The organism is Kitasatospora sp. NPDC053308, from assembly GCF_055585785.1.
In genome coordinates, this window is the sequence record NZ_JBVJJY010000005.1 from 178738 (window position 1) to 235936 (window position 57199).

At 74.2% G+C, this 57199-nt stretch carries 44 protein-coding genes, 1 tRNA gene and 1 pseudogene (2 of these 46 running past the window's edge); 32 read left to right on the top strand and 14 right to left on the bottom strand.

Annotated elements, in window-relative coordinates; all coding sequences use genetic code 11:
* Nucleotides 1-89, top strand: the 3' portion of a protein-coding gene (locus tag ACZ6Y7_RS14180) for an NAD-dependent epimerase/dehydratase family protein (protein WP_465758173.1). It extends 931 nt beyond the left edge of the window; the window shows 89 of its 1020 coding nt (coding positions 932-1020); its start codon lies off the left edge, out of view; its stop codon occupies nucleotides 87-89.
* A gap of 231 nt (nucleotides 90-320) precedes the next feature.
* Nucleotides 321-1499: an adenylyltransferase/sulfurtransferase MoeZ gene (gene moeZ / locus ACZ6Y7_RS14185; RefSeq protein ID WP_465758174.1), complete on the top strand. Its 1179-nt coding sequence runs from the start codon at nucleotides 321-323 to the stop codon at nucleotides 1497-1499.
* A 64-nt stretch (nucleotides 1500-1563) separates the two neighbouring features.
* Here the strand turns inward: moeZ and ACZ6Y7_RS14190 are convergent, their stop codons facing one another.
* On the bottom strand, nucleotides 1564-4362 hold the full coding sequence (locus ACZ6Y7_RS14190) for a flippase-like domain-containing protein (protein WP_465758175.1): 2799 nt from the start codon (nucleotides 4360-4362) through the stop codon (nucleotides 1564-1566).
* Between the two features lie 134 nt (nucleotides 4363-4496).
* Between ACZ6Y7_RS14190 and ACZ6Y7_RS14195 the strand changes: the two genes are divergently transcribed.
* From ACZ6Y7_RS14195 to ACZ6Y7_RS14210, 4 genes are all read left to right on the top strand, one after another.
* Nucleotides 4497-4910, top strand: a complete 414-nt coding sequence (locus ACZ6Y7_RS14195) for an MGMT family protein (RefSeq protein ID WP_465758176.1) — start codon at nucleotides 4497-4499, stop codon at nucleotides 4908-4910.
* A 53-nt stretch (nucleotides 4911-4963) separates the two neighbouring features.
* Entirely contained in the window at nucleotides 4964-8389 is a 3426-nt protein-coding gene (locus tag ACZ6Y7_RS14200) for an ATP-dependent helicase (RefSeq protein WP_465758177.1), read from the top strand.
* A 76-nt stretch (nucleotides 8390-8465) separates the two neighbouring features.
* On the top strand, nucleotides 8466-11675 hold the full coding sequence (locus ACZ6Y7_RS14205) for a UvrD-helicase domain-containing protein (RefSeq protein WP_465758178.1): 3210 nt from the start codon (nucleotides 8466-8468) through the stop codon (nucleotides 11673-11675).
* Between the two features lie 194 nt (nucleotides 11676-11869).
* Nucleotides 11870-13054 (top strand): PP2C family protein-serine/threonine phosphatase, encoded by a 1185-nt coding sequence (locus tag ACZ6Y7_RS14210; protein WP_465758179.1) that lies wholly within the window; start codon nucleotides 11870-11872, stop codon nucleotides 13052-13054.
* Nucleotides 13055-13166: 112 nt separating this feature from the next.
* Here ACZ6Y7_RS14210 and ACZ6Y7_RS14215 read toward each other — a convergent pair.
* Nucleotides 13167-14135 (bottom strand): annotated as a pseudogene (locus ACZ6Y7_RS14215) (endonuclease/exonuclease/phosphatase family protein); the annotation flags it as partial.
* Here ACZ6Y7_RS14215 and ACZ6Y7_RS14220 point away from each other — a divergent pair.
* The 6 genes from ACZ6Y7_RS14220 (at nucleotide 14128) to ACZ6Y7_RS14245 (ending at nucleotide 22123) form a co-directional block, all read left to right on the top strand.
* Nucleotides 14128-14754: a PadR family transcriptional regulator gene (locus ACZ6Y7_RS14220; protein WP_465758180.1), complete on the top strand. Its 627-nt coding sequence runs from the start codon at nucleotides 14128-14130 to the stop codon at nucleotides 14752-14754. The pseudogene ACZ6Y7_RS14215 and the gene ACZ6Y7_RS14220 overlap by 8 nt on opposite strands.
* Nucleotides 14755-14816: 62 nt before the next feature.
* Complete coding sequence (locus tag ACZ6Y7_RS14225; protein WP_465758181.1) at nucleotides 14817-15581, top strand: ABC transporter ATP-binding protein; 765 nt, start codon at nucleotides 14817-14819, stop codon at nucleotides 15579-15581.
* Nucleotides 15578-18442: an FtsX-like permease family protein gene (locus ACZ6Y7_RS14230; protein WP_465758182.1), complete on the top strand. Its 2865-nt coding sequence runs from the start codon at nucleotides 15578-15580 to the stop codon at nucleotides 18440-18442. The genes ACZ6Y7_RS14225 and ACZ6Y7_RS14230 overlap by 4 nt, the downstream gene beginning before the upstream one ends.
* Nucleotides 18443-18587: 145 nt before the next feature.
* A complete protein-coding gene (locus tag ACZ6Y7_RS14235) occupies nucleotides 18588-19991 on the top strand; it encodes a dipeptidase (RefSeq protein WP_465758183.1) in 1404 nt (467 codons plus the stop codon).
* A gap of 132 nt (nucleotides 19992-20123) precedes the next feature.
* A complete protein-coding gene (gene nudC / locus ACZ6Y7_RS14240; RefSeq protein WP_465758184.1) occupies nucleotides 20124-21074 on the top strand; it encodes an NAD(+) diphosphatase in 951 nt (316 codons plus the stop codon).
* 209 nt (nucleotides 21075-21283) lie between these two features.
* A complete protein-coding gene (locus ACZ6Y7_RS14245; protein WP_465758185.1) occupies nucleotides 21284-22123 on the top strand; it encodes a GntR family transcriptional regulator in 840 nt (279 codons plus the stop codon).
* A 32-nt stretch (nucleotides 22124-22155) separates the two neighbouring features.
* Here ACZ6Y7_RS14245 and ACZ6Y7_RS14250 read toward each other — a convergent pair whose 3' ends face one another.
* Nucleotides 22156-22413, bottom strand: a complete 258-nt coding sequence (locus ACZ6Y7_RS14250; protein WP_355268016.1) for a mycoredoxin — start codon at nucleotides 22411-22413, stop codon at nucleotides 22156-22158.
* A 164-nt stretch (nucleotides 22414-22577) separates the two neighbouring features.
* Here ACZ6Y7_RS14250 and ACZ6Y7_RS14255 point away from each other — a divergent pair, with 164 nt between their 5' ends.
* From ACZ6Y7_RS14255 to ACZ6Y7_RS14270, 4 genes are all read left to right on the top strand, one after another.
* Nucleotides 22578-24845: an ATP-dependent DNA helicase UvrD2 gene (locus tag ACZ6Y7_RS14255; RefSeq protein ID WP_465758186.1), complete on the top strand. Its 2268-nt coding sequence runs from the start codon at nucleotides 22578-22580 to the stop codon at nucleotides 24843-24845.
* 258 nt (nucleotides 24846-25103) lie between these two features.
* Complete coding sequence (locus ACZ6Y7_RS14260; RefSeq protein WP_465758187.1) at nucleotides 25104-25562, top strand: hypothetical protein; 459 nt, start codon at nucleotides 25104-25106, stop codon at nucleotides 25560-25562.
* A 168-nt stretch (nucleotides 25563-25730) separates the two neighbouring features.
* A complete protein-coding gene (locus ACZ6Y7_RS14265) occupies nucleotides 25731-26099 on the top strand; it encodes a WhiB family transcriptional regulator (protein WP_402219043.1) in 369 nt (122 codons plus the stop codon).
* Complete coding sequence (locus tag ACZ6Y7_RS14270; RefSeq protein ID WP_465758188.1) at nucleotides 26096-26494, top strand: hypothetical protein; 399 nt, start codon at nucleotides 26096-26098, stop codon at nucleotides 26492-26494. The genes ACZ6Y7_RS14265 and ACZ6Y7_RS14270 overlap by 4 nt, the downstream gene beginning before the upstream one ends.
* 104 nt (nucleotides 26495-26598) lie before the next feature.
* On the opposite strand, the gene ACZ6Y7_RS14275 is transcribed toward ACZ6Y7_RS14270, so the two are convergent.
* Nucleotides 26599-28050 (bottom strand): ABC1 kinase family protein, encoded by a 1452-nt coding sequence (locus tag ACZ6Y7_RS14275; RefSeq protein WP_465758189.1) that lies wholly within the window; start codon nucleotides 28048-28050, stop codon nucleotides 26599-26601.
* A gap of 562 nt (nucleotides 28051-28612) precedes the next feature.
* Nucleotides 28613-29701 (bottom strand): TOMM precursor leader peptide-binding protein, encoded by a 1089-nt coding sequence (locus ACZ6Y7_RS14280; RefSeq protein WP_465758190.1) that lies wholly within the window; start codon nucleotides 29699-29701, stop codon nucleotides 28613-28615.
* A 255-nt stretch (nucleotides 29702-29956) separates the two neighbouring features.
* Between ACZ6Y7_RS14280 and ACZ6Y7_RS14285 the strand changes: the two genes are divergently transcribed.
* Nucleotides 29957-30697 (top strand): M48 metallopeptidase family protein, encoded by a 741-nt coding sequence (locus ACZ6Y7_RS14285; RefSeq protein ID WP_465758191.1) that lies wholly within the window; start codon nucleotides 29957-29959, stop codon nucleotides 30695-30697.
* Nucleotides 30698-30818: 121 nt separating this feature from the next.
* On the opposite strand, the gene ACZ6Y7_RS14290 is transcribed toward ACZ6Y7_RS14285, so the two are convergent.
* Complete coding sequence (locus ACZ6Y7_RS14290) at nucleotides 30819-31406, bottom strand: NUDIX hydrolase (protein ID WP_465758192.1); 588 nt, start codon at nucleotides 31404-31406, stop codon at nucleotides 30819-30821.
* Nucleotides 31403-32926, bottom strand: coding sequence for a zinc-dependent metalloprotease (locus ACZ6Y7_RS14295; RefSeq protein ID WP_465758193.1), 1524 nt, complete (start codon nucleotides 32924-32926; stop codon nucleotides 31403-31405). The genes ACZ6Y7_RS14290 and ACZ6Y7_RS14295 overlap by 4 nt, the downstream gene beginning before the upstream one ends.
* Nucleotides 32927-33124: 198 nt before the next feature.
* Here ACZ6Y7_RS14295 and ACZ6Y7_RS14300 point away from each other — a divergent pair, with 198 nt between their 5' ends.
* The 4 genes from ACZ6Y7_RS14300 (at nucleotide 33125) to ACZ6Y7_RS14315 (ending at nucleotide 36437) form a co-directional block, all read left to right on the top strand.
* Entirely contained in the window at nucleotides 33125-34273 is a 1149-nt protein-coding gene (locus tag ACZ6Y7_RS14300) for an NAD-dependent epimerase/dehydratase family protein (protein ID WP_465758194.1), read from the top strand.
* Between the two features lie 169 nt (nucleotides 34274-34442).
* A complete protein-coding gene (locus ACZ6Y7_RS14305; protein ID WP_465758195.1) occupies nucleotides 34443-34883 on the top strand; it encodes a molybdenum cofactor biosynthesis protein MoaE in 441 nt (146 codons plus the stop codon).
* Between the two features lie 207 nt (nucleotides 34884-35090).
* Nucleotides 35091-35282, top strand: a complete 192-nt coding sequence (locus tag ACZ6Y7_RS14310) for a hypothetical protein (RefSeq protein ID WP_465758196.1) — start codon at nucleotides 35091-35093, stop codon at nucleotides 35280-35282.
* 42 nt (nucleotides 35283-35324) lie between these two features.
* Nucleotides 35325-36437: a YlbL family protein gene (locus ACZ6Y7_RS14315; RefSeq protein ID WP_465758197.1), complete on the top strand. Its 1113-nt coding sequence runs from the start codon at nucleotides 35325-35327 to the stop codon at nucleotides 36435-36437.
* Nucleotides 36438-36511: 74 nt separating this feature from the next.
* On the opposite strand, the gene ACZ6Y7_RS14320 is transcribed toward ACZ6Y7_RS14315, so the two are convergent.
* The gene (locus ACZ6Y7_RS14320) at nucleotides 36512-37084 is read right to left on the bottom strand and encodes a PPA1309 family protein (protein WP_465758198.1); all 573 of its coding nucleotides are present in this window, start codon (nucleotides 37082-37084) and stop codon (nucleotides 36512-36514) included.
* A gap of 202 nt (nucleotides 37085-37286) precedes the next feature.
* On the opposite strand from ACZ6Y7_RS14320, the gene ACZ6Y7_RS14325 reads away from it, so the two are divergent.
* From ACZ6Y7_RS14325 to ACZ6Y7_RS14335, 3 genes are all read left to right on the top strand, one after another.
* The gene (locus tag ACZ6Y7_RS14325) at nucleotides 37287-40268 is read left to right on the top strand and encodes a UPF0182 family membrane protein (protein WP_465758199.1); all 2982 of its coding nucleotides are present in this window, start codon (nucleotides 37287-37289) and stop codon (nucleotides 40266-40268) included.
* A gap of 88 nt (nucleotides 40269-40356) precedes the next feature.
* Nucleotides 40357-40430 (top strand) — tRNA-Met (locus ACZ6Y7_RS14330).
* Nucleotides 40431-40800: 370 nt separating this feature from the next.
* Complete coding sequence (locus ACZ6Y7_RS14335; RefSeq protein WP_465758200.1) at nucleotides 40801-42774, top strand: tetratricopeptide repeat protein; 1974 nt, start codon at nucleotides 40801-40803, stop codon at nucleotides 42772-42774.
* Nucleotides 42775-42886: 112 nt separating this feature from the next.
* Here ACZ6Y7_RS14335 and ACZ6Y7_RS14340 read toward each other — a convergent pair whose 3' ends face one another.
* Nucleotides 42887-43303 carry a Fur family transcriptional regulator gene (locus tag ACZ6Y7_RS14340; RefSeq protein WP_465758201.1) on the bottom strand — a complete coding sequence of 139 codons (417 nt, stop codon included), beginning with the start codon at nucleotides 43301-43303 and terminating at the stop codon, nucleotides 42887-42889.
* 104 nt (nucleotides 43304-43407) lie between these two features.
* On the opposite strand from ACZ6Y7_RS14340, the gene ACZ6Y7_RS14345 reads away from it, so the two are divergent.
* Nucleotides 43408-44883, top strand: a complete 1476-nt coding sequence (locus tag ACZ6Y7_RS14345; RefSeq protein ID WP_465758202.1) for a catalase — start codon at nucleotides 43408-43410, stop codon at nucleotides 44881-44883.
* A gap of 113 nt (nucleotides 44884-44996) precedes the next feature.
* Here ACZ6Y7_RS14345 and hisN read toward each other — a convergent pair whose 3' ends face one another.
* The 5 genes from hisN to ACZ6Y7_RS14370 all read right to left on the bottom strand — a co-directional run bounded on the left by hisN (nucleotide 44997) and on the right by ACZ6Y7_RS14370 (nucleotide 49555).
* Nucleotides 44997-45794: a histidinol-phosphatase gene (gene hisN, locus ACZ6Y7_RS14350; RefSeq protein ID WP_465758203.1), complete on the bottom strand. Its 798-nt coding sequence runs from the start codon at nucleotides 45792-45794 to the stop codon at nucleotides 44997-44999.
* Nucleotides 45795-45944: 150 nt separating this feature from the next.
* Entirely contained in the window at nucleotides 45945-46268 is a 324-nt protein-coding gene (locus tag ACZ6Y7_RS14355; RefSeq protein ID WP_465758204.1) for a DMT family transporter, read from the bottom strand.
* Nucleotides 46269-46385: 117 nt separating this feature from the next.
* Entirely contained in the window at nucleotides 46386-47441 is a 1056-nt protein-coding gene (rsgA, locus tag ACZ6Y7_RS14360) for a ribosome small subunit-dependent GTPase A (RefSeq protein WP_402218996.1), read from the bottom strand.
* Nucleotides 47442-47456: 15 nt separating this feature from the next.
* A complete protein-coding gene (gene aroA, locus ACZ6Y7_RS14365; protein WP_465758205.1) occupies nucleotides 47457-48788 on the bottom strand; it encodes a 3-phosphoshikimate 1-carboxyvinyltransferase in 1332 nt (443 codons plus the stop codon).
* A gap of 41 nt (nucleotides 48789-48829) precedes the next feature.
* Nucleotides 48830-49555 carry a M50 family metallopeptidase gene (locus tag ACZ6Y7_RS14370; RefSeq protein WP_465758206.1) on the bottom strand — a complete coding sequence of 242 codons (726 nt, stop codon included), beginning with the start codon at nucleotides 49553-49555 and terminating at the stop codon, nucleotides 48830-48832.
* A 141-nt stretch (nucleotides 49556-49696) separates the two neighbouring features.
* On the opposite strand from ACZ6Y7_RS14370, the gene ACZ6Y7_RS14375 reads away from it, so the two are divergent.
* From ACZ6Y7_RS14375 to ACZ6Y7_RS14405, 7 genes are all read left to right on the top strand, one after another.
* Complete coding sequence (locus ACZ6Y7_RS14375) at nucleotides 49697-50449, top strand: SOS response-associated peptidase (RefSeq protein ID WP_465758207.1); 753 nt, start codon at nucleotides 49697-49699, stop codon at nucleotides 50447-50449.
* A gap of 139 nt (nucleotides 50450-50588) precedes the next feature.
* On the top strand, nucleotides 50589-51230 hold the full coding sequence (locus ACZ6Y7_RS14380; RefSeq protein ID WP_465758208.1) for an alpha/beta hydrolase family protein: 642 nt from the start codon (nucleotides 50589-50591) through the stop codon (nucleotides 51228-51230).
* 301 nt (nucleotides 51231-51531) lie between these two features.
* Nucleotides 51532-52275 carry a sigma-70 family RNA polymerase sigma factor gene (locus ACZ6Y7_RS14385; protein ID WP_402219411.1) on the top strand — a complete coding sequence of 248 codons (744 nt, stop codon included), beginning with the start codon at nucleotides 51532-51534 and terminating at the stop codon, nucleotides 52273-52275.
* Nucleotides 52272-52685, top strand: coding sequence for a mycothiol system anti-sigma-R factor (gene rsrA / locus ACZ6Y7_RS14390; protein ID WP_465758209.1), 414 nt, complete (start codon nucleotides 52272-52274; stop codon nucleotides 52683-52685). Before ACZ6Y7_RS14385 ends, rsrA begins: the two co-directional genes overlap by 4 nt.
* Nucleotides 52686-53083: 398 nt before the next feature.
* Nucleotides 53084-54505, top strand: coding sequence for an HD-GYP domain-containing protein (locus ACZ6Y7_RS14395; RefSeq protein WP_465758210.1), 1422 nt, complete (start codon nucleotides 53084-53086; stop codon nucleotides 54503-54505).
* 86 nt (nucleotides 54506-54591) lie between these two features.
* Nucleotides 54592-55869: an HD-GYP domain-containing protein gene (locus ACZ6Y7_RS14400; RefSeq protein ID WP_465758211.1), complete on the top strand. Its 1278-nt coding sequence runs from the start codon at nucleotides 54592-54594 to the stop codon at nucleotides 55867-55869.
* Between the two features lie 376 nt (nucleotides 55870-56245).
* A protein-coding gene (locus ACZ6Y7_RS14405) for a tetratricopeptide repeat protein (RefSeq protein WP_465758212.1) crosses the window boundary here: on the top strand, nucleotides 56246-57199 show its 5' portion. Its footprint extends 39 nt past the window's final position; 954 of the gene's 993 nt are visible here — the first part of the coding sequence; it begins with the start codon at nucleotides 56246-56248; its stop codon lies off the right edge, out of view.

Consider the following 57199-nt stretch of genomic DNA (forward strand, 5'->3'; position numbering starts at 1 on the left):
CCGCCCGGGACCGTCTCGGATGGCGGACACAGGTGCCGCTGGAGGAGTCGCTGGGGGACGTCTGGCTGGAGACGGCCTGTCGGGTCTGAGCCCGCCCCGCAGGTGCTCCGAGCCCGTGTCCGGCGGGCTCGGAGCACCTGCGGGGCCCCGGTGGGCGGTTCCACGATCCGGCGCCGCCCGTCTCGCCCATCGGACGGGCTGTCTCGGAATAGCGGGCGGGCGTGACACTGTTGGCCTAGACAGCCACCCGCGTGGCGGAGCAACAACCCCACACCGAGGCTGGCCCTGGCCACCCGAACAAGACACCCATCGGAGTCCCCGTGTCGTTGCCACCCCTGGTCGAGCCGGCCGACGAGCTCACCGTCGATGAGGTCCGCCGGTACTCCCGCCACCTGATCATCCCCGACGTGGGCATGGCCGGGCAGAAGCGGCTGAAGAACGCGAAGGTGCTCTGTGTGGGCGCCGGCGGTCTCGGCTCGCCCGCCCTGCTGTACCTGGCCGCGGCCGGTGTCGGCACGCTGGGCATCGTCGAGTTCGACGTGGTGGACGAGTCCAACCTGCAGCGGCAGATCATCCACGGCCAGTCGGACGTCGGCCGCTCCAAGGCGGAGTCGGCCCGGGACTCGGTCAAGGAGATCAACCCCTACGTCGACGTGGTGCTGCACGAGGAGCGCCTCGACAACTCCAACGTCCTGGAGATCTTCTCCGGCTACGACCTGATCGTGGACGGCACGGACAACTTCGCCACCCGCTACCTGGTGAACGACGCCGCGGTGCTGCTCGGCAAGCCGTACGTGTGGGGCTCCATCTACCGCTTCGACGGCCAGGCCAGCGTGTTCTGGGCCGAGCACGGCCCCTGCTACCGCTGCCTCTACCCGGAGGCCCCGCCGCCGGGCATGGTCCCCTCCTGCGCCGAGGGCGGCGTGCTGGGCGTGCTGTGCGCGTCCATCGGCTCGATCCAGGTCAACGAGGCGATCAAGCTGCTGGCCGGCATCGGCGACCCGCTGGTCGGCCGGCTGATGATCTACGACGCCCTGGAGATGAACTACCGCCAGGTCAAGGTCCGCAAGGACCCGAACTGCGCGATCTGCGGTGAGAACCCGACGGTCACCGAGCTGATCGACTACGAGGCCTTCTGCGGCGTCGTGTCGGAGGAGGCCCAGGCCGCCGCCGCCGGTTCGACCGTCACCTCGGCGCAGCTCAAGCAGTGGCAGGACGAGAAGGAGGACATCTACCTCATCGACGTCCGCGAGCCCGGCGAGTACGAGATCGTCAACATCCCCGGCGCGGTGCTGATCCCCAAGAACGAGTTCCTGATGGGCGACGCGCTGGAGAAGCTGCCGCAGGACCGGAAGATCGTGCTGCACTGCAAGTCGGGCGTGCGCTCGGCCGAGGTGCTGGCCGTGGTGAAGGCCGCGGGCTTCGCCAACGCCGTGCACCTGGGCGGCGGTGTGCTCGGCTGGGTGAACCAGATCGAGCCGCACAAGCCGGTCTACTAGGAGACCGCCGACGAGAAGGGGCCCCGCCGGTCGGCGGGGCCCCTTCCGGTGCGTCCCGGGCGGCTCAGAGCGCGTTCCTGCGCTGCAGCACGTTGTAGGCGATCCAGCCCGGCAGGACGGGCAGCCAGAAGGTGAGCGCCCGGTAGAGGAAGACCGCCGGGGTGGCGACCGCGGGGGACACGTCCGCGACGGTCAGGGCGCCGATCAGGGCGACCTCGACCGGGCCGATGCCGCCGGGGGTGGGGATCGCCGAGCCAGCCGCGTTGGCGGTCAGGAAGACCACCGCGACCGCCGAGAAGCTGACGTCCCCGCCGAAGGCCTGCACCGAGAAGTCCAGGCAGGCGGTGAAGGAGAGGGTCAGCAGCAGGATGCCGCCGAAGCCGGTGATCAGCTTGCTGGGCGTCTGCATCAGGTCGAGCATCCGCGGCACCACGCCGAAGAACAGCGAGCGCAGCCGGCCCAGCACGAACCGGCGCAGCGGCGCGACGGCCGCCACCACCAGGGCGAGCACGGCGGCGGTCAGCACGCCGATGATCACCGCGCGGGAGGCGGAGAGGTCGCCGTTGGTCTGGCTGCCGGTGATCAGGCCGAAGCTGAACAGCAGCAGCAGGTGCCCGGCCAGGCCCGCCAGCTGGGAGGCCCCGACCGAGGCGACCGCCTGGCCGGAGCGGATGCCGGCCCGCTGCAGGTAGCGGGTGTTGAGCGCGATGCCGCCGATCGCCGCGGGCGCGACCAGCTTGACGAAGGAGCCGGCCAGCTGGGCGGCGACGGTGCGCCGGAACGGCAGCCGCTCGGGGACGAAGCCGGTCAGGCTCATCGCGGCGGCGACGTAGCTGAAGGCGGCCGCGAGCAGCGCGGCCGCCGCCCAGGCCCAGTTCATCTGGGAGAGCTTGAGCTGCGCCGGCTTGATGGTGGTCAGGGCCAGGTAGGCGGCGAAGGTGAGCGCGATCACCATGATCAGGCTCTTCGGCTTCAGCCGTTCCAGCTTGGCCGGCTCCATCGGTGCCTCGGGGGCGATCTGCAGGATCTGGCCGCGGATGCGGCTGAGCAGGTCCTCGCCGGCCGCCGCGATGTCCTCCTCGGCCTGCTGCTGGGTGCGCTCGCCGGCGGCGACCTGCTCCAGGGCCTTGGCCCGGGCGGTGGCCTTGCGCTCCTTGCTGAGCTTGGCGAGGTCGACCCTGGTGGAGCGGCTCATCCCGACCGGCTGGAGCAGCGGCAGCGCCTGGGCGACCCGCTCGGCGCCGAGCACCGCGTTGGCGGTGGCGACGGCCCGCTCGGGGCCGATCCGCAGCGCGAAGGTGGTGAGCAGCTGGGCGACGTCGATGCGCAGGGTCAGGTCGGTGGCGGCGATGTCGCCGCCGGAGAGGTTGACCAGGCAGCCGGTCTTCTCGTCCACCACCAGCAGCGACTCGCCGGTCAGCCGGCGGTGGGCGATCCGGCGCTCGTGCAGGGCGGACACCGACTGCCAGACGGAGGCCATCACGAGGTCGGTGATCTCGTCGTCGGCCAGTTCGTCCAGGGTGCGGCCCTCGACGTTCTCGTACACCAGGATCGCGGCGTCCGGGCCGAGCTCGGAGGTGGCGACCAGCTGCGGCGCCCGGGCGCCCGAGGCGGCCGCCGCGTACGCGATCAGGGCCTCCTGCTCCAGGGCCTGGCGCAGCGACTGCGGGCTGCGCCGCACCGCGACCGACCGCAGCCGCAGCCGCCGCCAGGCCCGGTAGAAGAAGCCGGAGGCCTGCTGCTCGCGGTCGATGATGTGGACGTCCAGGGGCGGGCCGCCCTGCTGGGTCACGTAGTAGCGGCGGGTGCCGCCGGGGGCGTCGGGGGCGCGGCTGGCGCCGTCCGGGGTGAAGCCGACCTTGCGCAGGCCGATCATCAGGTGCTGGCCGGTGGGCCGGATGTTGGGGGAGCCGATCGCGTACAGCGTGCCGTAGGCGACGGACCAGCCGATCAGCACGGTGAGCATCAGCGACAGCGGGGTGGTGTAGCCGCCGAGGAGTTCGGTGACGCCGCTGAAGACGACCACCACCCACAGGGCGACCCGCCAGCGGGGTCTGCTCGACATGCCGACGGCGGTCATGTAGGCGATGACCGGCGCGAGGTAGCCGTGCACCGGGTCGGTGAGGGTGCCGTTGCTGTCCAGCGGCAGCCGGGTCAGCGCGTCGCGGATGTGGTCGGAGGCGCCCTCGGCCACCCACCAGTCGATGCCGAGCGAGACGCCGTACGCGAGCACCGAGGCGAGCACGCCGTCGGCGACCCGCAGGCCGTCGCGTTTGATCAGCCGCTCGACGGCGAAGGCCAGCGGCACGGCGAGCACCGCGACGCTGGAGACCAGGCCGGTGATGGTGGAGAGCACCGCGGAGAAGTGCGGCGCGTTGGTGGCGATGTCCTGCTCGATGCCGGTGGTGGTCGAGGTGGCGATGCCGGCCAGCACGAAGACGGCGACTATCCCGAAGACACCGACCAGGAAGCGGATCAGGTCGGACGGGCGGTGCGCGCGGGCGGCGAGCAGCGGCTCGTCGACGTCCAGGTGCGGGGCCTCGTCCAGCGGGTCCTGGTGGTCGGGCCCGGGCTCCGGGGCGGTCGGCGCCGGGACGGTCGGCTGCGGGGCGGTCGGTTGCGGGGCGGTCGGTTGCGGGGCGGCGACGGGCGCCTCGGGGCGGCCGGGCTGTCCGGCTCGTCCGGCGTGTTCGGGGGCCTCGGCGGGCGTGGGGGTCTTGATCGTCCGGTCCTTGATCAGGGAGACTTCCGGCGTCGGCCCCTGCTCGGGCCGGCCCTCGGTCCCGCCGTCGGAGGCCGGGGGCACGGCGGCGGCGGACTCGTCGGAGTCCTTGTCCACGCCCACGTCAGCCGTCCCGGTCATCTGGTCTTGTCCTCGTATCACCACTCACCGCCCCGAAGATGGTGGCATGCCCCGGCCCCCCGTGCCGGACAGGGGGCGGATCGGGCGCGGCGTTCCGTTCGTACCGCACCGCGGGTGCGTCCCTGTCAGGAAGAATGCCGCAGGTGACGGACGCAACACACGACGGCCTCCCGGACGACCTGCCGCCCTTCGCCGAACTGGTGCTCGACCTGACCGAGCGGATTCCACCCGGCAGGGTGATGACCTACGGCGACGTCGCCGAGTACCTCGGCCAGGGCGGGCCCCGGCAGGTGGGCCGGGTGATGGCCCTGTACGGCGGCTCGGTGCCCTGGTGGAGGGTCATCCGCGCGGACGGCCGCCTCCTGCCCGGACACGAGCAGCGCGCCCTCGCCCACTACGGCGAGGAGGGCACCCCGCTGCGCGAACTCGCCGACCCGCCCCGGGTCGACCTCACGCGGGCCCGCTGGGACGGCCGGGAGACTTCCCCGAACTCCCCGCACTCCCCGCACTCCCCGAACTCAGCGAACTCCCCGCACGGACGGGATTGACGGAGGAGGATCGTAGGCTCGATGCGGGCGGGCCCCCGCGGGCCCGCCCCGCCATGCCCTGCCCGACCCCCTGGAACACGGTGACCTCCCCCTACCGGCTCGTGCGCAGCCCGCTCGTCCAGCCCGATCCGCCCGTGCTGGACGCCTACCAGCGTGCCGTGGTCGAGCACACCGACGGGCCGCTGCTGGTGCTGGCCGGGCCCGGCACGGGCAAGACCACCACCCTGGTCGAGGCGGTCGCCCGGAGGATCGAGCGCGGCACCGACCCCGAGCGGATCCTCGTCCTCACCTTCAGCCGCAAGGCCGCGATGGAGCTGCGCGACCGGATGTCCGGCCGGCTCGGCGGTTCGGCCGCCGCCCCGCAGGCCACCACCTTCCACTCCTTCTGCTACGCCCTGCTGCGCGCCCACCAGGACCCGGCCGACTACGCCGAGCCGCTGCGGCTGCTCTCCGGCCCCGAGCAGGACGTCATGGTCCGCGAGCTGCTGGCCGGCGGCGCCGAGGACGCCCGGCTCGGCAGCTCCCGGATCGCCTGGCCGCTGGACCTGCGGGCCTGCCTGACCACCCGCGGCTTCGCCGACGAGGTCCGCGCCGTCCTCGCCCGCAGCCGCGAGCTCGGCCTCGGCGAGGCCGAGCTGGAGCGCTTCGCCGAGGGCGTCCAGCGCCCCGACTGGGCCGCCGCCGCGCACTTCCTGGCCGACTACCTCGACGTGCTCGACCTGCGCGGCGTCCTCGACTACGCCGAACTCGTCCACCGCGCCGTGCTGCTCGCCGAACGCCCCGAGGTCGGCGAGGAACTGCGGCGGCGCTACGACGTCGTGTTCGTCGACGAGTACCAGGACACCGACCCGTCCCAGGTGCGGCTGCTGCGCCGGCTCGCGGGCGGCGGACGGGACCTGGTCGCGGTCGGCGACCCCGACCAGTCGATCTACGCCTTCCGCGGCGCCGACATCAACGGCATCCTCGACTTCCCGCAGACCTTCCGCCGCGCCGACGGCGAACCCGCCGAGGTCAAGGTGCTGCGGGTCTCCCGGCGCTCCGGCGCCCTGCTGCTCGCCGCCTCCCGGGAGCTCGCCCGGCGGATGCCGATGGGCCGGCTGCCCGCCGACAAGCTCGCCCAGCACCGCGCCCTGCTGCCCTCCCGCGAGGGCGGCCGGGTCGAGGTCTACACCTACCCGACCCCCGGCGCCGAGCTCGACTCGATCGCCGACCTGCTGCGCCGCGCCCACCTGGAGGACGGTGTGCCCTGGGGCGAGATGGCCGTGCTGGTGCGGGCCGGTGCCCGCTCCATCCCCGGCGTGCGGCGGGCGCTCGGCGCGGCCGGCGTCCCGCTGGAGATCGACGGCGACGACCTGCCGCTGCGCGAGGAGCCCGCCGTCGCCCAGCTGCTGCTCGCCCTGCGGGTCTGCGCCGAGCAGGCGGCCCGGCAGTCCGCCCGCGACCGGTGGCCCGGGCCCGGCCCCGGTTCCGAAGCCGGGGCAGGGGCCGACCAGGCCGGGGACGGTGCCGCGGGGGACGGTGCCGGCGCCCCCGACCCGCTCACCACCGACCGCGCGCACGCCCTGCTCACCGGTCCGCTCGGCGGCCTCGACGGCTCCGACCTGCGGCGCCTGGGCCGCGCCCTGCGCGAGGAGGAACGCGCCGCCCTGCGCGCCGAAGGCCGTCCCGCCGTCGCCCCGCGCCCCGCCGGCGAGCTGATCCGCGAGGCGCTCGCCGAGCCCGAGCGGCTGGTCGCCCTCGACCCGGCCTACGCCCGCCGCGCCCGCGACCTGGGCACCCTGCTGCGCAAGGTCCGGGAGATGCTGGCCGGCGGCTGCACCGCCGAGGAGGCGCTCTGGGAGCTGTGGGACGGCAGCCGCCGCTGGCGCGAACGGCTGGAGCGGGCCGCCCTGCGCGGCGGCGCCGCCGGACGCAACGCCGACCGCGACCTGGACGCGCTGTGCGCCCTGTTCGAGACCGCCGCCCGCGCCGAGGAACAGGTCACCGGCCACCGCAGCGCCCTCGACCTGCTCGCCGAGCTCGAAGCCCAGGACATCGCCGCCGACACCCTCACCGTCCGGGCCGTCCGCCCCGAAGCCGTCCGGCTGATGACCGCCCACCGCTCCAAGGGCCTGGAGTGGCGGCTGGTCGTCGTGGCCGGCGTCCAGGACGGGCTCTGGCCCGACCTGCGCCGCCGCGGCTCCCTGCTGGAGGCCGACCGGATCGGCCGCGACGGCCTCGCCGAACCGCTCTCCCCGGCCGCCCTGCTCGGCGAGGAGCGCCGCCTCTTCTACGTCGCCGTGACCCGCGCCAAGGAGCGGCTGATCGTCACCGCCGTCAAGGCCCCGGCCGACGACGGCGACGAACCCTCCCGCTTCCTGCGCGAGCTCTACCGCGAGGACGTCGACCCGCGCACCGGCAAGGTGGTGCGCCGCACCCCTCCCGTCACCGTCGAGGACGTCACCCACCGCCCGCGCCGTCCGCTGTCCGTCGCCGCGCTGGTCGCCGAGCTGCGCGCGGTCACCGTCGACCCGACCCGCTCGCCCGCGCTGCGCCGCGCCGCCGCCGAGCGGCTCGCCACCCTCGCCGCCGCCACCGACGAGGAGGGGCTGCCGCTGGTGCCCGCCGCCCGCCCGGAACGCTGGTGGGGAATGGACGACCCGACCGCCGCCGCCGAGCCGCTGCGCAGCGCCGACCTGCCGGTGCGGCTGTCCGGCAGCGGCCTGGAACAGCTGGAGAGCTGCTCGCTGCAGTGGTTCCTCGACAAGGAGGTCAAGGCGCGCGGCGCCGGCTCGGCCGCCCAGGGCTTCGGCAACGTGGTGCACGCGCTGGCCGACGAGGTCGGCTCCGGCCGCACCCCCGCGGACCTCGCCGTGCTCATGGAGCGCCTGGACACCGTCTGGGACGCGCTCGCCTTCGACGCGCCCTGGAAGTCCCAGCAGGAGAAGACCCAGGCCCGCGCCGCGCTGGAGCGCTTCCTCAACTGGCACGTCCTGGAACGCGGCCGGGACGTCGTCGCCACCGAGCACGGCTTCGACGTCACCCTCGACGTCGGCGGCGTCTCGGTGCGCATCCGCGGCTCGATGGACCGGGTCGAGAAGGACGCGGCCGGGCGCGCCTACGTGGTCGACTTCAAGACCGGCAAGCAGATCCCGACCGACAAGTCCCTGCCCGAACACAAGCAGCTCGCCGTCTACCAGCTCGCCGTCCGGGCCGGCGCCCTCAACGAGCTGCCCGGCTTCGCCGAGCACCCGCCGGCCACCGGCGGCGCCGAACTGGTCCACCTGCGCGAGCCCGCCGCCAGGGCCGACCAGGAGGCCCCCAAGGTGCAGCGGCAGGAACCGCCCGAGGGCGAGCCGTGGATCGAGAACCTGCTCGCCGAGGCCGCCGGGAAGGTCCTCGCCGAACGCTTCGTCCCGCAGACCGGCAGCGGCTGCGACCGCTGCGCCTTCCGCCGCAGCTGCTCCGCCCAACGCGACGGCGCGCAGCTGGTGGAGTAGCCGCGCGGCCGGGGAGTAGCCGGGGTCACTCCGGCCGGGAGTCCGGAGTGTCGGTTCCGCCCGTTAACGTTGCGGGGTGACCGCCGTGCTCAGCCATCCCGACCAGCTCAAGGAGCTGCTCGGGATCCCGTTCAACCGGGAGCAGATGGCGGCCATCGGCGCCCCCCTCGCCCCCGCCGTCATCGTGGCCGGGGCCGGCTCCGGCAAGACCACGGTGATGGCCGCCCGGGTCGTCTGGCTGGTCGGTTCCGGAGCCGTACGGCCCGAGGAGGTGCTGGGCCTCACCTTCACCAACAAGGCCGCCGCCGAGCTCTCCGAGCGGGTCCGGGCCGCCCTGCTGCGCGCCGGGGTCGCCGACCGGGACGCCGCCGAACCGCTCGGCGACCCGGAGATCTCCACCTACCACGCCTTCGCCGGCCGCCTCCTCAAGGAGCACGGCCTGCGGATCGGGATAGAGCCGGACGTGCGGCTGCTCGCCGACGCCACCCGCTTCCAGCTCGCCGCCAAGGTGCTGCGCACCGCCCGCGGCCCGTTCCCCGCGCTCACCGGCACCTTCGCCCACCTGGTGGCCGACCTCACCGCGCTGGACGCCGAACTCGCCGAGCACCTGGTCGAGCCGCAAGCCCTGCGCGACTTCGACGAGGAGCTGCTGGACACCCTCGCCACCGTCAAGCTGACCAACGACGACCTGCGGGCCGTCCCGGCCACCGCCCGGGCCCGGCTGGAGCTGCTGCGCCTGGTCGAGGAGTACCGGCGCCGCAAGCGCTCCGCCGGGCTGATGGACTTCGGCGACCAGATAGCCGCCGCCGCCCGTCTCGCCCAGCAGCGCCCGGAGGTCGGCGAGCTGCTGCGCGGCCAGTTCCGGGTCGTGCTGCTCGACGAGTACCAGGACACCTCCGTCGCCCAGCGCCTGATGCTCGCCGGACTGTTCGGCGCCGGCCCCGACGGCACGGGCAGCGGCCACCCGGTGACCGCCGTCGGCGACCCCTGCCAGGCGATCTACGGATGGCGCGGTGCCTCCGTCGCCAACCTGGACGAGTTCCCCCGACACTTCCCGCGGGCCGACGGCCGCCCCGCCGACCGCTACGCGCTCAGTGAGAACCGCCGCAGCGGCGGACGCCTGCTGGCCTTCGCCAACGACCTCGCCGAACCGCTGCGGGCGATGCACGAGGGCGTCGAGGCGCTGCGCCCGGCCCCGGGCGCCGAGCAGGACGGCTTCGTGCGGACCGCGCTGCTGCCCACCCACGCCGAGGAGGTGGACTGGCTCGCCGACTCGATCGCCCACCTGGTCCGCACCGGCACCGCGCCCGGCCGGATCGCCGTGCTGTGCCGTGGCGGCGCGGCCTTCCCCGACATCCACGCGGCGCTGGTCGCCCGCGAGGTGCCGGTCGAGGTGGTGGGTCTCGGCGGGCTGCTGCAGCTGCCCGAGGTGGCCGACCTGGTGGCGGTCTGCGAGGTGCTGCAGGACCCGACCGCCAACGCCGCGCTGGTCCGGCTGCTGATCGGTCCGCGCTGGCGGATCGGCCCGCGCGACCTGGCGCTGCTCGGCCGCCGGGCCGCCGACCTGGTCCGCACCGACCGGCCCGAGGGCGTGGAGGCGCTGGCCGCCGCCGTCGCCGAGGCCGACCCGACCGAGGTGGTGTCGCTGGCCGACGCGGTGGAGACCTTCCTGGAGCCCGACCAGCCGGACGAGCTGCCGTTCTCCGCCGAGGCCCGGGTGCGCTTCGCCCGCCTCGCCCAGGAGCTGCGGGAGCTGCGCCGCTCGCTGGCCGACCCGCTGATGGACGTGCTGCACCGGGTGCTGACGGTCACCGGCCTGGAGGTCGAACTGGCCGCCTCCCCGCAGGCGCTGGCCGCCCGACGGCGGGAGACCCTGAACGCCTTCCTGGACGTCGCCGCCTCCTTCAGCGATCTCGACGGCGACCCCGGCCTGGCCGCCTTCCTCGGCTTCCTGCGCGCCGCCCAGGAGTACGAGCGCGGTCTGGACAGCAGCCTGCCCGGCGGCGAGGACACCGTGAAGGTGCTCACCGCGCACAAGTCCAAGGGCCTGGAGTGGGACGTGGTGGCCGTTCCCGGCCTGGTGCGGGGCGCATTCCCCTCCTCGACCCCGCGCGAACGCTGGACCAGCGCCAAGCGGGTGCTTCCGCACGCCCTGCGCGGCGACGCGGCCACCCTGCCCGACGTGCGCGGCGGTTGGACGGGCAAGTCGATGACCGCCTTCAAGAGGGAGCTGGCCGAGCACTCCGCCACCGAGGAACTGCGCCTGGGCTACGTCGCGTTCACCCGCCCGCGCTCGCTGCTGCTGGCCTCCGGGCACTGGTGGGGCCCGAGCCAGAAGACCGTCCGCGGCCCGTCCGCCTTCCTGGAGCGGCTGCGCGAGCACTGCGAGCGGCCCGGCGCGGGGGAGGTCGAGCACTGGGCGGAGCAGCCGGAGAAGGGCGCCGAGAACCCGGCGCTGGCCGCCCCCGTCGACCGTCCCTGGCCGCTGCCGCTGGACCCGGCCGCCCAGCACGCCCGCCGCCGGGTCGCGGAGGTGGTGCACGCCCGGCTCGCCGGGGCGCCCGCCCGCGAGCCCGAGCCGATGACCCCCGAGGACCAGCGCCAGGTGGCCTCCTGGGACCGCGATCTGACCGCGCTGCTGGGCGAGTTGGAGCGCTCCCGGCGCACCGCGCGCGAGGTGCCGCTGCCGGCCGCGCTGTCCGCCACCCAGCTGCTGCGCCTGGCCGCGGACCCGGACGGCTTCGCCCGCGACCTGGCCCGTCCGATGCCGCGCCCCCCGCAGCCCGCCGCGCGGCGCGGCACCCGCTTCCACGCCTGGGTGCAGTCCAGGATCGAGCCGCTGCTGCTGGTCGAGCCGGGCGCGCTGCCCGGCGCCGACGACGACGGCATCGAGGACGAGCAGGACCTGGAGCGGCTCAAGGAGGCGTTCCTGCGCACCCCGTACGCGCAGCGCCGGCCGCACCGGGTCGAGGCGCCGTTCCAACTGGTGCTCGCGGGGCGGGTGGTGCGCGGCCGGATCGACGCGGTCTACCGGGACGGTGACGTGTTGTCAGGATCCAGTGGTGCGTCACGCTACGAAGTGGTGGACTGGAAGACCCACCGCGAGGAGACCGCCGACCCGCTGCAGCTCGCGGTCTACCGACTGGCCTGGGCCGAGCAGGCGGGCGTCGATCCCGAGCTGGTCACGGCTTCGTTCCTGTACGTCCGCAGCGGTCGAATCGTCCGTCCGGCAGGACTTCCCGACCGAAAAGAGTTGGAACGGCTCCTGATCGGGAACAGTGACTAATGAGTCACGCAGAGCACCCAAGTCATCACGCCTGTGCCCGAAACCTGTGCGTCGTGCACGTTTCGCGCCTATTGTGGGGTCGGTAACCGGTCAACCCCCGTGCTCCGGCCGCCAGCGAGGCCCGCATTCCCTAACCCACAGTCATCGCCGCAGGTGCCCCCGGGCATCGGCGTCTTCTGCTGGAGAAACCGACGTTGAGCGCGACCGGATGGATCAGAGAGCGGTTCACCGGGCCGACCCCGGGACCCGCCCCGGGCGCGACCGGCACCTGGCCGAGGACGGCGCTCGCGCTGCCGTTCATCGGCATGGCGCTGATCGTCGTCCTCGACTACCTCAGCGGCACCGAGGTGACGGTCGAACCCGCCCTCACCGCCGTACCCGCGCTGGCCGCCGTGGTCAGCCGGCGCACCTGGTACCCCTTCGTCATCGGCCTGTGCACCGAGGCCGCCGCCTTCCTGATGGCCTTCCGCAGCGACACGCTCGGCGAGTCCGTGCACGCCGCCAGCGTCATCGCCATCCTGCTCGTCGCCACCATCGGCTGGGTCAGCGCCACCCTGCGGCTGCGCCAGGAGCGGGCGCTGGCCGACGCCCAGCTGGTCGCCTCGATCGCCCGCCGGGTCCTGCTGCGGCCCGTCCCCGAGCGGGTCGGCACCGTCCGGGCCGCCGTGCACTACGAGGCCGCCGCCGCGCACGCCCGGATCGGCGGCGACCTCTACGAGGTGGTCAACACCCGGCACGGCGTCCGGGCCGTGGTCGGCGACGTGCGGGGCAAGGGCCTCGGCGCGGTCGAGACGGCCGCCGCCGTGCTCGGCGCCTTCCGCGAGGCCGCCCACCAGGAGCCCGCGCTGGACCGGGTGGCCGGCTGGCTGGCCGTCAGCCTCGACCGCGCCCTGCACGAGAACGACCACCCGGGCGTGGAGGAGGAGTTCGTCACCCTGGTGCTGATCGGCGTCGGGCCGGACGGCTCGGCGGAGATTGTCAACTGCGGCCACCCGGCGCCGCTGCTGCTCCGCGGCGACCAGGTCAGACCGCTCGAACTCGACGAGACCGTACCGCCGTTGGGCGTCCTCGACCCGGCCGACGTCCGCCCGCCGGTGCACCGGCTGCGGCTGCGCGGCGAGGATCGGGTGCTGCTGTTCACCGACGGGGTGATCGAGGCCCGCGACCGCGCGGGCGCCTTCTACCCGCTCGCCGAACGCTTCCCCCGCTGCGCCGACGGCCGCCCGGCCGACGTCCTGCAGCGCCTGCACGAGGACGTGGTGCGGCACGTCGGGCGCCAGCTCGGCGACGACGCGGCGATGCTGCTCCTGCAGTTCGACCCGTCGCCGGCGGCCGTCCTGCACGTCCCGCAGCAGGCCGGGGTCCTGACCAGGCAGTAGCGGGGGGCGCCCCCGGCGCCCATTCCAAGGGGAACCCAACCAGACACGGCCGGTGGTCCGACACCCCGGTGCGCGGCGCGGCCGCCGGGCCCACCGCCGTGCGCGGCACGCCGACCGCCAGCACGTGGTCGAACTGGACCGCCGGCCGGTGCGAGGGGTAGGTCGGGGTGCGCGCCAGGTCGTACCAGCCCTGCAGTCGGGCGCGGGGCTCGCGCACCCGCCGCCGGCGCGGCTCGGTCAGTCGCGGCCGGGCCCGCCGGGCCGCCCGCAGCTCCCGCACCCGCACCCGCGGCGCGCTGCGGTCCAGCGCGGTCGCCCCGCCGAGCACCGTGCGGGGCACCGCGCCGACCAGGTTGAAGTCGCCCAGCACCAGGTACGGCTGCGGCAGGTCGGCGATCCACCGCCGGATGCCGGCCAGCTGCGCCATGTTCCAGCCGGGCACGAAGGACAGGTGCGCCGCCACCACGGTGAACGGCCCGCGCTCGCCCTCCAGGACGGCCGCCAGCGCGGCCCGCGGCTCGTCCGGCACCGGTGTCAGCCCGCGCCGTCCGGCCACCCGCAGCGGCAGCCCGAACGGCGCCGGGGCGAAGCGCCGGGCCCGCCAGTGCCGCACCGGCAGCCGGGTCAGCAGCGCCGTCCCGTACGAGGGCGGGGCACCGTCGCCGGTCTCGGCGGGCCCGTACACCCGCAGGCCGTTCGGCCCGGACGGGTCGGGCAGCCAGCCCGCGACCGGGCCCGGGCGGCCGTGCAGCGCGGCGGCGAAGCGCCAGTCCTTGGCCCCCATCGCCGCGGCCGCCACCGCCGCCTGGTCGGTGCCGCCGGAACGCACCTGGTGCCGGTCCACCTCCTGCAGCGCCAGGACGTCGGCGTCCAGCGCGGCCACCGCTTCGGCGAGCGGCTCCCCGGCGTCGGAGGGGTACGGCCGCGGCGCGCCGTCCGGGGCGAGCGGCTGACCGTGCAACAGGTTGAAGGTGGCGATGCGCAACTGGCTCACACCGCACGACGGTACCCGGTCGCCCGGGGGAGGGGGCGCGGCTTGAGGCGGGAGGGCATACCGGGTATACATACCGAGTATGTCCATCCGTCACGGTCTGCTCGCCCTGCTCGACCAGGGCCCGCGCTACGGCTACCAGCTGCGCACCGAGTTCGAGGCGCGCACCGGCGCCACCTGGCCGCTCAATGTCGGGCAGGTCTACACCACGCTGTCCCGGCTGGAGCGCGACGGCCTGGTCGAGGCCGCCGGGGAGGACGACGAGGGCCACCAGTTCTACGCCGCCACCGACGCCGGCCGCGCCGAGCTGAGGGCCTGGTTCGACACCCCGGTGCCCCGCACCAACCCGCCGCGCGACGAGCTGGCGATCAAGCTCGCGATGGCCGTCACCGTGCCGGGGGTGGACGTCTCCGCCGTCGTCCAGGGCCAGCGCCGGCACAGCATCAAGGCGCTGCAGGACTACACCCGGCTCAAGGGCCGCGCCCTGGCCGGCGAGTCGCGGCCCGGCGTGGTGCCCTCCGCGAGCAACGACCTGGCCTGGCTGCTCGTCCTCGACCAGCTGATCTTCCAGACCGAAGCCGAGATCCGCTGGCTCGACCACTGCGAGACCCGGCTCGCCCAGCAGGCCGAACTCCTGCAGGCCCGCAGCGCCGAGGCCGCCCGCGACGGCGGCGCGCCCGCCCGACGCGGCCGCCGCCTGCGCGCCTGAGACCGCCGGCACCCGAACCACCGGCCCGGCCCCGGGCCCACACCCAGCACAAGGGGGGAATCGTGTCCCACACCCAAGAGTCCCGGCAGGCGCCGGTGCTGCACCTGGAGAACGTCACCCGCGTCCACGGCCACGGCGCGGCCGAGGTCCAGGCCCTGCGCGGGGTCGACCTCAAGGTCCACCCCGGCGAGTTCGTCGCCGTCATGGGCCCCTCCGGCTCCGGCAAGTCGACCCTGCTCACCCTGGCGGGCGGCCTCGACACCCCGAGCAGCGGCCGGGTCCTGGTCGAGGGCGTCGTCCTCGGCGACCTCAACCGCAAGAAGCTCGCCCAGGTCCGCCGCCGCTCCGTCGGCTACGTCTTCCAGGACTACAACCTGATACCGGCCCTCACCGCGGCCGAGAACATCTCGCTGCCGCGCGAACTCGACGGCCTGTCCGCCCGCGCCGCCCGCCGCGAGGCCCTCGCCGCCCTGGAGGAGCTCGGCATCCCCGAACTCGCCGACCGCTTCCCCGACGACATGTCCGGCGGGCAGCAGCAGCGCGTCGCCATCGCCCGCGCGCTGATCGGCGACCGCCGCCTGGTCCTCGCCGACGAACCCACCGGCGCCCTCGACTCCACCACCGGCGAAGCCGTCCTCGCCGTCCTGCGCGCCCGCTGCGACGCCGGCGCCGCCGCCATGATGGTCACCCACGAGGCCCGGCACGCCGCCTGGGCCGACCGCGTGGTCTTCCTGCGCGACGGCCGCATGGTCGACGAGTCCCTCAGCCAGGACGCCGCCAGCCTGCTCGTCAGCGCCGCCACCAACAGCATGAAGGTGGACGAGTGAAGCTCAGCGCCTGGCGGGTCGCCCTGCGCGTCGCCCGCCGTGACGCCCTGCGCGCCAAGGGCCGCAGCGCCCTGGTCATCGCGATGGTCGCGCTGCCCGTCCTCGGCGTCACCGGCGCCGACGTGGTCTTCCGCAGCGGCGAACTCTCGCCCGCCGAACACGCCGTACGGGTCATGGGCCAGGCCGCCGCCGAACTGGAGATGCTCGAACGCGGCTCCTCCGTCCAGCAGGCGCCCGACCCGGCACAGGGCTTCTCCGTCGTGAGCCCCAAGGACACGGCCAAGGACGGCACCGCCCCGCAGTACACGCCCGAGCAGCAGCAGGCCCTGGACACCGCCCCCGGCGAGCTGGCCCGCCGACTGCTCCCGGCGGGCGCCACCCTGGTCCCCGAACGCCAGGGCCCGTTCACGGCGGCGAGCAGCGCCGCGGGCCTGCTCAGCACCCGGATCACCGAGGCCGACCTGACCGACCCGGTCTGGCGGGGCCGGATGAACCTGGTCGAGGGCCGCGCCCCCACCGGCGACGCGGAAGCCGCCGTCACCCCCGACTTCCTCAAGCGCTCCGGCCTCGGGATCGGCGACCGGACCGCCGTCCGCGGCCTGGAGGACTCCCCCTTCACCATCACCGGCGTCTACGAGTACCCCGGCGACCTGAAGGCCACCGAGCTGTTCACCCGCCCCGGCAGCCTGATCGACCGCCTCGCCAAGACCCCCGGGGCGAGCCGCGGCTCCTCCGGCGGCACCGGCGAGCCCACCCGCTGGCTGGTGAAGCTCCCCGACGGCGCGGGCCTCGGCTGGCACGAGGTCACCGAGCTCAACCGGTACGGCTTCACCGTCACCTCGCGCGCCGTCCTGATCGACCCCCCGGCGCGCGCCGACGTCCCGTACTTCACCGAGCAGGACCACGTGCGGGGCGGCCAGACCCCGTACTTCAACCGGACCTCGATCGTCATCCTCGCCACGGTCGTCGGCATGGCCCTGCTGGAGATCGTCCTCCTCGCGGGCCCCGCCTTCGCCGTCGGGGCGCGACGCTCCCGGCGGCAGCTCGGGCTGCTCGCCGCGGCCGGCGGTGAGCGCGCCAACGTCCGCGCCGTCGTCCTCGGCGGCGGCATCGTCCTCGGCGTGACCGGCGCCGCGGTCGGCCTCGGCCTCGGCATCGGGCTGGTCGCGCTGCTGCGGACCCGGGCCGAGGAGTACTCCGGCGAGCGCTTCGGCCACTTCGACCTCCAGCCGCTCGATCTGCTCGGGATCCTGCTGGTCGGCCTGGTCACCGGGCTGCTCGCCGCCGTCGTGCCCGCCGTCCAGGCCTCCCGTCAGGACGTCGTCGTCGCGCTGACCGGCCGCGAGTCGCTCAAGCCCCCGAACCGCAAGCTCGCCCTGCTCGGCCTGCTGATGCTCGGCGGCGGCGCGGCCCTCGCCCTGCTCGGCGCCACCGCCGGGATCGGCAACCGCAGCCTGTCCGTCCTCGGCGGCTCGGTCGTCGCCGAACTCGGCATGGTCGCCCTCACGCCGACCCTGGTCAGCCTGTTCGGCCGGCTCGGACGCTGGCTCTCGCTCGGCCCCCGGCTCGCCCTGCGCGACTCCGTGCGCCACCGCGCCCGCACCGCGCCCGCCGTCGCCGCCGTCATGGCCGCGGTGGCCGGCTCCGTCGCCGTCGGCGTCTACTCGGCGAGCTACGAGGAGGAGAACCAGCGGAACTACGTCGCCAGCGCCCCCGCCGGAGCAGTCCTGCTCGGCCACGGCTGGCTGGACCAGACCGACGGCAGGCTGCTGCCGCAGCTGCGCGACTCCGTCGAGCGCAGCATCCCGGACCTCGGTCCGCGCGCCGACGTCGAGCGCGTCCACTACAAGGGCGACTGCTCCGACGACACCCCCTGCGGCTACGTCAGCGTCGAGTTGCCCAAGGAGCTCCGCTGCCCCGCCTACGACCGCGAACGGGAGTTCGACTCGGGTGAGATGGACCGGATCCTGGAGTCGGACGAGCGCTGCCGGCGGGACACCCGGCGCTCCGCCCCCTTCGGATCGCTCAACGCCGGCGACGCGACGCTGCTGCACAACCTCTACGGCGTCACCGACCCGGCCCCCGGCCAGGCCCTCGCCGCCGGCAAGGCCGTGGTGTTCGACGCCCAGTACCTGAAGGGCGGCAAGGCCGTCCTCCAGTTCGTCGAACCCGTCGACCCGAACGGCGCCCGCGGCACGAAGGCCGCCGTCAGCGAGATCAGCATCGACGCCGTGCTGGCCGACGCCGCGATGCCGTCCCCGGGCCAGGCGGTGATCAGCCCGGCCACCGCCGCCAAGCTGGGCCTGACCACCACCCCGGCGGGCTCGGTCTGGCTGCCCGGCACGGTGCCCTCCGACGACGCCCAACAGAAGGCCGACGGCGCGCTGGGCAAGATCACCGACCGCCAGCTGCTCGCCGTCGAACGCGGCTACCACTCCAGTGCCGGGCTCGTCCGGCTCGGCCTGACCGTGTTCGCCGCCCTGGTCGCCCTGGGTGCGGCCGGCATCGCCACCGGACTGGCCGCGGCCGACTCCCAGCGCGACCTGACCACCCTCGCGGCGGTCGGCGCCGAGCCCCGCATCCGGCGCTCGCTGTCCGGCTTCCAGTGCGGCGTGATCGCCGCCATGGGCGCCGTGCTCGGCGTGGTCTGCGGCATCGTGCCGGGCGTGGCGGTGCGCAAGGTCGAGGGCGCGGCGAGCAGCTACCCCGGGATGAGCTCCGCGGAGATCGCCAACAAGGCGATCGTCGTCTTCCCGTGGCCGACCATCGCCGCCACCGTGGTGCTGCTGCCACTCCTCGCGGCCGGCCTCGCGGCGCTGCTGACCCGCTCGCGGATCACCATGCTGCGCCGCTCGGGCTGAGCCCGTACCCCCGCCCCGCCCCAGCGTCCGTCACCCCCGTCCGCGCCCCCGTCGCGGCGGGGGTGACGGACGTTACAGCCCGAGGAGCGCCCGGCAGCCGGACGGCCGGGGCGGGCACCCGCGCGGGCGAACTACAGTCGTCGGTATGACGAGAACCCCGGACAGCGCCGTCCGCTCCTACATCGAGTCGCACCAGGCCGACTTCCTGGCCGACCTCTCCGACTGGCTGGCCATCCCCTCGGTCTCCGCCGATCCGGAGCGCGCCGACGACGTGCGGCGCTCCGCGGAGTGGCTGGCCGCCAAGCTGCGCGGGACGGGCTTCCCGGTGGCCGAGGTGTGGGAGACCGACGGCCTGCCGGCGGTGTTCGCCGAGTGGCCCTCCGGGGACCCGTCCGCCCCGACCGTCCTGGTCTACGGGCACCACGACGTGCAGCCCGCCGCGAAGGAGGACGGCTGGGACACCGAGCCGTTCACCCCGACCGTGGTCGGCGGCCGGCTGTACGCGCGCGGCGCCGCCGACGACAAGGGCCAGGTGTTCTTCCACACGCTGGGCGTGCGCGCCCACCTGGCCGCGACCGGCCGCACCGCGCCGGCCGTCAACCTCAAGCTGCTGATCGAGGGCGAGGAGGAGTCCGGCTCGCCGAACTTCGCCGACCTGGTGCGCCGGCAGGCCGGACGGCTGGCCGCCGACGTGGTCGTCATCTCGGACACCGGCATGTGGTCCGCCACCACGCCGACCGTCTGCACCGGCATGCGCGGCCTCGCCGACGCCCAGATCGACCTGTTCGGGCCGGACACCGACATCCACTCCGGCTCCTTCGGCGGCGCCGTCCCCAACCCGGCCCAGGTCGCGGCCGAGCTGGCGGCCGCGCTGCACGACGCCGACCGCAGGGTGGCGATCCCGGGCTTCTACGACGGCGTGCTCGAACTGACCGAGCGCGAGCGCGAGCTGTTCGCCGAGCTGCCGTTCGACGAGGAGCAGTGGCTGCGGGTCGCCAAGTCGTACGGCACCCGCGGCGAGGCCGGCTACTCGACCCTGGAGCGGATCTGGGCCCGGCCGACCGCCGAGGTCAACGGCATCTGGGGCGGCTACACCGGCCCCGGCGGCAAGACCATCGTCCCCGCGTCCGCGCACCTGAAGCTGTCCTTCCGGCTGGTCGCCGGGCAGGAGGTGGAGAAGGTCCGCGAGGCGGTGCGCGCGTGGGTGGCCGAGCGGGTGCCCGAGGGCGTCCGGTACGAGCTGGTCTTCCCCGGCGCGACCCGGCCCTGCCTGACCCCGCTGGACCACCCGGCGCTGCGGTCCACCGTCCGCGCGATGGAACGGGCCTTCGGGCAGCGCGTCCTCTTCACCCGCGAGGGCGGCTCCGGCCCCGCCGCGGACCTGCAGGACGTCCTGGGCGCGCCGGTGCTGTTCCTCGGCATCTCGGTGCCCTCGGACGGCTGGCACTCGGTGAACGAGAAGGTCGAGCTGGACCTGCTGGCCAAGGGCGTGGAGACCGCCGCCTACCTGTGGGGCGACCTGGCCGAGAACTTCCGGCCCGGCGCGTGACCCTGGCTCCGCACACCACGGCCTCCGCGCGGACCGCGGCGGCCGTTCGCACCGCGGCGGCCGTGCACGCCACGGCCGCCGTCCGCGAGACCGCCCGTCAGATCACTCATCCGGATGATTCACCACGTGGGGATGGAACCTGTGAGCACCGTGCCTGAGACCGAGCGCCCGTTGCAGCTGGCACTGGCCAGGGCCGGGGTCGACCGGGCCGCCGAGCACCGGTTCGACGAGCCCTGGCTGGCGGCGGCCTGGAGCCACCCGACCACCCGGGTGCTCCCGATCGCCGGCGGGGAGGCCTTCGTGGTCGACACCGCGCGGGGCACCGAACTGGTGCTGCTGCCCTCCTTCGAGGCCCCGCAGACCGGCGACCGCTACTTCCTGGGCACCGACGAGGACGGCGTGTCCTACTTCGCGCTGGCCGGCGAGAGCCTGCCCGGGCGGCTGGACGGCGACGCCCGTCCGGCCGGGCTGCGCGAGGTCGGCGCGATGCTGTCCGACCGCGACGCCGGGCTGCTGGTGCACGCCGTCGCGCTGGAGCACTGGCACCGGCTGCACAGCTTCTGCTCGCGCTGCGGGCACCCGACCGAGAAGGCCGGCGCCGGGCACGTGCGGCGCTGCACCTCCTGCGCGGCCGAGCACTACCCCCGCACCGACCCGGCGGTGATCATGGTGATCACCGACGAGCAGGACCGCTGCCTGCTCGGCCGCCAGGCGCTGTGGCCCGAGGGTCGCTGGTCGACCCTGGCCGGCTTCGTCGAGCCGGGGGAGTCGATCGAGCAGGCGGTGGCCCGCGAGGTGCACGAGGAGGCGGGCGTGCGGGTCGGCGAGGTCCAGTACGTGGCCAGCCAGCCCTGGCCGTTCCCGTCCAGCCTGATGCTCGGCTTCACCGGCAAGGCGCTGCCCGGCGGGACCGAGATCACCGTGGACGGCGAGGAGCTGGCCGAGGCGCGCTGGTTCTCCCGCGAGGAGCTGCGGGCCGGGATGGAGGCGGGCGAGATCCTGCCGCCGTCCGGCATCTCGATCGCCCGTCATCTGGTCGAGCTCTGGTACGGCGAGCCGCTGCCCTCGGCGGCGCGCTGGTAATGCGAGACGAACGGGGGCGCGCGGCCAATGCCGCACGCCCCCGTTTTTCTTTCCGATCCCTTTCCGAATTCCTCACGACCCGATGTTCGTATCCGGACGGGCCAGTTCTGCTACCGGGACGCACGTCCGGTGCGGCACCGTCAACCCGCACGGACGACATTGCCGGAAACGGCTGAAACCGCGTCACCGCGCTCGCTACATTCACTCGGGTGACAATCCCCCGGGGCACCGCCCAATCCCCCAAATACCAGCGCCTCGCCGCCGACCTCCGCCGTCGGATCGCCGAGGGCGAGTTCACCGCCGACGCCGCACTGCCGGTCGAGAGCGAACTGGAGCGCCAGTACGGCGTCGCCCGCAACACCGTCCGCCTCGCGGTCGACGTCCTGGTCAACGAGGGCCGACTGGTCCGCCTCCAGGGCAAGGGCACCTACCTGCGCGAACACCCCGTCCTCGACCACCGCGCCTACGGGCCCACGCTGGCCCCCGCGCCGCGCGACTGCCTGGCCGCGCCCTCCGCCGTCTACCTCGGCGAGGCCGCCGAGGCCGGACGCGAACTCGGCACCGACTTCGAGATGATGATCGTCCGGGCCCGGGTGGACATCGCCGAACGGCTCGGACTGCGCCCCGGCGAGGCCATCGTGGTCCGCCGCCAGCTGCGGCTGCTCGACCGCGAGCCGTACTCCATCGAGGAGAGCCACTACCGGGCCGGCCTCGCCGCCGGCACCCCGCTGATGGAGCCCGACCCCGTCGACGGCGGGGACGAGGCGGTGCTCGCCGCGCTCGGCCGGGTCGAGATCGGCGCCGTCGACCACCTGGTGGCCCGGATGCCCGGCCCCGAGGAGGCCCAGTGGTTCCAGGGCGGCCCCGGCGTCCCGCTCATGGTGCAGACCCGCGTCACCTACGACCGGCGCGGGCCCGTCCGGGTCATCGAGACCCGCTACTCGGCCGACCGCAGCCGGCTCGTCTACGGCGTCGGCGACCTGGGCGCGCGCACCACGCTGCCCGCGCCCGCCGCGCCGGTCGACCCCGCCCGGGCCGACGCGCCGTGACGCGCGCCGGCCGGACGGACGGACCGGCCGGCTCAGGCCGCCAGGGCCTTCTTGACCTGCAGCAGGCTCGGGTTGGTCATGACGACCTGCTCGCCACCGCCCGCGGGCGTCACCAGCACCGTCGGCACCGTCTGGTTGCCGTTGTTCACCGACTCGACGAAGGACGCCGACGCCGGGTCCTCCTCGATGTTGATCTCGGTGTAGCCGATGCCTTCACGGTCCAGCTGGCTCTTGAGTCGGTTGCAGTACCCACACCAGGTCGTGCTGTACATCGTCACGGTGCCGGACATCGAGGGGGCTCCTTCGGAAGAGGGGTGCGTGCGGTCTCCGGACTGAACGTCCACCGGGCGGCGGGCATTCCGGCCCGCCATCCACCGCACCGCGGAGCGATCATCCTGCGATCACACCGGGCCTGTGGACAACCCCGCCCCCGTTGTCCCACCGGGCTGAGAGGATGGAACGCATGCAGGAAGACCTCTTGAGCGGCAGCCCGTACGACGGCCCCCACGGCTCCCCCTGGGCCGACCCCGGCGCCGCCACGGGCCCCGACGCCGTGCTCGCCGGGCTCGACCCCGAGCAGCGCGCCGTCGCCACCGCCCTGAACGGCCCCGTCTGCGTCCTCGCCGGCGCCGGCACCGGCAAGACCCGCGCCATCACCCACCGCATCGCCTACGGCGTGCGCAGCGGCGTCTACCACCCGCAGCAGGTCCTCGCCGTCACCTTCACCGCCCGCGCCGCCGGCGAGATGCGCGGCCGGCTGCGCCAGCTCGGCGCCGACGGCGTCCAGGCCCGCACCTTCCACGCCGCCGCCCTGCGCCAGCTCCAGTACTTCTGGCCGCGCGCCGTCGGCGGCCCCGTCCCGCAGCTGCTCGAACGCAAGGTCCAGCTGGTCGCGGAGTCCGCCGGCCGCTGCGGCCTGCGCGTCCAGCGCACCGAACTGCGCGACCTCACCGCCGAGATCGAGTGGGCCAAGGTCACCCAGACCGCCCCCGAGGACTACCCGGCCGCCGTCGCCAAGTCCGGCCGCGAAGCCCCCCGCGACCCGGCCGAGACCGCCCAGGTCTACCGCGTCTACGAGGAGACCAAGAGCCGCCGCGGCAGCATGGACTTCGAGGACGTCCTGCTGCTCACCGCCGCCATCCTGGAGGACCGCCCGGACATCGCCGACCAGGTCCGCTCCCAGTACCGGCACTTCACCGTCGACGAGTACCAGGACGTCTCCCCGCTCCAGCAGCGCCTGCTCGACCAGTGGACCGGCCCCGGCGGCGGCGCCAGCCTCTGCGTCGTCGGCGACGCCAGCCAGACCATCTACTCCTTCACCGGCGCCACCCCCGACTACCTGCTGAACTTCCGCAGCCGCCACCCCGAGGCCACGGTCGTCAAACTCGTCCGCGACTACCGCTCCACCCCCCAGGTCGTCCACCTCGCCAACGGGCTGCTCGCCCAGGCCCGCGGCGAGGCCGCCCGCCACCGCCTGGAACTCGTCTCCCAGCGCGAGGCCGGCCCCGAGCCGGTCTACACCGAATACGAGGACGAGCCCACCGAGGCCGAGACCACCGCCCGGCGGATCAAGGAACTCCTCGCCGCCGGCGTGCGCGCCAGCGAGATCGCCGTCCTGTTCCGCACCAACGGCCAGTCCGAGGTCTACGAGCAGGCCCTCGCCGACCTCGGCGTGCCCTACCAGCTCAAGGGCGCCGAGCGGTTCTTCGAGCGCCCCGAGGTCCGCGACGCCGGCGTCCTGCTGCGCGGCGCCGCCCGCGCCGCCTCCGACCCGCTCACCGACGGCGCCCCCGACCTGGCCGGCCAGGTCCGCGCCGTCCTCGCCACGCGCGGCTTCACCCCCGAGCCCCCGGCCGGCTCCGGCGCCGTGCGCGACCGCTGGGAGTCCCTGGCCGCCCTCGTCCGGCTCGCCGAGGAGTTCGAGCGCACCCGCGCCGCCGAGGGCCGCACCACCGACCTCGCCGCCTACGTCGCCGAACTCGACGCCCGCGCCGCCGCCCAGCACGCCCCCGCGGTCGAGGGCGTCACCCTCGCCTCCCTGCACGCCGCCAAGGGCCTCGAATGGGACGCCGTCTTCCTCGTCGGCCTCACCGAGGGCACCCTGCCGATCATCTACGCCAAGACCGACGAGCAGGTCGAGGAGGAGCGCCGGCTCCTCTACGTCGGCGTCACCCGCGCCCGCAAGCACCTCACCCTCTCCTGGGCCCTCTCCCGCTCCCCGGGCGGCCGTGCGAGCCGCAGGCCCAGCCGCTTCCTCGACGGGCTGCGCCCCGGCTCCACCGCCCCCGGCGCGCGGACCGGCGCGCGCGGCGGGCGCGGGGGCGTCGAACCCGGCGAGCGCTCCGCCGGCCGGCGGGTCCGCGGACCGGTCACGTGCCGGGTCTGCGAGCGCGTGCTCACCGACGCCGTCGAGCGCAAGCTGCGCCGCTGCGAGGGCTGCCCGTCCACGATGGACGAGGCGCTCTACGAGCGGCTGCGCGACTGGCGCGCCCGGCAGGCGAAGAAGCAGGGCGCCCCCGCCTACGTGGTCTTCACCGACGCGACGCTCATGGCGATCGCCGAGGACGTGCCCGCCGACCGCGGCGCACTGGCCTCGATCTCGGGGGTCGGTGCGATGAAGCTGGACAAGTACGGGGCCGCCGTGCTCTCGTTGTGTGCGGGGGAGGAGCCCGAGGAGGATCCGGACGGCGTCGAGGACGACGGTCCGGTCGATCCGGCGTGAGCCGGCGCGGGCGCGGTCCAGGGGACTGCTCGGGGACTTCGACACCGGCCGTGGAACACGCCGTGGAACTCGCCGCGAAAAATAGTTTGCGCGGCATACCGGGAGCGCAATAGCCTGCCGGAGCGGTCAAGGGGACGCGGTCGCACGGGGTGACACCTGTGCCGATTCCCCTCACCCACAGCTTTACCGAGACAGACATCCGAACATTCGGGGCCGGGGGAACCTGGCTCCGCGAGACGCCGAGAGGAGGCGAAGACAGTGGGAAACATCATGATCACCAAAATGACTGGCCAGACCGTTGTCGCTGCCTCCCTGCGTGCCGCCCGCCTGCGGGCGCTCGCCGAGCTCGGTGGAACCGGTCTGGGTCTCGACACCACCGGTGTCTCCGTCGCCCCCGTTGTCAGTGGTCTTGGACACACTGAGCTGTGCCTGACGGCCGGCAGGAGCATCGAAGGCACCGTTGTCGAGACCGGTCTGTCCCGTGACTGGGCGTCGGTCGGCACGTCGCGCTCCCCGCGCGATGAGCGACCGACCCAGGCACCGAAGGCGGCCGTAGCCGCTGCCATTCATGGCGGCTATGCGCGGGTCATCGGTGCCGGAAACGCCCAGAAGCAGAACGAGCAGCTGATCAACCAGGCCATGGCCGCCTTCAACGGCGCCAAGGCCGTCCGGATGCGGGCCTTCCGCGGGCCTGAACCCTGGAGCGAACGAACCTGAGCCAGCCTCAGGTCGGCCACTCCAGGGCCGCGGAACCCGTCACCACCGGGATCCGCGGCCCTTCTGTTTGTCCGGTACGCAAGACCACCCAGGCCCTCCGGGGCCTCCGGCCCAGCACCACCAGTCCACTGGGCCGGAACCACTGAGAAGACGAGGAAGACGCCCACAGTGTCCACGGTCATCACACCGCCCACCCCGTCCGTACCGCCGACAAGCCAGATCACCAAGGCCGACCAGGCCGACCCCCCGGAGGTTCCTTCCATGCAGATCAGCTCGATCGAGCAGGCCGAGGCTCTCGGTCTCCCCATCCCCTGCCGCGCCTTCGACCCCGAGGTCTTCTTCGCCGAGACGCCCGCCGACGTCGAGTACGCGAAGTCCCTCTGCGGCACCTGCCCGGTGAAGGACGCCTGCCTCGCCGGCGCCCTGGAGCGGCGTGAGCCGTGGGGCGTCTGGGGTGGCGAGCTCTTCGTCCAGGGCGTCGTCGTGGCCCGCAAGCGGCCGCGTGGCCGCCCGCGCAAGACCGAGGTCATGGCGTGAACCCCGCCGACCAGGCCAGGGTCGTCCGCCGGGGAGAGCAGCCCCCGCTGGACAGCGCCCTCCGCCGTTCCGTGCGGATCGCCGCCGCCAAGGCCGACGCCGCAGCCCGCAGTCCATTTCCGAGCACGCACCACGAGCAGGACCACGACATGAACCCCGCCGCCGTCGATCCCACCGCCCGCGCCGAGCAGGCCACCGAACGTCAGACCCAGAACAGGATCCTCGAAATGCAACTCCTCCACGAATCCCTGGCCCGGGCCCATATGCAAGACAGGCTCCACGAGGCCGAGAACCAACGGCTCGTCAGCCGGGTCGTCCGGGCCCGCAAGCTCAAGCAGCGGGCCGAGCGGGCCTCGCTGCGGGCCCGCAAGGCCCTGGCCGTGGCGCTGATGTAGCGCCCGCGGGCCCCCGGGCCCTCCGCTTGACCCCCGTCGTGCCGCAGGCCGCTCCCCTGGGAAGGGGAGCGGCCTGCGGCCGTCGGCGCGGGGTGCCGGCCGACTCAGCCCTCGGCGGCGCCGGTGCTCCTGCGCGCCTTCGACTGCCTCGGTTGCTGCCGGGCCGCTTGCGCCGTGTGCGCCGTGTGCGACTTGTCGGACTGCTTGGGCGGCTTGGGCTGCTCGGGCCGGTCGGCGAACTCCGGGAGCCACTCCAGCATCTCCGCGCGGAACGGCGCCTTGGCGCCCAGCTGGCAGAGCACGCCGATGGTGCTCAGCGTCACCCGATGGATCAGCAGGTACGCGGGCGGCAGGTTCAGCTGCTTGCCCAGGTCGTAGGCGGGCGAGCGCGGATCGGCGATCCGGGCCGCCTGGGCCCGCATCCAGGCCCGGGTGAAGTGGAAGTTCTCCACCGCGGCCGGCTCGATGATCGGCAACAGGTAGTCCAGCACCGCGTCCGGGTCCAGCTGGATCGAGGGCTTCACGAAGCCCTCCTCGCGCAGCATCTTCAGCACGCCCGCCGCGTCCCCGTCCAGGGCCATCCGCAGCGAGGCCCCGATCGGGGCGGGCAGCCCGCCCGGCAGCCGGTCCACCGTGCCGAAGTCCAGCACGCCCAGCCGCCAGCCGTCGGCCGGACCGTCGTCCTTCAGCAGCCGGAAGTTGCCCGGGTGCGGGTCGGCGTGCAGCAGACCGGTCCGGGAGGGGCCGGCGAACAGGAAGCGGGCCAGCAGCCGACCGGCGCGGTCGCGCTCCTCCTGGGTGCCGCGCGCGATCACCTCGGCCAGCGGGGTGCCGTCCATCCACTCGGTGATCAGCACCTGGTCGGCCTGGGCCACCACACCCGGCACCACGATGTCCGGGTCGCCCGCGAACTCCTCGGCGTGCCGGCGCTGGGCCTGCGCCTCCAACGCGTAGTCCAACTCCTCCGAGACGCGCTCGCGCAGCTCGGCGATCAGTGGCTTGATGTCCAGCCCGGGGATCAGCGGGCCCAGCAGCCAGGCCACCCGGCTCAGCTGCGACAGGTCCGCGAGCAGCGCGTCGCCCGCGCCCGGGTACTGCACCTTGACCGCGACCCGGCGCCCGTCGTGCCAGACCGCCCGGTGCACCTGGCCGATCGAGGCCGCCGCCGCAGGCCGGTCGTCGAACTCCAGGAACAGCCCGCGCCAGTCGGCCCCGAGCCGCTGGGCGAGCGCGGTGTGCACCGTGGCGGCGGGCATCGGGGGAGCGGCGTCCTGCAGCTTGGTGAGCGCCGCCCGGTACGGGCCGGCGACCTCCTCGGGCAGCGCGGCCTCGAAGACGGACAGCACCTGCCCGAACTTCATCGCCCCGCCCTTGAGCTCGCCGAGGACCTTGAAGAGCTGGTCCGCGGTGGCCTGTTGGAGCTCGGCGGTGACCACCTCGGCCGAGCGGCCGCCGATGCGCTTGCCCAGGCCGAGCGTGGCACGACCGGCTATCCCCAGCGGCAGGGCGGCGAGCCGTGCCGTGCGGGTCACTGCCTTGCGCGGAAGATCGCTCACCCGGGCCTCCATTCCCTGGCCCCCCGATCACCGGACGGCCGACCATCACTACGCCATTGTGCCCGTTCCCCGCCCCGGGCCCGTCGGAATTCTGCGGGGTGGGGGGCGGAGTGCCGTCCCTTCGCGGGGACTTGGGCGGCCTGGTTCGGCCCGGGGTCAGCGACCCTCAGGGTCTGCGCGGTCGGTGTGCTGTCGCTTTCTTCGGGGCCCCCTCCCCCCCTCCCCCCACCCCGCCCCGCCCCGTTCGTGTGGCCGTCTGGGCCTGACCTGGTTCGCCGGGCCCAGGCCAAGCCCGGGAGCCAAGCCCAGGCCGGTCCCCCGCCCAGGCCAGAGGCCGGGTCAGCCCAGGCCCGGGCTCGGCTCCGCCCAGGCCAGGCCCGGCCCTGACCAAGTCCAGGCTCGGGCTCGGCTTCGCCCAGGCCAGGCTCCGCCCAGACCAGGGGCCGCTCGGGCCAAGCCCAGGCTCGGGCCAAGCCCAGGCTCGGGCCAAGCCCAGGCTCGGGCCAAGCCCAGGCTCGGGCCAAGCCCAGGCCGGGGCCGGCTCAGTCAGGTGCCGGCCGGCTCAGGCCGGTGACAGCGGCTGCCAGAGGCAGCCGCAGTCCGGATGTCCGCGCAGCCTCAGCCGCCGGGCCATCCCGTCCGCCGCCGACACCTCGCACCACCCGTCCACGCTCGGCGGCCGACCGCCGTCCAGGTACACCTGCACCTGCAGCGCCGCCAGCCCGGCGACCGCCGTCGCCAGGGCCGTGTCGCAGGCCGGTGTCGGGGCGCGGCCCGGGCCCTGGTGGGCCAGCTGGGCCAGCACCCGGGGCCAGGCGGCGTCCTCGTCCTCCCGCCGTAGCACCAGGCAGTGCCCGCAGGCAGACTTCCCCGGGACCACCAGCGGCCCGACGACGCCGAACTCCTCGACCACACCCACGTACAGGTGCGGCACTCCGGCCCGCAGCAGCAGTCTGGCCTCATACGTCCCGCCCGCGAAGGCGGCGCTGCCGTCCCGGGGCGCGAGCACCACGAAGTCCGGCGGCGGGTCGCCGGGCCTGCGGCGCGGTGGGGGCGCCACCGGACGGCCCGCGGCGCGGTGCACGGCCTCCCGGGCCGCCGTGGTGCGCAGGCGCCCGACGTCCCCGGGCGGGAGCCCGGCGGGGGAGCAGTCCCCCGGCTTCACCCGGCCGTCGTCCGCGACGGTGACGCCACCCGCTCCGCCGGCGGCCAGCACCGCCGCCACGGCGGCGCCGACCCGACCCGCGCCGCGCACCTCGATCCGCGCGTCGGCCCGGCGGGCCAGGACGGCCGGTGCGGCGCCCGGACCGGAGTGCACCAGGGAGAGCGAGGCGAGGTCGGGCCCGAGCAGCTCCCGCTGCGGCTGGGGGAAGCGGGCCAGTGCGCGCTCGGCGGCCTCCGCGTCGTCCAGCAGCCCGGTCTCCGCGAGTTCGGTGAGCAGGGTGTCGGCGGGCTCGCGGCCGAGTCCGATCCGCTCGCCGGCCTCGATCAGCTCGGGCCGGTCGCGGGTGCCGTCGAGCAGCCCGAGGAACTCGCACAGCGTCGGGTCGGCGTTGCCGAGCACCCCCGCGTGGCGGGTGACGGTGCCGAACTGCAGGGTCTCGGAGTCCCGCCAGCTGCGGGACAGGGCGGGCTTCAGAGCGAGGCGCACGGCGATCTCCCTTCCGATCGTTTCCGGACGGCTGACCGCAGCATGCCCCATCGCGGCGACGAAGTGCCGAAGGTTATCCACAGGCCCGTGCACATGATCAGACCATCCGTTCGCACGCCCTGTGGATAACCGGCCATCCTCCCCGGCGTCGCTTTCCGGACACCCTTCGTCGACTTTTCGTTCCCGATCACTCCATGAAAGATTCCGGCCATGGCAGCGGACTTCTGTCCGTGCCACCGGGTAACGTCGTGTGCCATGGCAGCCGAGCGGGACTCCCATCCACCGGCGTCGCGTCGGCGTGCCCGTGCCGCGTCCGGGGCGCAGGTCGCGACGCCGAACACGCGCGGGCGCCCGGACCAGAAGCACGCGGAGCAGCAGTCGAGGCCGGCGCCGGCGCCGCATCCGTCCGGCGGGGCGCTCTCCCCGGAGCTGCACGACGGCCGACGGGTCGAGGTGCGGCGCAGCGCCCGCCGCAGCCGTACGGTCTCGGCCTACCGCGAGGGCGACCGTACGGTGGTGCTGATCCCGGCCCGGATGTCGCACGCCGAGGAGCAGCGCTGGGTCGCGCAGATGCTGGAGAAGCTCGCCGCCCAGGAGTCCCGGCGGATCCCCGGGGACGAGGCCCTGATGGCCCGGGCCCGCGAGCTGTCGGCCGCCTACCTGGACGATCGCGCCCACCCCAGCCAGGTCCGCTGGGTCACCAACCAGAATTCGCGCTGGGGCTCCTGCACGCCGAGCGAGGGCACGATCCGCCTCTCCCACCGGCTCCAGGGCATGCCGGAGTACGTGCTGGACTACGTGCTGCTGCACGAGCTGGCGCACCTGCTGGTGCCGGACCACGGCCCGGCGTTCTGGGCACTGCTGGAGGCCTACCCCCGGACGGAGCGGGCCCGGGGGTACCTGGAGGGCGTGGTGTCGGCCGCCCGGCTGCCGCACATCCCCGGCGCCCGGCACGCCGGCAGCCCTCGGCCCGGTCCGGCCGGTTCCTGCGGCTGACGCCGGCCGGGAGCGGTGGCCGGCGGGCGGGGCTCGCCACCAGGAGAGGCGCGAGGAGCGGAACGGAGATCCGAAGGGGGCGCGGGCCGATGCGGCCCGCGCCCCCTTCTGGTGCCGCGCCTCAGCGGGTGAGCCGACGCGCGCGGGCCACCAGGTCGCGCACCGAGTGGTCGGTGAGCTCCGGCAGCCGGTCGTAGTCGAACCAGCGCAGGTCCAGCGACTCCTCGCTGATCAGCGCCTGCGCGCCGGCCGGGGCCAGCGCGATGTACTGGACGTCCAGGTGGGTGTTCTCCGGCCGGTCCTTGCCGGCGCAGCGGACCTGGTGACGGTCCAGCTTGGCGGGGACGGGGGCGCCGTCCGACTCCAGCAGGACCAGGTCGGAGATACCGGACTCCTCGACGGCCTCGCGCAGCGCCGCCGAGGCGAGGTCGCCGTCGCCGGGCTCGCAGTGGCCGCCCATCTGCAGCCACAGGCCGACCTTGGGGTGCAGGGTGAGCAGCACCCGCCCGGCCGCCGGGTCGACGACCGCCGCGCTGGCGGTGATGTGCGCGGGCAGGCAGGACCGGTACAGCCCCTCGGGCTGCGCGGCCAGGTGCTCCAGGTAGTCCAGTCGCAGCCGCTCCTGGTCCTCCTCGGCGGGGCGCCAGGCGGACAGCGTGCGGACGGCGTCCGCGTGCAGGGTGGACGCGGACGTCTCGGTGTCCGTCATGCGGTGGGCTCGCCCTTCCCGTCGGAGTCGCTGCCGTCGTCCTTCGGCCCGCCGTCGCCCTTGGTGAGGTCGGGCTTGCCGGCCGCGGCCTCGCCGAGCAGCTTGTCGAGCGCGTCGAAGTCGATCCCGCCCTCCAGGTCCTCCGCGGTGCCGCGGTGCACGAAGGCGTCCGGGTCGTCGAGGTCGGCGGCGGTGGGCAGCATGTCCGGGTGCTCCCAGAGCGCGTCCCGGCCCTCGACACCGCGGGCGTCGGCGAGCAGCGCCCACAGCCGGGAGGCGTCGCGCAGTCGGCGCGGGCGCAGTTCCAGGCCGACCAGGGTGGCGAAGGTCTGCTCGGCGGGCCCGCCGGCCGCGCGGCGGCGGCGGACGGTCTCGCGCAGCGCGCCGGCCTGCGGCAGGTGCGGTTCGGCGGCGGCGTGGACCACGGCGTCGACCCAGCCCTCGACCAGCGCGAGCGCGGTCTCCAGGCGGGCGAGCGCGGCCTTCTGCTCGGGGGTGTCCTCGGGCTGGAGCAGGCCGCCGGCCAGCGCGTCCTGGAGTGCCTCGGGGTTGGTCGGGTCGAGCTGGCCGACCAGCTCCTCCATGCGGGAGGTGTCGACCTTGATGCCGCGGGCGTAGGCCTCGACGGCGCCCAGCAGGTGGGCGCGCAGCCACGGCACGTGGGCGAAGAGCCGCTGGTGGGCGGCCTCGCGCAGGGCGAGGTAGAGGCGGACCTCGTCGGCGGGCACGCTCAGGCCCTCGCCGAACTCGGCGACGTTCTGCGGCAGCAGCGCGGCCTTGCCGGCCGGTGCGAGCGGCAGGCCGACGTCGGCGGAGCCGACCACCTCGCCGGCCAGCGCGCCGAGCGCCTGGCCGATCTGGGTGCCGAACATGGCGCCGCCCATGGAGCGCATCATGCCCATCAGCGGGCCGGCCATGGCCTGCATCTCCTCGGGCAGGATGCCGCCCATGGCGTTGCCGACCCGCTCGGCGACCGGGTCGACCAGGTCCTTCCAGACCGGCAGGGTGGCCTCGATCCACTCGGCGCGGCTCCAGGCGACGGCGGTGCCGGCGCCGGACGGGAACTCGGTGGAGCCGTCGAGCCAGAGGTCGGCCAGCCGGACGGCCTCGGCGACGGCGGAGCGCTCGGCGTCGCTGACCGAGCGGTCCTTGCTCTTGCCCTCGGCGGGCTCGGCGACCACGGTCTGCCGGGCGATGTTGGTGGCGAGGTCCCAGTTCACCGGGCCGCCCTCGAACGAGAGCATCTGCCCGAGCTGCTGGAACGCGGCACCGAGGTCCCCCGGGTTCATGCCGCCGAACATCGCGGCGAAGGGGTTGTCGGCACCGGCGCCGCCGGGGCCGCCCGGGGTGCCGGGGAGGCCGAACATCGCGCCGAAGGGGTTGGCGCCCCCGAAGCCGAACGGCTGCGGGCCGGAGCCGGACCGGTCCTGGTCCTTCTTCTTCTGGGCGTCGTCGGGCTTGGCCTTGCCGTCCTCGGGCTCCTCGGGCGGAACGCCGAATCCGAAGGGAAGGTCGCTCACGGGGTCCTCGATCCGGTCGGCCGTCATGCGGGTGTGGCGGAAAAGTCTGCGCCCGGGGCGGCGGCGGAGTGGGGGACTCGGGGGCGGGTCCCGCGCGGCTGGCCCGCGCCGGGTGCACCGCCGGGCCTTCGCCTCGGGCAGGATGGACGTACGTGACACACGTCCGTACGCACATAAGCTAACCGTGGAGGATGGCCGGTGAGTTCCCCGCCTTCGGACGTTCGCTCTGGGCTGACCGGAGGAGAGGACGCGTCGGACACCACGGCGTCACCGCCTCCAGCGTACGGCGGACGGCCGCTGACCGTGGCGGTGACCGGCGCCGCGGGCGTGCTGGGCGAGCGGGTCGCGGCGCGACTGGTCGCCTCCCCGCACGTGAAGAAGGTCCTGGCGGTGGACGACCGGCGCGGCGAGGTCCCCGGCGTGCACTGGCGGGTGCTGGACGTGCGGGACCCGGCGGTGGCCGAGCGGCTGGCCGGGGTCGACGTGGTGGTGCACCTGGCGATGGACTTCGGCATGGAGTCGGATCCGCGCGCCCGCAGCGCCTACAACGTGCGCGGCGCCCAGACGGTGCTGACCGCGGCCGCCGCCGCCGGGGTGCACCGGGTGGTGCTGTGCACCTCGGCGATGGTCTACGGCGCGCTGGCCGACAACGAGGTGCCGCTGGCCGAGGACTCCGAGCTGCGGGCGACCGAGGAGGCCTCGCTGGTCGGGGACCTGCTGGAGATCGAGCGGCTGGCCCGCCGGGCTCCGCGCGCCCACCCCGGACTGCAGGTGACGGTGCTGCGCCCGGCCGTGGTGGTCGGGCCCGGGGTGGACACCGTGCTGACCCGGCACTTCGAGGCGCCCCGGCTGCTGGTGGTGGCCGGCTCGCGGCCGTGCTGGCAGTTCTGCCACGTGGACGACCTGTCGGCGGCGCTGGAGTACGCGGCGCTGGGCCTGGTCGAGGGCGAGGTGACGGCCGGCTGCGACGGCTGGCTGGAGCAGGAGGACGTGGAGCGGCTGTCGGGGATCCGGCGGATGGAGCTGCCGGCCGCGCTGGCGCTCGGCACGGCGGCCCGGCTGCACCGGCTGGGCCTGACCCCGGCGCCGGCCGGGGACCTGGCGTACACGATGTACCCCTGGGTGGTGTCCGGCAGCCGACTGCACGAAGCGGGCTGGCGTCCGGCGCACAGCAACGAGCAGGTGCTGGCCGAGCTGCTGGCCCAGGTGTCCGGCAAGCACGCGGTGGCCGGGCGCCGGCTGGGCGGTAAGGAGGCCGCGACCAGTCTGGGGGCGGCCGGGGCGACGGTGGCGCTGGTGGGTACGGCGGCGCTGGTGCGCCGGGCCCGCAAGCGGCGCCGGTTCTGACGCGGGGCCCGCGCGGTGCGGGGGTGCCGGTCGGTGGACCGGCGTCGTCTCCCGCGGCTCCCGTCGTTGTTTCCCGGTACTCCCCTCGTTTTCTCACGATGCGAAATTGCCACATCGTGATGCGGAAGGCACTTGCCTCGGACGGGCCCCGATGGGGAATCATGGGGTCATGTCCGAGAACCACGACCCCATCCGCCTGCTCGCCGTCCGCGACACCCCGCTCTCGCTGGACGAGGTGTACGAGGCGGTCGGCGACGACGCGGCCGGCGGCACCACCGTCTTCGTCGGGACGGTCCGTGACCACGACGGCGGCAAGTCGGTGACCGCGCTGGAGTACAGCTGCCACCCCACCGCCGAGCAGGAGATGCGGCGGATCGCCGAGAAGGTCTGCGCCGACTTCCCGGTCAAGGCGCTCGCCGCGGTCCACCGGGTCGGCCGGCTGGAGATCACCGACAAGGCCGTGATCGTCGCGGTCTCCTGCGCCCACCGCGGCGAGGCCTTCGCGGCCGCCCGTCGGCTGATCGACGACCTCAAGCACGAGGTGCCGATCTGGAAGCACCAGGTCTTCGCCGACGGCGAGGAGGAGTGGGTCGGCGCCGGCGGCTGCTGAGGCCCGCAGCCCGCGGAACCGTCCGCACACCCCGCGCGTCTGTCGGGTCAGGCGCGCCGGGGTCTCACTCGAACGGGTTCGCGGGGGCGCCCCGAATACTCCCTGGAAGTGAGCCGATCGGCCGTCCCGTAACCCGGACGGCGCCGGCCGCGTTGTCCGCCGGAGTGGTTAATCTGCTCATAGACACGACGAGCTGGGAGTACTGACATGGGTGCGCTCGCCTGGCTGATCATTCCGGTTGTCGCCGTCCTGGTCGCGGCCCTCTGGGCGGGATGGGCCCAGCGGGCCCCGCGGGCCACCGGGGACCCGGCCTCCCTCGCCGAACACCGGCGCTTCATGGCCGCCATGGAACGCACCACCGCGGGGGCCTCCGCCCCCGGCGAGCGCTCCGGCCGGTAGCCCGGCGGGCGCGGCTTCATCCGCGTCCCGTACTGTCGAGGCATGCCACGCCGCTCCGCGACGATGCTCGCTGCCACCCTGCTGCTCATAGCACTGCTCTGCGTCTCGGTGCTGATGAAGGTGCCGTACACGGAGATGAGCCCGGGGCCGACGTACAACACGCTCGGCAACCAGGGCGGCAAGCCGGTGATCAGCATCAGCGGGCACGACTCGTACCCGACCACCGGGCACCTCAACATGACGACCGTCCAGGTCACCGGGGCCAAGTACGAGCCCAGCCTGGTCAACGCGGTGGTGGGCTGGCTGCGCGACGACGTGCTGGTGGTGCCGCACGACAACGTCTACCCGAAGGGGCAGTCGGACGCCGAGGCGAAGAAGCAGAACGCCGAGGAGTTCGCCTCCTCCGAGGACAGCGCCCGTACCGCGGCGCTCAAGCAGCTGGGCATCCCGGTCGGCAGCGAGCTGATCGTCAAGTCGGTCACGGCCGGCGCCCCGGCCGAGGGCAAGCTGCACGCCGGCGACCAGATCGTCGCCGTCGACGGCACGCCGGTCGGCTCGGTCGAGCAGGTGATCGCCGCGGTCACCAAGCACAAGCCGGGCGAGTCGGTGGTCTTCACCGTCGTGCCGCGGGTCAAGGACGCGGCCGGGAACGCCGCGGCCGCCCCGGGCACGAAGACGGACGTCACCGTCCCGACCGTCCGGGCCAAGGACCTCGACCCCAAGGCCCCGGCCGAGCGGGCCGAGCTCGCGGTGGTCGGCATCGGCACCGGGATCCGGCACACCTACCCGTTCCAGATCGACATAGGGCTGCAGGACGTCGGCGGCCCGAGCGCCGGGCTGATGTTCTCGCTCGGCATCATCGACAAGCTGACCCCGGGCGGCGACCTCACCGGCGGCCGCTTCGTCGCGGGCACCGGCACCATCGACGACGACGGCAAGGTCGGCCCGATCGGCGGGATATCCATGAAGCTGATCGCCGCCCGGGACGCCGGGGCCGAGTACTTCTTCACCCCGTCCTCGAACTGCGCCGAGGCCACCAAGAACATCCCGTCCGGGCTGACCCTGATCAAGACGGACACCCTGGACAGCGCGCTGAAGTCGCTGGAGCAGGTCCGCTCCGGGCAGACCTCCGCGCTGCCGTCCTGCGCCGGGTAGTCCCGGCGGCAGGACCGCGCGGAGGGCCGCCGCGCGCGTGGCGGGCGTCGGGGGCCCGGGCCTCGCGGGTCGACCTACGCGAAGGTCGCCAGCAGCGCGTCGGTCAGGCCGGGCACCAGGTCCGGGCCGGTCAGCACCTCGCGGGCGACGTCCTTGGAGCGCAGTCGCAGGGCGATCTCCTTCTTGCCGTCGCGCAGCACGGCGGCGGTGATCCGCACCTCCTCGCGGTCGGGGTGGTTGGCCACCCACTCGGCGAGCTGGGCGTCCGAGGCGCCCCGCGGACGGGACTGCTCGGCGCCCGGGGGCAGCATCAGGCGCTCGACGACCAGGGCGCAGCCGGCCACGGCGTCCGGCCAGGCGATGGTGCCGAGGAACTTGTCGAGCTCCATGCCGGCCGGCAGCTCGTCCTGCTCGACCGGCGTGAGGCCGGGCTCGTCGCCGTCGGCGAGGCCGAGCTGCTTGGCGATCCGGGGATCGGCCTTGCGCAGCGCGGCGCTGTCCACCAGGGCGAACAGTCGGGCCGGGAGGTCCCAGCCGAGGGTGGCGGCGTACTCGTCGATCTCCAGCGCGGCCCGGGTGAGCGGGGAGGCGGCCGGGAGCTTGGAGACGTCGTCGGGGGAGTTGTTCAGATCAGACGCGTCGGACATGCCTCAATCCTCACACGCCGGGCGGGGCGCGCTCGCCGGGCGGCTCGGGCGGGGCGGGCGGCCGCCCGGCGGGGGCCGGGGGCGGAGGGCCGCGTAGTAACCGTCCGCTAACGGTGGGAACTCGGCCGAAGCCTGGTTAAGTTGCTCTGACGACCGACCGATATCCAGACGACACAGCTGAGGTGCCACCGTGGTATTCCAGATGCCGGAACGCTCAGGACCGGGTTTCCGGCGAAGGGTGGGCCCGCCCTCGCGGCGGGCGCGGGTGGCCCTGCTGACGGTGGGCGTGCTCGCGGTGCTCTTCCTGTTGTTCGTCATGTTCGCGGGCTTCTGGACGGACTGGCTGTGGTTCAAGTCGGTCCACTACTCCTCGGTGTTCACCACCCAGCTGTGGACGAAGATCGGGCTGTTCGCGGTCTTCGGCCTGCTGATGGCGGTGACCGTCGGCTTCAACATCTGGCTGGCGCACCGGCTGCGGCCGCCGCTGTCGGCGATGTCGGTGGAGCAGCAGAGCCTGGACCGCTACCGGGCGGGGCTGGCGCCGTTCAAGCGCTGGGCGCTGATCGGCGTCTCGCTGGTGATCGGCCTGGTGGCGGGCGCCGCGGCGTCCGGCCAGTGGCGGACCTGGCTGATGTGGACCAACGCGACGTCCTTCGGGGAGAAGGACGCCCAGTTCGGCATGGACGTCTCCTTCTACGCCTTCGACCTGCCGTTCTACGAGTTCGTGCTGGGCTTCGCGTTCAGCGCGGTGATCGTCTCGCTGCTGACCTCGGCGCTTGTGCACTACCTGTACGGCGGGCTGCGGCTGCAGGGGCCGGGCCGGCGGGCGAGCGCGGGCGCGCAGGGGCACCTGGCGGTGCTGCTGGGCGTGTTCGTGCTGCTGAAGGCCGTCGCCTACTGGCTGGACCGGTACGCCCTGGCGGTCAAGACCGGTTCGTACAAGGGCGTCTCGGGCTGGACGGGGCTGCGCTACGTGGACGCCAACGCGTTCCTGCCGGCCAAGACCATCCTGTTCTTCGTCGCGATCATCTGCGCGGTGCTGTTCTTCCTGACCCCGATCCGCCGCACCTGGGCGCCGGCCCTGATCGGGCTGGGGCTGATGGTGCTGTCGGCGGTGCTGATCGGCGGCCTGTACCCGGCCATCGTGCAGCAGTTCCAGGTCAAGCCGAACGAGCAGGCCAAGGAGACGCCGTACATCCAGAAGAACATCGACGCGACGCGCCAGGCGTACGGGATCGAGGCCTCGCAGACCACGCCGTACACCCCGCAGGGCGCGACGACCGCCGACGCGCTGAAGCCGGACGCGCAGACCGTCGCGGACATCCGGCTGCTGGACCCGAACATCGTCTCGCCGACCTTCCAGTCGATCGAGCAGCAGCGCAACTACTACGCCTTCCCGAACACGCTGGCCGTGGACCGCTACGGCTCGGGCGCGGACAAGCAGGACAGCGTGGTCGGCCTGCGGGAGCTCGACCTCAACGGCGTGCAGCGCAACTGGATCAACGACCACTTCAAGTACACCCACGGCTACGGCGCGGTGGTGGCCAAGGGCAACCAGGTCAACGACAAGGGCGAGCCGGTGTTCACGGAGTCGGGCCTGCCGGCCACCGGTGCGCTGGGCGACTACGAGCAGCGGATCTACTACGGCGAGAAGACGACGACGTACTCGATCGTCGGCGGCTCGAACAAGGAGATCGACTACACCACCAAGACCGGCGAGAACAAGGAGTACGTGTACTCCGGCTCCGGCGGCGTCTCGCTGGACAACCCGCTGACCCGGGCCGCGTACGCGGTGCGCTTCGCCGAGCCGCAGATCCTGTACGCGGGGGCGATCACCGACGGCGCCAAGGTGATCTACAACCGGACGCCGAAGGAGCGGGTGGAGAAGGTCGCGCCGTGGCTGTCGATCGACGCCGACCCGTACCCGGTGGTGCAGGACGGCCGGGTGGTGTGGGTGCTGGACGGCTACACCACCTCGGACGGCTTCCCGTTCTCCTCGAAGACCACGCTGGGCACCGCCACCAAGGACTCGCTGACCAACCAGCGCGGTGAGCTGCTGACGGTCGCCAACCAGGTCAACTACATCCGCAACTCGGTCAAGGCCACGGTGGACGCCTACACCGGCGAGGTGAAGCTCTACCAGTGGGACGAGCAGGACCCGGTGCTGAAGACCTGGATGAAGGCCTTCCCGGGCACCGTCGAGCCGAAGGCGGACATCCCGTCGACGCTGCTGCCGCACCTGCGCTACCCGCAGGACATGTTCAAGGTGCAGCGCGACCTGCTCGGCCAGTACCACGTGACGGACGCCAACTCCTTCTTCAACGGCTCCGACATCTGGCAGGTCCCGGTGGACCCGACCAGTGACACCAAGCAGGTCCAGCCGCCGTACTACGTGACGGTCCGGATGCCCGACGCCGCCGCCGCGAGCTTCTCGCTCACCAGCACCTTCGTGCCCAACGGGCGCCCCAACCTGGCGGCGTTCATGTCCGTCAACGCGGACCCGGGGCCGGACTACGGGAAGATCCGGATCCTGAAGATGACGGGCGACAACGGCGCCCCCGGCCCCGGCCTGGTGCAGTCGAAGTTCAACTCGCGCCAGGAGGTGGCCCAGCAGATCACGCTGCTGAAGAGCGGCGGCGACTCGGACCTGGAGTACGGCAACCTGCTGACCCTGCCGGTCGGCGGCGGACTGCTCAACGTCGAGCCGGTGTACGTGCGCGGACGCGGGGCCAAGTACCCGACGCTGCAGAAGGTCCTGGCGGTGTACGGGGACGACAACGTGGCGTTCGAGAACACCCTGGCGGACGCGCTGAAGAAGCTGTTCGGCGACGGCGCCCCGCCGGCCACGCCGGTCGCCTCCTCGTCCAACCCGTCGGTGCCCGCCAACCCGTCGAACCCGTCCACCCCGACGACGCCCACGCCCACCGCGCCGGCCACGCCGACGCCGGGCGGGACGATCTCGCCGGAGCTGCAGAAGGCGCTGGCGGACGCGGAGAAGGCGTACAACGACAGCCAGACGGCGTTCAAGAACGGCGACTGGGTGGCCTACGGCAACGCCCAGAAGGCGCTCGGCGACGCGCTGAAGGCGGCCGAGGCGGCCCGCGGCGGCAGCCCGGCCCCCGCCCCGACCGGCACCCCCGCCCCCGGCGCCACCGGCGGCGGATCGCCGAGCCCCAAGCCCTGAGGAGGGTCGCCGCTCGGCGGTGGCCCCGCTGAGCTGCGGTAACCGTTTTCCGTTCCACCCCGCGACCGTGCTATGGTTCTACCACCGACGCGGGGTGGAGCAGCTCGGTAGCTCGCTGGGCTCATAACCCAGAGGTCGCAGGTTCAAATCCTGTCCCCGCTACAAAGGCCAGAGGCCCGGAGGATCCTTCCTCCGGGCCTCTGGTGTTTCCGCGGGTGGTGGTCGCGCGCACAAGCGGTGGGAACCGCTCCGGTACTATCGACCGTCGCCAAGGAGGGCGGCAGCGGGGTTTGTGAGGTTGAAGTGTCGGGAAATCGACAAAGCGCCGAAGCAATTTCGTCGGCTTCGGGTCGGCTCCGCTCGAATTCGGCCGGGGCAGGTGTACGCGGGTAGCGGGTGATGCGACGATGGGACACATGGGGGACGGTGCACGGCTGCTGATCGGCCGTCGGGTCCGGCGCCTCTCCTGGGAGTCCTCCCGGCCGCACGCCGGGGCACGATGCCGCGACACTCTGGGGGAGCGGGAGTCGGCATGAGGCTGATCGGCAAGTCAGGCGCCAAGTCCGGGGCGGCAGCCGAGGCGGACACCGACGCCTGGGCGGAGAGCGCCGAGAGCCCCGAGAGCCGGCCCGGAGCACTCCCGGCCCAGCGCACCAGCGGGCTGTCCGAGCGCCCCACCCCGGGCTACGGGCCCGACAGCCTGGTCCACGTGTCCACCCGTCAGTTCGCCGCCGCCGTCGGCGCGTACGGGGAGTCCGCCGGCGAGGAGCCGGCCGCCGGCGCCGCGCTCGACCCGGCGGGCCTGGACCCGACCAGCTTCGAGAGCGCGCTGGCCGCCCGCGAGTCCGCCGCGCTGGAGGCCCGCCACCGCCAGGCCGCCGACGGCGGGGACCCGGACGCGGCCAGCCGGGTGGGCACCCTGCTGCTGCGCCGCGGCGACCTGGAGGACGCCGAACCGTACCTGCGCGCCGCCGCCGCGGCCGGGGTGCGCGCGGCCGCCAACAACCTCGGCGTGCTGCTGCACCAGCAGGGCCACCGGGCCGAGGCCGGCCAGTGGTGGCGCCACGCCGCCGTCGCGGGCAGCGCCCCGGCCGCGCACGCGCTCGGGCTGCAGCTGCGCGACCAGGGCGAGGAGGAGGCCGCCGAGTACTGGCTGCACTTCGCCGCCGACCACGGCCACCCGCTCGGCGCCTACGCGCTCGGCGACCTGATGGAGCACCGGCGGGACGTCCGGGCCGAGCGCTGGTTCAAGGTCTCCGCCGACGCCGGGCACCGGGAGGCCGCCTACCGGCTCGCCCGGATGCGCGAGGCCGCCGGGGACAAGGAGACCGCCGAGGCCTGGTACCGCACCGCCGCCGCCCGCAGCCACGCCCGGGCCGCACTGCGCCTGGGCGTCCTGCTGGAGGAGCGCGCCCGCACCGAGCCGGCGCTGCTGGAGGAGGCGGCCCGCTGGTACCGGCAGGCCGCGCAGAACGGGGAGCCCCGCGCGGCCTGCGCGCTGGGCTTCCTGCTGCGCGACTCCGGGGACATCGCGACCGCCGCCGAGTGGTGGCAGGAGGCCGCCGAGGCCGGGGACGGCAACGCCGCCAACGCGCTCGGCGCGCTGCACGCGAGCCGCGGCGAGGCCGAGGAGGCCGAGCGCTGGTACCGCGCCGCGCTGGACGCGGGCGACCAGAACGGGGCCTTCAACCTCGGCCTGCTCTGCGCCGGCACCGGCCGTGAGCAGCAGGCCGAGCAGTGGTACCGCCGGGCCGCGTACGCCGGGCACCGGGAGGCCTGCAACGCGCTGGCCGTGGTGCTGCTGCAGCGCGGCGACGAGTCCGGCGCCGAACCGTGGTTCTCCAAGGCCGCCGAGGCCGGCAGCGTGGACGGCGCCTTCAACCTCGGTGTGCTGTACGCCGGGCGCGGCGAGCAGCGGCAGGCCCAGGAGTGGTACGCGCGGGCCGCCGCCGAGGGGCACGGCGAGGCCGCCCTGCAGCTCGCGGTCGTCCAGGAGCAGCGCGGCAACCTGGCGGGCGCGCTGGAGCGCTACCGGCAGGCGGCGGCGGGCGGCTCGGCCGAGGGCGCGTTCCGGCTGGCCTCGCTGCTGGACCGGCGCGGGGACGCCGACGCCGAGGCCGAGCACTGGTACGCGCTGGCCGCCGACGCCGGGCACCGGCGGGCGCAGGTGCGGATGGGCGTGCGGGCCGCCGAGCGCGGGGCGCTGGAGATCGCCGAGAGCTGGTACCGGCGGGCCGCCGAGGCCGGCAGCCGCAGCGCCGCGTTCAACCTGGGGCTGCTGCTGGCCCGGCAGGACAGCGAGGCCGAGGCGATGCTCTGGTACACCCGGGCCGCCGACGCCGGGCACGGGCGGGCGGCGCTGCGGCTGGCGCTGCTCGCGCTGCGCCGGGGCGAGCCGGTGCAGGCGGAGAACTGGTGCCGGCGGGCGATCGACCAGGGGCCGGCCGAGGTCGCGGAGCGGGCCGGGCGGCTGCTGGGCGCGCTGCACGCGGAGCTGAGCGCGTAGCGGGCCGAGGGGCCGTTGTGGCGGTTGTGGCCGTTGTCGCGGTTGAGGCCGGAGTGGCCGGGATGCTCGGGATGGCTGGGCTGGTCCGGGCGTGGGGACGGGACCGACCGCCCTACCGCGGGCGGCAGTCCGGGCACAGGCCGCGGTAGGTGACGTCGGCGGCGGTGACGGTGAAGCCCAAGCGCTCGGCCGCGGGCAGCGCGGCGAGCGGGTCGCCGTGCGGGTGGACGTCGCGGATCGCGCCGCAGCCGGAGCACACCAGGTGCTGGTGGGCGCGGTGCGCGTTGGGGTCGTAGCGCCGGGCGCGGCCGTCGGTGGCGACCTCCAGGACCTCGCCGAGCGCGACCAGCTCGCCGAGCGTGTTGTAGACGGTGGCGCGGCTGATCTCGGGCAGGCGGGCCGCCGCACGGGCGTGCACCTCGTCGGCGGTGAGGTGGACGTGCTCGCCGCCGAGGACCTCGGCGACGACCCGCCGCTGGGAGGTCAGCCGCCAGCCGCGTTCGCGCAGTCGCTCCAGCAGGTCGTTCATGGCAACCAGAGTAGGTCAGCGTCCGGGATTGCTTCCAGTATTGACTTGGACAAAGTCCAAGTTAGGATCGTGTCATCACGACCGGACCCGTGGAGGCACCCGTTATGACCACGCAGGACCAGCTGCGCCCGACCCTCACCACGGAGGCGGGTGCCCCCGTCGCCGACAATCAGAACACCGAGACCGCGGGCGTCGGCGGCCCCGCCCTGATCCAGGACCAGCTGCTGTTCGAGAAGCTCGCGCACTTCAACCGCGAGCGGATCCCGGAGCGCGTGGTGCACGCCCGCGGCGCCGGCGCGTACGGCACCTTCACCGTCACCGCCGACGTGACGCCGTGGACGCGGGCGGCCTTCCTGTCCGAGATCGGCAAGCAGACCGAGGTCTTCCTGCGCTTCTCCACCGTGGCGGGCAACCTCGGCGCGGCCGACGCGGTGCGCGACCCGCGCGGCTTCGCGCTGAAGTTCTACACCGAGGAGGGCAACTACGACCTCGTCGGCAACAACACCCCGGTGTTCTTCATCAAGGACGCCATCAAGTTCCCGGACTTCATCCACACCCAGAAGCGCGACCCGTACACCGGCTCGCAGGAGGCCGACAACGTCTGGGACTTCTGGGGCCTGTCGCCCGAGTCGACCCACCAGGTCACCTGGCTGTTCGGCGACCGCGGCATCCCGGCCTCGTACCGGCACATGAACGGCTACGGCTCGCACACCTACCAGTGGCAGAACGAGGCCGGCGAGCACTTCTGGGTCAAGTACCACTTCAAGACCGACCAGGGCATCCGCAACCTCACCCAGGCCGAGGCCAACGCCCTCGCCGGCGAGGACCCGGACAGCCACCAGCGCGACCTGCGCCAGTCGATCGAGCGCGGCGAGTTCCCGAGCTGGACGGTGCAGGTCCAGATCATGCCGGCGGCCGACGCGGCGACCTACCGCTTCAACCCCTTCGACCTGACCAAGGTCTGGCCGCACGCCGACTACCCGCCGATCGAGATCGGGAAGCTGGAGCTCAACCGCAACCCCGACAACGTCTTCGCCGAGGTCGAGCAGTCGGTCTTCTCCCCGGCGCACTTCGTGCCCGGCATCGGCCCGTCGCCGGACAAGATGCTCCAGGGGCGCCTGTTCGCGTACGCCGACGCCCACCGCTACCGGGTCGGCATCAACGCCGACCACCTGCCGGTGAACCGCCCGCACGCCACCGAGGCCCGCACCAACGGCCGCGACGGCCACCTGTACGACGGGCGCCACGGCCGGCAGAAGAACTACGAGCCGAACAGCTTCGGCGGCCCGGTGCAGACCGGCCGCCCGCTGTGGGCCGCCACCGCCGTCGACGGCGTCACCGGCAACCACGTGGCGCCCTCGCACGCCGAGGACGACGACTTCGTCCAGGCCGGAACCCTGTACCGGCTGTTCTCGGAGGACGAGAAGCAGCGCCTGATCGCCAACCTGGCCGGGTTCATCGCCAAGGTCTCGGCCGACCGCGAGGACATCGTGGAGCGGGCGATCGACAACTTCCGCAAGGCCGACGCCGACTACGGGCAGCGGCTGGACGCGGCGGTCCGGGAGCTGCGCAAGCAGTAGCCGCAGCCGGGCCGAGAAAGCCGCAGGCCCTGTGACCAGCTCCCACTGGTCACAGGGCCTGTTATCCATCGGGCGCGCCCGCTCCGGGCGGCGGCCCGCCCGCTCAGGAGGCGTCAGACCGAGAGGCGGCGCAGCGTCTCGTCGTGCAGCAGGCCGTTGGAGGCGACGGCGTCGGCGCCGCCCGGGCCGGGGACGCCGTCCAGGCCGGTGAAGCGGCCGCCGGCCTCCTCGACGATGACGCAGTTGGCCGCCATGTCCCACAGCGACAGCTCCGGCTCGGCGGCGATGTCCACGGCGCCCTCGGCGACCATCATGTACGACCAGAAGTCGCCGTAGGCCCGGGTGCGCCAGCAGGCGCGGGTGAGGTCCAGGAACGGGTCGAGGCGGCCGCGCTCCTCCCAGCCGGTGAGCGAGGAGTAGGAGAAGGACGCGTCCTCGATCCGGGAGACGCCGGAGACGTGGATCCGGGAGGCCTTGGCCAGGCTGCGGCCGGCGAAGGCGCCGAGGTCCTTGGCGGCCCACCAGCGGCGCTGCAGCGCGGGGGCGGAGACGATGCCGACCACCGGGCGCTCGACGCCGTCCGGGCCGTCCTCCAGCAGGGCGATCAGCGTGGCCCAGACCGGGACGCCGCGGATGTAGTTCTTGGTGCCGTCGATCGGGTCGATCACCCAGCGGCGCGGGCCGGAGCCCTGCAGGCCGAACTCCTCGCCCAGGATCGCGTCGCGCGGGCGGGCGCGCTGGAGGACGCCGCGCACGAGCTCCTCGGCGGCCTTGTCGGCGTCGCTGACCGGGGTGAGGTCCGGCTTGGTCTCGATCTGCAGGTCGAGGGCGCGGAAGCGCTCCAGGGTGACCGAGTCGGCCGAGTCGGCGAGGACATGGGCGAGTCGGAGATCGTCGTGGTAGTCGGCCATGTCCGAAACCCTAGCGAGCCCGCCCCGATCGGCACAGCCGGGCTCGCGGAGCGGGACGGCGCGTCCCGAGCCCCCCTCGGGGCCGGGGACCCGCCCCGAGTCGCAGGGGCGCCGGGCCGGAGCACGCCCGCGGGCGGGGCGGGCGACACCTCAGTGCGCCGTGCCGCTGAGCTGCAGGCCGATGACGCCGGCGATCACCAGGGAGATCGAGACCAGCTTGAGCACCGAGGTGGTCTCGTTCAGGAAGGCCATCCCGTAGATGGCGGTGCCGGCCGCGCCGATGCCCGTCCAGACCGCATAGGCGGGGCCGACCGGGAGGCTCTTCAGGGAGAGGGTCAGCAGGCCGAAGCTGCCGAGGGCGAACACGCAGAAGCTGATGGTGGGCCAGAGCTTGGTGAAGCCCTCGCTGAGCTTGAGGTTGATCGCGAAGCCGGTCTCCAGGAGGCCGGCCAGGATCACCAGGGCCCATGCCATCGCGTGCCCTCCCAGTGGATCGACGGTCGGACCGTGCCGGCCCGACCTTCCTATGATCGCCAGGCGGGGGCGGTCCGACACCTCGAACGGGCCACGGACCGGGGGCGGGCCGGGGGCTCAGTCGCCCTCGCGGGCCTCCTTGCTGGCCAGCAGACGGCGCAGCGAGTAGAGCCGGGCGGCCTCGGCGTGGCCGTCGGCGACCCAGGCGTCCAGGGCGCAGTCCGGCTCGTCGTGGCTGCAGGCGCGCGGGCAGTCGACGGTGCCGGGCTCCAGGTCGGGGAAGGCGAGGATGACCCGGGACGGGTCGATGTGCGAGAGGCCGAAGGAGCGGAAGCCGGGGGTGTCGATCACCCAGCCCGGGTCCAGGGCCTTCTTGGAGCCGGGCTTGGCACCGGGCGGCGGGGGCAGCCGCAGGGCCAGGGCCGAGACCGTGGTGTGCCGGCCCCGGCCGGTGACCGCGTTGACGTGGCCGGTCTGCCGCTGGCGGTCCGGGACGAGGGCGTTGACCAGGGTGGTCTTGCCGACGCCGGAGTGCCCGATGAACACCGTGGAGCGTCCGCGCAGGTACTCCCGGACGGCCTCGGCGCCGGTGGTCTCCAGCTCGTCGCGGCGGGTGACCACGTACTGGATGCCGAGCGGGGCGTAGGAGTCCAGCAGCGTCGCGGCCGGGGCCAGGTCGGACTTGGTGAGCACCAGCAGCGGCTCCATGCCCGCGTCGTAGGCGGCCACCAGGCAGCGGTCGATCAGCCGGGGGCGCGGCTCCGGGTCGGCCAGGGCGGTGACGATGGCCAGTTGCTCGGCGTTGGCGACGACGATCCGCTCGTACGGGTCGTCGTCGTCCGCGGTGCGCCGCAGCACCGAGCTGCGCTCCTCGACCCGGACGATCCGGGCGAGGGTGTCGGTGTCCCCGGAGAGGTCGCCGACCAGGTTGACCACGTCGCCGACGACGACGCCCTTGCGGCCCAGCTCGCGGGCCTTCATGGCGACGACCTCGCGCTCCTGCTTGGTGCCCGGGTCGACCAGGCAGGTCAGCCGGCCGCGGTCGACGGTCAGCACCATCGCCTCGGCGGCGTCCTCGTGCTTGGGCCGGATGCGGGTCCGCGGCCGGGATCCCCGGCGGGCGGGGCGGTTGCGGATGTCGTCCTCGTCGGCGTCCTTGCCGTAGCGGCGCATGTGCTCAGTCTCCGCTCAGACGTCCGCCGTCGCTTCGCCGAGCAGCTCGGCCCACATCCCGGGGAAGTCGGGGAGGGTCTTGGCGGTGGTGGCGACGTTCTCCACCTCCACGCCGGGCACGGCGAGGCCGAGCACCGCGGCGGCGGTGGCCAGGCGGTGGTCCTCGTAGGTGTGGAAGATGCCGCCGTGCAGCGGGCGCGGGCGGATCCGCAGGCCGTCCTCGGTCTCGGTGACGTCGCCGCCGAGGTCGTTGATCTCCTTGGCGAGCGCGGCGAGCCGGTCGGTCTCGTGCAGGCGCAGGTGGGCGATGCCGTACAGGTGGGACTCGGAGTCGGCGAGCGCGGCGACGGCGGCGATCACCGGGGTGAGCTCGCCGACGTCGTGCAGGTCGGCCTCGATGCCGTGGATCCGGCCGGTGCCGGTGAACTGCAGGCCCTCGTCGGTGAACTCGCAGGCGCCGCCCATCCGGGTGTAGATCTCGCGCAGCTGGTCGCCGGGCTGGGTGGTGTGCTTGGGCCAGTCCCGCACGGTGACCCGGCCGCCGGTGACCAGGGCCGCGGCGAAGAACGGCGCGGCGTTGGAGAGGTCCGGCTCGACCACCAGGTCGCGGCCGATCAGGGCGCCCGGGGTGACCCGCCAGACGTCCTTCTCGCCGCCGTCCTCGGGCGCGTCGACCTGGGCACCGGCCTTGCGCAGCATCTCCACGGTCATCCGGATGTGCGGCAGCGACGGCACCGGGCCGCCGACGTGCCGGACCTCGATGCCGTGGTGGTAGCGGGCGCCGGAGAGCAGCAGGGCGGAGACGAACTGGGACGAGGAGGAGGCGTCCAGTTCGACCGGGCCGCCGTCCAGCGAACCGGTGCCGTGGACGGTGAGCGGGAAGGCGCCGCGGCCGCCGTCCTCGATCCGGGCGCCGAGGGCGCGCAGGGCGTTGATCACGCCGTGCTGGGGGCGCTCGTAGCAGCGCGGGTCGCCGTCGAAGTGGACCGGGCCGTCGGCGAGGACGGCCAGCGGGGGCAGGAAGCGCATGACCGTGCCGGCGTTGCCCACGTCGACTGAGGCGGGGCCGAGCAGGGTGGGGGCGGGGATGACCCGCCAGGCCTCCCCGCCACCGGTGCCGCCGGCGTCGTTGTTGACCGTCTCCTCGATGGTGACCCCGAGGGCGCGCAGGCCGTCGGCCATCAGCTGGGAGTCGCGGCTGCGCAGCGGGCGGCGCACCCAGCCGGGCTTCGCGGCGAGTGCCGCCAGCACCAGGGCCCGGTTGGTGACCGACTTGGAGCCGGGGATGGTGACGGTGGCGTCGACGGGGCTGGTCGCGACGGGGGCGGGCCACAGGGTCTCGGTCATGTGGCAAGTCTAGGGGCCGGGTGGCCGGGCGCCGTGACCCGCTACTGGAGCGGCTGGAGCAGCCAGCTCGCGCCGAGGGCGAGGCAGGCGAGGGCGACGAGCAGGAAGACGGTGACCCAGGCGAGCGCGGGGACGTGGGTGAGCCGGGCGAGCTGGTCGGCGTCGGAGTCCCGGGCCCAGCCGATCCGGCGCTGGTGCTGCAGCTCCAGGACGGGGCGGACGGCGCCGAACAGCAGGAACCAGCAGCCGAGGTACGCGAAGCCGGCCTGGACCTCGGCGCTGCCGAACCAGGAGACCAGGAAGAAGGCGCCGCCGGCGAGCAGCACGATGAAGAGGCCGAAGGCGTTGCGGATGCGCAGGAGCAGGGCGAGCAGCAGGGCGATCGCCAGCCAGAGCAGCAGGGTGATCCGGTCGGCCGCGAGCAGGGCGGCGCAGCCGAGCCCGAGCAGGGCGGGGGCGGTGTAGCCGGCGGCCGCGGTGAGGACCATGCCGGGGCCGGTGGGGCGGCCGTAGGAGAGCGTGAGGCCGGAGGTGTCGGAGTGCAGCCGGATACCGGCCAGCTTGCGGCGGGTCGCGAGGGCGGCCAGGCCGTGGCCGCCCTCGTGGGCGATGGTGACGGCGTTGCGGGTGACGTGCCAGAGCGGGCGGGCGAGGACGGCGAGCAGGGCGACGGCGCCGGTGGTCAGGACCAGCCAGCCCGGCGGAGCGGGCTGGGTGCCGGTGACCTGGTCCCACAGGGCGCTGAGGGTCTGGTCGTGGGAGCTCATGCGATCTTCCCCGCCTCCGTTCGCTGCGTTGGGCCGTTCGGGGCAGCAGCCTCCCATGCGGGGACGGACGGGCGGGAGCGGGCGGTTCCGGTCCGCGGATGAAGAGGTGGTGAGGAGGGGCGGCATGACAAGCTGGCCCGCATGTGCGGTCGGTTCGCAGCCAGCATCAAGCCCGAGTCCATCGTCGAGCTGTTCGACGTCGAGCAGTGGGATCCCGCGGAGACCCTCGACCCGAACTGGAACGTCGCGCCCACCGACAGCGCCTTCGTGGTGCTGGAGCGGATGGGCCGGGAGCAGCCGCGGGCGGTGCGGCAGCTGCGGGTGCTGCGGTGGGGGCTGGTGCCGCAGTGGTCGAACACCGCGGAGACGGCGGTGAAGATGATCAACGCCCGGTCGGACACGGTGCACGAGAAGCCCTCGTACCGGCAGGCCTTCGCCGCGCGGCGGTGCATCCTCCCCGTGGACGGCTACTACGAGTGGCAGACCGTACCGGGGGAGCGGGGCAAGGCGCGCAAGAAGCCGTACTTCGTCTCCCGGGCGGACGGGACCCCGCTGGCGCTGGCCGGGCTGTACGAGTTCTGGCGCAACCGGGCGGTGCCGGCCGGGCACCCGGAGGCCTGGCTGGTGACCTTCACGATCGTCACCACGGACGCCGAGGAGTCGCTGGCGCCGATCCACGAGCGGATGCCGCTGTTCCTCGACCCGGAGGACTGGGACGCGTGGCTGGACCCGCGCTCGACCGACCCGGACGGGCTGCGGCGGCTACTGATACCCCCGCCGCCCGGGGCGCTGCTGGCCACTCCGGTGTCACCGGCGGTCGGCAGCATCCGCAACAACGGTCCGGAGCTCAAGGAGCCGTGGACCGAGGTCGAGTACGAGACCACCCTGTTCTGACCTGCCTCGGCCCGCGCCTCGGCCCGCGTCTCGGCCCGCGTCTCGGCCTCGACTCCGACCTGCGTCTCCGATGTGCGTCTCCGGCGCGCATCTCCGGCGCGCATCCGAATCCGTTGTGAAGCGCTCGGGAGGAGCGGACATGACCACGACCACCCACCTCGTCCCCACCGGGGCCGGGGACGCCCGGATCACCCTGCACCGGGCGGCCGCGCCGAAGGTTGTCCTGGCGCTCGGCCACGGCGCGGGCGGCGGGATCGAGGCCCGGGACCTGGTGGCACTGGCCGGGGCGCTGCCCGGGCGCGGGATCACCGTGGCCCTGGTCGAGCAGCCCTGGCGGGTGGCGGGCAAGAAGCTGGGCCCGGCGCCGAAGGCGCTGGACCTCGGCTGGCGGCCGGTCGCCGAGCACCTGGCCGGGCAGGGCCTGCCGCTGGTGGTGGGCGGACGCAGCGCGGGGGCCCGGGTGGCCTGCCGGACCGGGGCGGCCACCGGGGCGGTGGGCGTGGTGGCGCTGGCGTTCCCGCTGCACCCGCCGGGCAAGCCGGAGAAGAGCCGGGCCAAGGAGCTGCTGGAGTCGGGACTGCCGACGCTGGTGGTGCAGAGCGCGGCGGATCCGTTCGGCGGGCCGCAGGAGTTCCCGGAGCTGCCGGCCGGGCACGAGCTGGTGGCGGTGCCGTACGGCAGCCACGGCTTCGAGGTGCCCAAGCGGGCGCCGGTGGGGCAGGACGAGGTGCTGGACCTGATCTGCGCGGCGGTGGGGGACTGGGTGCTGGGGCTGGTGTGAGGCGGCGGCGGGCCGCTCTGACCGGGGCGTTCACGCTCGCTCACTCGTGCGAGTGAATGGTGCGTGCGGGCGGGAATGCGGGCGCGGCCGGGGTGGTTGACACCCTCGTCAGCACGATCACCGGTGAGAGGCAGGGCAGATGGGTTCGATCGCGTGCCCCGAACGGCCTGAGGAGCGCGAGGCCGCCACGGCGTTCGTCCCCTCGTGGTCGGAGTGGATCGACGCGGGCGAGAAGCCCGTCAGCCCGATATCCTCCATTTCTGGGCGGCCCGCCGTGGGCCGCGGCCGTCATGCCGAGGAGGTGGGTCCGGTCGTCGGGACCGAGCACGAGGCCGAGCCGGGCCGTGGCCCGGACGAGGTCCGGCCTGCGGGCGAGGCGCTCACCGGTGAGGAGCTGGCCGAGGCGATCGGTGAGGACACCTACCGGGTGTCGTCGGAGGAGAGCGAGGAGGCCCGGCGGGAGCGTTTCGAGCGCGACGCCCTGGGCTACCTGGATCCGATGTACTCGGCCGCGCTGCGCATGACGCGCAACCCGGCCGACGCGGAGGACCTGCTCCAGGAGGCGTTCGCCAAGGCGTACGCGTCCTTCCACCAGTTCCGTGAGGGCACGAACCTCAAGGCCTGGCTGTACCGCATCCTCACCAACACGTTCATCAACTCGTACCGCAAGAAGCAGCGGGAGCCCCAGCGCACCGCGGCGGAGGAGATCGAGGACTGGCAGCTGGCCAGGGCCGAGTCGCACATGTCGACCGGTCTGCGCTCGGCCGAGACCCAGGCGCTCGACCACCTCCCCGACAGCGACGTGAAGGACGCGCTGCAGGCGATCCCGGAGGAGTTCCGGATCGCCGTCTACCTCGCGGACGTAGAAGGCTTTGCGTACAAGGAGATCGCGGACATCATGGGTACTCCCATCGGTACGGTGATGTCCCGGCTGCACCGCGGCCGCCGTCAGCTGCGCGGCATGCTGGAGGATTACGCCCGTGAGCGCGGGCTCGTCCCGGCCGGCAGCGGGGCAGGGCAGGAAGCGAAGGGCTCGGGCTCATGAGCTGCGGCGATCCGCACGAAACCGAGTGTGGCGAGGTCCTCGACCACCTCTATGAATTCCTCGACAACGAGATGGCCGAGGGCGACTGCGCCAAGCTGCGGGTGCACTTCGAGGAGTGCTCGCCCTGCCTGAAGCAGTACGGGCTGGAGCAGGCGATCAAGGCGTTGATCAAGCGCTCCTGCGGGTGCGACGACACCCCGGCCGACCTGCGCAGCAAGGTGCTGGCCAGGATCGACTCGATCCGGGCCGGGCAGCGCTCGGGCGAGCAGGTGGTGGTCGCGGTGGAGACCACCCCCGAGGTGCACGCCGAGTCCGCGCGGCCGGCGCCGAGGTTGGCGAAGGACGGGGTCGGCGAGGAGCCGGCCGGGCACCCCGGCGCGCCGGTCGAGGCCGGCGCCCCGGCGGAGTGACCGCCCTGCGGTGACGATCCGTCACGATCCTGCCGAGGCGGCCGTCGGGCGGACCGGATCACCCGACCACCCCGTCGCCTAGGGCGGGCCGGGCGGTTCGGGCGGTTCGCGCAAGGAGTTCAGCGGCCCCGGGAGCGTGCGCTCCCGGGGCCGCTCCCGTTCTGCTCGCATGCGCCGTCACTCGTTCGAGTGAGTTGGCGGTGCGCCAACTGCGCCATTGCGCGATCATGCGTCCCCGCGCCCGGACGGCGGCCTATCCTCCTGACGGACGCTCACCGTCGGGTCCCCGGCGCGCTGAGGCAACACGGGCCCGGACGGCGGGGGAGGTCGAGATCGCTACCGACAGTGGAGGCGCGACCCTGCCGCCGGGTGCCGCGCGCTACCTGGTCGCCGTCCCGATGGCGGCGCTGTGCTGCCTGGTGCCGCTGCTGCCCGCCGCGGCCACCCCCGGGGTGCCGCGCTGGCTCGGAGCCCCGGTCGACTGGCCCAAGGTCGGACTGCTGGCCTTCCTGCACGGCTGCTGGGAGTCGCTGGCCCAGGGCCTGCCGACGCCCTGCCTGGTGCTGGTGCGCCGACTGCTGCGCCGGCCGCCGCCCTCCGAACGAGTGCCCTCCCGGCCAGGCGTGAACGCCTTCTTCCCGGTGCTGTTCGCCGGGGTGCTGATGCTCCCACCGTCCGCCGCCGCCCTGGTCGCCGCGCCCGCCGCGGTGCTCGGCGGGCCGAGCGGGCCCGGCTGCCGCCGGCGCCAGCTGTTCAACGGCGCCCAGCTCGCGCTGTGCGCCTTCGCCTCCTCCGTCGTCTTCCACCTGCTGAGCGGCCCGCAGCTGCTGCTGGGCTCCCGCTTCCCCGCCGCGCTGCTGCCCGGCTTCGCCTCCGTCGGCGCGTTCTGCCTGGTCAACGGGGTGGTGGTGGGCGTCATGGTGATGCTCAGCGAGGGCCGCGGGGCCGGGGTGCTGCTGCGCGGGGCCTGCTCGGTGTGCGGGCTTCCGGTGCTGGTGCACGCGGCCGGCGGGCTGATGGTCGCGGTGCTCTGGCAGGGCCCGTACGGCGCGTTCGCGGCACTGCTGGCGCTGCTGCCGCTGTCCATCTCCGCCTGGGTCTTCGCCCAGGGGCAGCGCGAGCGGGACGCCCACCAGGCCACCGTGCAGTCGCTGGTGCAGGCGGTGGAGATCAAGGACTCCTACACCCGCGGCCACAGCGAACGGGTCGGCCGGGCCTCGGTGCTGATCGCCACTCAGCTCGGCATGGAGGCCGAGCGGCTGCAGAGCCTGCGCTTCGCCGGGATCCTGCACGACGTCGGCAAGCTCGGGGTGGCCACCGAGCTGCTGCGCAGAAACGGTCCCCTCACCGAGGCGGAGCGCCGGGCCGTGGAGATCCACCCGGTGTACGGGTACGAACTGGTGCGCGGGATCGACTTCCTCGGCGAAGCACAGGCCGGGATCCTGCACCACCACGAGCGGATGGACGGCCGCGGCTACCCGAGCGGGCTGGCCGGCGAGCAGATCCCCGAGTTCGCCCGGATCATCTCCGTCGCCGACGCCTTCGACTCGATGACCTCCACCCGCTCCTACCGGCGCGGACGCCCGGTCTCCGAGGCCGTGGCCGAGCTGGAGCGCTGCTCGGGCAGCCAGTTCGACCCGGCCATGGTGCGGGCGCTGATCGAGGCGCTGGCGGTGCACGACTGGCAGCCGGTGGTGCACTCCGAGGACTGCGTGCGGGCCGTCCCGGACATCCCGCTCGGGGTGCCGGAACCGGCTCGGGCGGCGCCCGGCCGGGTGCCCGTCCAGGGCGGGAGGCTCCCCTGGGCCGGGAAGCCGTGACGGCGCCGGGGCGCGCGGCCCTCGACGGCACGGCCCCTGTCCGCACCGGCCCCGGCGGGGCGGCCTGCGGGCCCACCGCGCGCGCGATGCACGCGGCGGCCGCGGCGCTGCTGGCGCTCGCGCTGGGCGCGGTCGCGCTGCGCGGGGTCGCCGAGCCCAAGGTCGCGCTGGCGTTCACCGTGCTGATCGCGCTCGGTGAGTGCGTCCGGATCACCCTTCCGGGGGATCGCGAACAGGCGCCCATCGGCGCGGCCGGCGCGCTGGCGTACGCCCTGCTCGGGCCGCTGCGCGGAGTGCCGACCGCGCACGGGACGCTGCAGGTGGTCGCGGTCACCGGGATCGGCCTGCTGCTGGCCTGGCTGCCCGGGCTCGCCCGGCCGCACCGCCCCGAGCGGGCCCACCGCCGCCCGCCCTGGGCCGACCCGGCCCGCCGGGACAGCGCCGCCCGCCGGCTGCTCGCCGGCGGCTTCGCCGCCGCCGTCTTCCAGCCGCTCTACAACGGCGGCCTGGTCGACCGCTTCTCGCCCGAGGGCCCTGCGTACGGGGCGTTCCTGACCGCCGTCGCCGCGCTGGCCGCGCTGTGCGACGCGACGCTGGCGGCCCTGCTGCGGCGATCGGCGGGCGGCTCGCGGTTCCCCGCGGCGCTGGAGGACGAACTGCGCTCGCTGTTCGGCATCGGCTCGGCGATCGTCGCGACCGGGATGCTGGTCAGCCTCGCGGCCGGCGAGGTCGGGCTCTGGGCGCTGCCGCTGTTCTGCACCCCGCTGCTGCTCGCCCAGGTGTCCTTCCGGCGGGCGGCCGCGGTGCGGGCCACCACCGGGCAGACCATCGCCAGCCTCGCCCGGGCCACCGAGGTCGCCGGTTACACCCCGCACGGACACGCGCGCCGGGTCGCGGACACGGCGTGCGCGCTGGGGCGCGAGCTGGGCCTGGGCACCCGGGAACTCGCCCTGCTGGAGTACGCCGCGCTGATGCACGACGTCGGCCAGCTGTCCCTGGTCGAACCGGTGCCGGACGGCGCCACCGCGGTGCTGCCCTGCGCCGAGCAGCAGCGGATCGCCCGGCTCGGCAGCGAGGTGATCAGCCGTACCGGGGTGCCCCGGCAGGTCGCCGAGCAGGTCGCCCGACTGGCCGATCCCTGCGCCGGGCCGGCCGTCGGCGAGGGACCGGTGCCGCTCGCGGCCCGGATCATCCGGGTCGCCAACGCCCACGACGACCTGCTCACCGTGGCCCGCGGCCGGGGCGTGGGCGAGGCGGTCGGGCGGCTGGAGGCGCTGGAGGTGATCCGGCTGGGGCGCGGCCGGGTCTACGACGCCCGGGTGGTGGACGCCCTGGCCAGGGTCGGCGGGCAGACCCGGGCCTGAGGGGCGGGGGCGGGCCGGGCCCGCGGGGAGGAGTTCTGGGGCCGGGGGGCCTGGGGCTGGGGGTCCTGCGGTTGGGGTCCGGCGGCGAGCGCTGGAGTCCTGCTCCGGACGGGGCCGAGCCCGCTTTGAGGGCCGGGTAGGGGTCCTGGCGGGGGGGCCTCCGCGGCGCCAGGGGTTGAGAGGGCTGGATTCGCCGGGCAGGCTGGGGAGGGGCGGGCCCCAACCTCGGCGGTGGGGAGCGCGGGCAGGGGCGGGCGTGGTTGGATGCGGTCGTAGCGTGGAACACCGACCCGGAGCACCGGGCCCCGCTCTCCGTCGGAGGCGTTACGGGCACCGTGGCACGGGACTTGAGCGGACGACGACGGCAGGGACGAACGTGAGGATCTTCCACCGGGCACGGCACCGGCCGTCCGCCACCTGGCGGCAGACGACCGACCGGGCCTTCACGCTGATCGGCGACGGCCGCTACGAGGACGCCGGCGCCCTGCTGGTGATGGCCGCCGACCTGGAGCCCTGGCTCTCCGACTCCTGGTTCAACCTCGCCCTGCTGCACAAGTTCCGCCGGGACTGGGAGCAGGCCCGTTCGGCCGGTCTGCGGGCCGTCGCCCTGCTGGACCGCGAACACGGCGCCCCCGACTGGTGGAACCTCGGCATCACCGCCACCGCCCTGCAGGACTGGCCGCTGGCCCGCCGCGCGTGGCAGGCGTACGGGCTGAAGCTGCCCGGCGGCCCCGGCGGGCAGCCCGACGGCCCGGTCAGCCTCGACCTCGGCACCACCCCCGTGCGGCTCTCCCCGGACGGCGAGTCCGAGGTGGTCTGGGGCCGCCGGCTGGACCCGGCCCGGATCGAGGTGCTCTCCATCCCCCTGCCCTCCTCCGGCCGCCGCTGGGGCGAGGTGGTGCTGCACGACGGCGCCCCGCACGGCGAGCGGGTCACCGACGGCGTCGCCTACCCCGTGTTCGACGAGATCGAGCTGTGGGCCCCCTCGCCGGTGCCGACCTACGTGGTGCTGCTGCAGGCGTCCACGGCCGGGGACCGGGACGCGCTGGAACGGCTGGTCGCCGACGCCGGCTACGCGGCCGAGGACTGGACCTCCTCGGTCCGGCTGCTCTGCCGCGCCTGCTCGGAGAGCCGGATGGCCTCCGACGACGGCGTCGTCGCCCACCACGACCCGCACGACGACGGCGACGCCGCCCACCCCGGCCACCTCAGCCACCTCAGCCAGGGCGGCGCGGCGGGGATGTCCTGGCTGGTCGAGCGCGAGTGCGGGATCGCCGCCCCCGCCCACCTGGTGCGCGTCCTGCTGGACCGCTGGGTCGCGGCGTCCCCC

What these genes read in the sequence shown, in the direction of transcription:
- aroA (WP_465758205.1), bottom strand. Translation starts at nt 48,788, where the DNA reads ATGACCGAGACCCTGTGGCCCGCCCCCGTCGCGACCAGCCCCGTCGAC.
- ACZ6Y7_RS14255 (WP_465758186.1), top strand. Translation starts at nt 22,578, where the DNA reads ATGGAACGCATGCAGGAAGACCTCTTGAGCGGCAGCCCGTACGACGGC.
- ACZ6Y7_RS14380 (WP_465758208.1), top strand. Translation starts at nt 50,589, where the DNA reads ATGACCACGACCACCCACCTCGTCCCCACCGGGGCCGGGGACGCCCGG.
- ACZ6Y7_RS14395 (WP_465758210.1), top strand. Translation starts at nt 53,084, where the DNA reads ATGGCGGCGCTGTGCTGCCTGGTGCCGCTGCTGCCCGCCGCGGCCACC.
- ACZ6Y7_RS14320 (WP_465758198.1), bottom strand. Translation starts at nt 37,084, where the DNA reads ATGTCCGACGCGTCTGATCTGAACAACTCCCCCGACGACGTCTCCAAG.
- ACZ6Y7_RS14290 (WP_465758192.1), bottom strand. Translation starts at nt 31,406, where the DNA reads ATGACGGACACCGAGACGTCCGCGTCCACCCTGCACGCGGACGCCGTC.
- rsrA (WP_465758209.1), top strand. Translation starts at nt 52,272, where the DNA reads ATGAGCTGCGGCGATCCGCACGAAACCGAGTGTGGCGAGGTCCTCGAC.
- ACZ6Y7_RS14400 (WP_465758211.1), top strand. Translation starts at nt 54,592, where the DNA reads ATGCACGCGGCGGCCGCGGCGCTGCTGGCGCTCGCGCTGGGCGCGGTC.
- ACZ6Y7_RS14220 (WP_465758180.1), top strand. Translation starts at nt 14,128, where the DNA reads ATGTCCATCCGTCACGGTCTGCTCGCCCTGCTCGACCAGGGCCCGCGC.
- ACZ6Y7_RS14315 (WP_465758197.1), top strand. Translation starts at nt 35,325, where the DNA reads ATGCCACGCCGCTCCGCGACGATGCTCGCTGCCACCCTGCTGCTCATA.
- hisN (WP_465758203.1), bottom strand. Translation starts at nt 45,794, where the DNA reads ATGGCCGACTACCACGACGATCTCCGACTCGCCCATGTCCTCGCCGAC.
- ACZ6Y7_RS14355 (WP_465758204.1), bottom strand. Translation starts at nt 46,268, where the DNA reads ATGGCATGGGCCCTGGTGATCCTGGCCGGCCTCCTGGAGACCGGCTTC.
- ACZ6Y7_RS14200 (WP_465758177.1), top strand. Translation starts at nt 4,964, where the DNA reads ATGCCCTGCCCGACCCCCTGGAACACGGTGACCTCCCCCTACCGGCTC.
- ACZ6Y7_RS14370 (WP_465758206.1), bottom strand. Translation starts at nt 49,555, where the DNA reads ATGAGCTCCCACGACCAGACCCTCAGCGCCCTGTGGGACCAGGTCACC.
- ACZ6Y7_RS14325 (WP_465758199.1), top strand. Translation starts at nt 37,287, where the DNA reads ATGCCGGAACGCTCAGGACCGGGTTTCCGGCGAAGGGTGGGCCCGCCC.
- ACZ6Y7_RS14340 (WP_465758201.1), bottom strand. Translation starts at nt 43,303, where the DNA reads ATGAACGACCTGCTGGAGCGACTGCGCGAACGCGGCTGGCGGCTGACC.
- ACZ6Y7_RS14285 (WP_465758191.1), top strand. Translation starts at nt 29,957, where the DNA reads ATGGCAGCCGAGCGGGACTCCCATCCACCGGCGTCGCGTCGGCGTGCC.
- ACZ6Y7_RS14250 (WP_355268016.1), bottom strand. Translation starts at nt 22,413, where the DNA reads ATGTCCGGCACCGTGACGATGTACAGCACGACCTGGTGTGGGTACTGC.
- ACZ6Y7_RS14235 (WP_465758183.1), top strand. Translation starts at nt 18,588, where the DNA reads ATGACGAGAACCCCGGACAGCGCCGTCCGCTCCTACATCGAGTCGCAC.
- nudC (WP_465758184.1), top strand. Translation starts at nt 20,124, where the DNA reads ATGGAACCTGTGAGCACCGTGCCTGAGACCGAGCGCCCGTTGCAGCTG.
- ACZ6Y7_RS14190 (WP_465758175.1), bottom strand. Translation starts at nt 4,362, where the DNA reads ATGACCGGGACGGCTGACGTGGGCGTGGACAAGGACTCCGACGAGTCC.
- rsgA (WP_402218996.1), bottom strand. Translation starts at nt 47,441, where the DNA reads ATGCGCCGCTACGGCAAGGACGCCGACGAGGACGACATCCGCAACCGC.
- ACZ6Y7_RS14305 (WP_465758195.1), top strand. Translation starts at nt 34,443, where the DNA reads ATGTCCGAGAACCACGACCCCATCCGCCTGCTCGCCGTCCGCGACACC.
- ACZ6Y7_RS14345 (WP_465758202.1), top strand. Translation starts at nt 43,408, where the DNA reads ATGACCACGCAGGACCAGCTGCGCCCGACCCTCACCACGGAGGCGGGT.
- ACZ6Y7_RS14310 (WP_465758196.1), top strand. Translation starts at nt 35,091, where the DNA reads ATGGGTGCGCTCGCCTGGCTGATCATTCCGGTTGTCGCCGTCCTGGTC.
- ACZ6Y7_RS14375 (WP_465758207.1), top strand. Translation starts at nt 49,697, where the DNA reads ATGTGCGGTCGGTTCGCAGCCAGCATCAAGCCCGAGTCCATCGTCGAG.
- ACZ6Y7_RS14335 (WP_465758200.1), top strand. Translation starts at nt 40,801, where the DNA reads ATGAGGCTGATCGGCAAGTCAGGCGCCAAGTCCGGGGCGGCAGCCGAG.
- ACZ6Y7_RS14195 (WP_465758176.1), top strand. Translation starts at nt 4,497, where the DNA reads ATGCCGCAGGTGACGGACGCAACACACGACGGCCTCCCGGACGACCTG.